48 protein-coding genes, 1 tRNA gene and 2 pseudogenes (1 of these 51 running past the window's edge) are annotated in these 57,671 nt (G+C 65.3%); 21 read left to right on the forward strand and 30 right to left on the reverse strand.

The genetic code is table 11. From position 1 onward, the window contains the following. Window positions 1–471 precede the first annotated feature (471 nt). From tyrS to infC, 16 genes and pseudogenes are all read right to left on the reverse strand, one after another. Window positions 472–1,752: a tyrosine--tRNA ligase gene (gene tyrS, locus BJF89_RS12715; RefSeq protein ID WP_075815411.1), complete on the reverse strand. Its 1,281-nt coding sequence runs from the start codon at window positions 1,750–1,752 to the stop codon at window positions 472–474. 34 nt (window positions 1,753–1,786) lie between these two features. Next, entirely contained in the window at window positions 1,787–1,960 is a 174-nt protein-coding gene (locus tag BJF89_RS12720) for a Trm112 family protein (RefSeq protein ID WP_075815413.1), read from the reverse strand. A 112-nt stretch (window positions 1,961–2,072) separates the two neighbouring features. Further along, complete coding sequence (argH, locus tag BJF89_RS12725) at window positions 2,073–3,503, reverse strand: argininosuccinate lyase (protein WP_075815685.1); 1,431 nt, start codon at window positions 3,501–3,503, stop codon at window positions 2,073–2,075. Window positions 3,504–3,539: 36 nt separating this feature from the next. Beyond that, window positions 3,540–4,739 carry an argininosuccinate synthase gene (locus BJF89_RS12730; RefSeq protein WP_075815415.1) on the reverse strand — a complete coding sequence of 400 codons (1,200 nt, stop codon included), beginning with the start codon at window positions 4,737–4,739 and terminating at the stop codon, window positions 3,540–3,542. Window positions 4,740–4,808: 69 nt separating this feature from the next. Then, window positions 4,809–5,348 carry an arginine repressor gene (gene argR, locus BJF89_RS12735; RefSeq protein WP_075815417.1) on the reverse strand — a complete coding sequence of 180 codons (540 nt, stop codon included), beginning with the start codon at window positions 5,346–5,348 and terminating at the stop codon, window positions 4,809–4,811. Continuing rightward, a pseudogene (gene argF / locus BJF89_RS12740) lies at window positions 5,333–6,231 on the reverse strand (ornithine carbamoyltransferase). The gene argR and the pseudogene argF overlap by 16 nt, the downstream one beginning before the upstream one ends. Continuing rightward, entirely contained in the window at window positions 6,228–7,397 is a 1,170-nt protein-coding gene (locus BJF89_RS12745) for an acetylornithine transaminase (RefSeq protein WP_075815419.1), read from the reverse strand. Before BJF89_RS12745 ends, argF begins: the two are co-directional and overlap by 4 nt. Continuing rightward, the gene (argB, locus tag BJF89_RS12750; protein ID WP_075815421.1) at window positions 7,390–8,325 is read right to left on the reverse strand and encodes an acetylglutamate kinase; all 936 of its coding nucleotides are present in this window, start codon (window positions 8,323–8,325) and stop codon (window positions 7,390–7,392) included. Before argB ends, BJF89_RS12745 begins: the two co-directional genes overlap by 8 nt. A gap of 10 nt (window positions 8,326–8,335) precedes the next feature. Next, entirely contained in the window at window positions 8,336–9,604 is a 1,269-nt protein-coding gene (argJ, locus tag BJF89_RS12755) for a bifunctional glutamate N-acetyltransferase/amino-acid acetyltransferase ArgJ (RefSeq protein WP_083650778.1), read from the reverse strand. Window positions 9,605–9,625: 21 nt separating this feature from the next. Beyond that, the gene (gene argC / locus BJF89_RS12760; protein WP_075815423.1) at window positions 9,626–10,639 is read right to left on the reverse strand and encodes an N-acetyl-gamma-glutamyl-phosphate reductase; all 1,014 of its coding nucleotides are present in this window, start codon (window positions 10,637–10,639) and stop codon (window positions 9,626–9,628) included. Between the two features lie 103 nt (window positions 10,640–10,742). Beyond that, the gene (pheT, locus tag BJF89_RS12765; RefSeq protein WP_075815425.1) at window positions 10,743–13,307 is read right to left on the reverse strand and encodes a phenylalanine--tRNA ligase subunit beta; all 2,565 of its coding nucleotides are present in this window, start codon (window positions 13,305–13,307) and stop codon (window positions 10,743–10,745) included. A gap of 93 nt (window positions 13,308–13,400) precedes the next feature. Further along, the gene (pheS, locus tag BJF89_RS12770; protein ID WP_075815687.1) at window positions 13,401–14,423 is read right to left on the reverse strand and encodes a phenylalanine--tRNA ligase subunit alpha; all 1,023 of its coding nucleotides are present in this window, start codon (window positions 14,421–14,423) and stop codon (window positions 13,401–13,403) included. A gap of 131 nt (window positions 14,424–14,554) precedes the next feature. Then, window positions 14,555–15,442, reverse strand: coding sequence for an RNA methyltransferase (locus BJF89_RS12775; protein ID WP_083650779.1), 888 nt, complete (start codon window positions 15,440–15,442; stop codon window positions 14,555–14,557). A gap of 130 nt (window positions 15,443–15,572) precedes the next feature. Beyond that, window positions 15,573–15,956 (reverse strand): 50S ribosomal protein L20, encoded by a 384-nt coding sequence (gene rplT, locus BJF89_RS12780; protein ID WP_075815427.1) that lies wholly within the window; start codon window positions 15,954–15,956, stop codon window positions 15,573–15,575. A gap of 102 nt (window positions 15,957–16,058) precedes the next feature. Next, the gene (rpmI, locus tag BJF89_RS12785) at window positions 16,059–16,253 is read right to left on the reverse strand and encodes a 50S ribosomal protein L35 (protein ID WP_075815429.1); all 195 of its coding nucleotides are present in this window, start codon (window positions 16,251–16,253) and stop codon (window positions 16,059–16,061) included. Between the two features lie 49 nt (window positions 16,254–16,302). Further along, window positions 16,303–16,824, reverse strand: a complete 522-nt coding sequence (gene infC, locus BJF89_RS12790) for a translation initiation factor IF-3 (RefSeq protein ID WP_075815431.1) — start codon at window positions 16,822–16,824, stop codon at window positions 16,303–16,305. A gap of 284 nt (window positions 16,825–17,108) precedes the next feature. Between infC and BJF89_RS12795 the strand changes: the two genes are divergently transcribed. Next, window positions 17,109–18,980: a hypothetical protein gene (locus BJF89_RS12795; protein WP_139312047.1), complete on the forward strand. Its 1,872-nt coding sequence runs from the start codon at window positions 17,109–17,111 to the stop codon at window positions 18,978–18,980. Here BJF89_RS12795 and uvrA read toward each other — a convergent pair. Continuing rightward, a complete protein-coding gene (gene uvrA, locus BJF89_RS12800; RefSeq protein ID WP_075815689.1) occupies window positions 18,972–21,818 on the reverse strand; it encodes an excinuclease ABC subunit UvrA in 2,847 nt (948 codons plus the stop codon). The two genes, BJF89_RS12795 and uvrA, sit on opposite strands and share 9 nt — an antisense overlap. A 123-nt stretch (window positions 21,819–21,941) precedes the next feature. Between uvrA and BJF89_RS12805 the strand changes: the two genes are divergently transcribed. From BJF89_RS12805 to BJF89_RS12815, 3 genes are all read left to right on the forward strand, one after another. Beyond that, window positions 21,942–22,574 carry an MBL fold metallo-hydrolase gene (locus tag BJF89_RS12805; protein ID WP_255372645.1) on the forward strand — a complete coding sequence of 211 codons (633 nt, stop codon included), beginning with the start codon at window positions 21,942–21,944 and terminating at the stop codon, window positions 22,572–22,574. Window positions 22,575–22,659: 85 nt separating this feature from the next. After that, the gene (locus BJF89_RS12810; protein ID WP_075815437.1) at window positions 22,660–24,954 is read left to right on the forward strand and encodes an ATP-binding domain-containing protein; all 2,295 of its coding nucleotides are present in this window, start codon (window positions 22,660–22,662) and stop codon (window positions 24,952–24,954) included. Window positions 24,955–24,964: 10 nt separating this feature from the next. Next, the gene (locus BJF89_RS12815) at window positions 24,965–25,438 is read left to right on the forward strand and encodes a nucleoside deaminase (RefSeq protein WP_075815439.1); all 474 of its coding nucleotides are present in this window, start codon (window positions 24,965–24,967) and stop codon (window positions 25,436–25,438) included. Window position 25,439: 1 nt separating this feature from the next. Here the strand turns inward: BJF89_RS12815 and BJF89_RS12820 are convergent, their stop codons facing one another. Genes BJF89_RS12820 through BJF89_RS12835 form a run of 4 tightly spaced genes read right to left on the reverse strand, consistent with a single transcriptional unit; the run spans window position 25,440 to window position 29,161 of the window. Then, window positions 25,440–25,886 carry a universal stress protein gene (locus BJF89_RS12820; protein WP_075815690.1) on the reverse strand — a complete coding sequence of 149 codons (447 nt, stop codon included), beginning with the start codon at window positions 25,884–25,886 and terminating at the stop codon, window positions 25,440–25,442. 50 nt (window positions 25,887–25,936) lie between these two features. Further along, window positions 25,937–28,066: an excinuclease ABC subunit UvrB gene (uvrB, locus tag BJF89_RS12825; RefSeq protein WP_075815441.1), complete on the reverse strand. Its 2,130-nt coding sequence runs from the start codon at window positions 28,064–28,066 to the stop codon at window positions 25,937–25,939. A gap of 5 nt (window positions 28,067–28,071) precedes the next feature. After that, window positions 28,072–28,656, reverse strand: coding sequence for a dephospho-CoA kinase (gene coaE, locus BJF89_RS12830; protein ID WP_075815443.1), 585 nt, complete (start codon window positions 28,654–28,656; stop codon window positions 28,072–28,074). Window positions 28,657–28,711: 55 nt separating this feature from the next. Then, window positions 28,712–29,161 (reverse strand): hypothetical protein, encoded by a 450-nt coding sequence (locus BJF89_RS12835; protein WP_139312049.1) that lies wholly within the window; start codon window positions 29,159–29,161, stop codon window positions 28,712–28,714. 66 nt (window positions 29,162–29,227) lie between these two features. Here BJF89_RS12835 and BJF89_RS12840 point away from each other — a divergent pair, with 66 nt between their 5' ends. Continuing rightward, on the forward strand, window positions 29,228–30,490 hold the full coding sequence (locus BJF89_RS12840; protein WP_075815447.1) for a DUF4185 domain-containing protein: 1,263 nt from the start codon (window positions 29,228–29,230) through the stop codon (window positions 30,488–30,490). 86 nt (window positions 30,491–30,576) lie between these two features. Here BJF89_RS12840 and BJF89_RS12845 read toward each other — a convergent pair whose 3' ends face one another. Next, window positions 30,577–31,890 carry an acetyl-CoA C-acetyltransferase gene (locus BJF89_RS12845; protein ID WP_075815449.1) on the reverse strand — a complete coding sequence of 438 codons (1,314 nt, stop codon included), beginning with the start codon at window positions 31,888–31,890 and terminating at the stop codon, window positions 30,577–30,579. Between the two features lie 244 nt (window positions 31,891–32,134). Here BJF89_RS12845 and BJF89_RS12850 point away from each other — a divergent pair, with 244 nt between their 5' ends. The 5 genes from BJF89_RS12850 (at window position 32,135) to BJF89_RS12870 (ending at window position 37,428) form a co-directional block, all read left to right on the forward strand. Further along, window positions 32,135–33,472 carry a 3-oxoacyl-ACP reductase gene (locus BJF89_RS12850; protein WP_075815451.1) on the forward strand — a complete coding sequence of 446 codons (1,338 nt, stop codon included), beginning with the start codon at window positions 32,135–32,137 and terminating at the stop codon, window positions 33,470–33,472. 14 nt (window positions 33,473–33,486) lie between these two features. Beyond that, window positions 33,487–34,413: a MaoC/PaaZ C-terminal domain-containing protein gene (locus tag BJF89_RS12855; RefSeq protein WP_255372646.1), complete on the forward strand. Its 927-nt coding sequence runs from the start codon at window positions 33,487–33,489 to the stop codon at window positions 34,411–34,413. A gap of 158 nt (window positions 34,414–34,571) precedes the next feature. After that, window positions 34,572–35,147 (forward strand): YdhK family protein, encoded by a 576-nt coding sequence (locus BJF89_RS12860; RefSeq protein ID WP_075815453.1) that lies wholly within the window; start codon window positions 34,572–34,574, stop codon window positions 35,145–35,147. A gap of 39 nt (window positions 35,148–35,186) precedes the next feature. Further along, on the forward strand, window positions 35,187–37,217 hold the full coding sequence (locus BJF89_RS12865) for a copper-translocating P-type ATPase (protein WP_075815455.1): 2,031 nt from the start codon (window positions 35,187–35,189) through the stop codon (window positions 37,215–37,217). 34 nt (window positions 37,218–37,251) lie between these two features. Further along, window positions 37,252–37,428, forward strand: coding sequence for a DivIVA domain-containing protein (locus tag BJF89_RS12870; protein ID WP_158026064.1), 177 nt, complete (start codon window positions 37,252–37,254; stop codon window positions 37,426–37,428). Between the two features lie 5 nt (window positions 37,429–37,433). Here the strand turns inward: BJF89_RS12870 and BJF89_RS12875 are convergent, their stop codons facing one another. The 3 genes from BJF89_RS12875 to BJF89_RS12885 all read right to left on the reverse strand — a co-directional run bounded on the left by BJF89_RS12875 (window position 37,434) and on the right by BJF89_RS12885 (window position 42,283). Then, a complete protein-coding gene (locus BJF89_RS12875) occupies window positions 37,434–39,443 on the reverse strand; it encodes a glucose PTS transporter subunit IIA (RefSeq protein WP_075815459.1) in 2,010 nt (669 codons plus the stop codon). A gap of 172 nt (window positions 39,444–39,615) precedes the next feature. Next, complete coding sequence (rpsA, locus tag BJF89_RS12880) at window positions 39,616–41,082, reverse strand: 30S ribosomal protein S1 (RefSeq protein ID WP_038548998.1); 1,467 nt, start codon at window positions 41,080–41,082, stop codon at window positions 39,616–39,618. A gap of 118 nt (window positions 41,083–41,200) precedes the next feature. Then, on the reverse strand, window positions 41,201–42,283 hold the full coding sequence (locus BJF89_RS12885; RefSeq protein WP_075815461.1) for an isocitrate/isopropylmalate family dehydrogenase: 1,083 nt from the start codon (window positions 42,281–42,283) through the stop codon (window positions 41,201–41,203). Between the two features lie 79 nt (window positions 42,284–42,362). On the opposite strand from BJF89_RS12885, the gene BJF89_RS12890 reads away from it, so the two are divergent. Further along, window positions 42,363–43,373, forward strand: a complete 1,011-nt coding sequence (locus tag BJF89_RS12890) for a DUF368 domain-containing protein (RefSeq protein ID WP_075815463.1) — start codon at window positions 42,363–42,365, stop codon at window positions 43,371–43,373. Window positions 43,374–43,404: 31 nt separating this feature from the next. After that, window positions 43,405–44,112 carry an MgtC/SapB family protein gene (locus BJF89_RS12895; RefSeq protein ID WP_075815465.1) on the forward strand — a complete coding sequence of 236 codons (708 nt, stop codon included), beginning with the start codon at window positions 43,405–43,407 and terminating at the stop codon, window positions 44,110–44,112. 6 nt (window positions 44,113–44,118) lie between these two features. Here BJF89_RS12895 and polA read toward each other — a convergent pair whose 3' ends face one another. After that, window positions 44,119–46,827 carry a DNA polymerase I gene (polA, locus tag BJF89_RS12900; protein ID WP_075815692.1) on the reverse strand — a complete coding sequence of 903 codons (2,709 nt, stop codon included), beginning with the start codon at window positions 46,825–46,827 and terminating at the stop codon, window positions 44,119–44,121. Window positions 46,828–46,928: 101 nt separating this feature from the next. On the opposite strand from polA, the gene BJF89_RS12905 reads away from it, so the two are divergent. Both BJF89_RS12905 and BJF89_RS12910 read left to right on the forward strand, forming a co-directional pair. Then, on the forward strand, window positions 46,929–47,588 hold the full coding sequence (locus BJF89_RS12905; RefSeq protein ID WP_083650781.1) for a TetR/AcrR family transcriptional regulator: 660 nt from the start codon (window positions 46,929–46,931) through the stop codon (window positions 47,586–47,588). A gap of 69 nt (window positions 47,589–47,657) precedes the next feature. After that, a tRNA-Leu gene (locus tag BJF89_RS12910) sits at window positions 47,658–47,742 on the forward strand. A 78-nt stretch (window positions 47,743–47,820) separates the two neighbouring features. Here BJF89_RS12910 and BJF89_RS12915 read toward each other — a convergent pair. Next, the gene (locus BJF89_RS12915; protein WP_158026065.1) at window positions 47,821–48,408 is read right to left on the reverse strand and encodes a metallophosphoesterase; all 588 of its coding nucleotides are present in this window, start codon (window positions 48,406–48,408) and stop codon (window positions 47,821–47,823) included. A gap of 93 nt (window positions 48,409–48,501) precedes the next feature. Between BJF89_RS12915 and BJF89_RS18905 the strand changes: the two genes are divergently transcribed. Beyond that, window positions 48,502–48,648: a hypothetical protein gene (locus BJF89_RS18905; protein WP_158026066.1), complete on the forward strand. Its 147-nt coding sequence runs from the start codon at window positions 48,502–48,504 to the stop codon at window positions 48,646–48,648. A gap of 5 nt (window positions 48,649–48,653) precedes the next feature. On the opposite strand, the gene BJF89_RS12920 is transcribed toward BJF89_RS18905, so the two are convergent. After that, window positions 48,654–49,913 carry a glutaminase gene (locus BJF89_RS12920; RefSeq protein ID WP_075815469.1) on the reverse strand — a complete coding sequence of 420 codons (1,260 nt, stop codon included), beginning with the start codon at window positions 49,911–49,913 and terminating at the stop codon, window positions 48,654–48,656. Between the two features lie 44 nt (window positions 49,914–49,957). Here BJF89_RS12920 and BJF89_RS12925 point away from each other — a divergent pair, with 44 nt between their 5' ends. From BJF89_RS12925 to BJF89_RS12950, 6 genes are read left to right on the forward strand one after another with little or no spacing between them, the layout of a single operon-like run. Continuing rightward, window positions 49,958–50,920, forward strand: coding sequence for an ABC transporter substrate-binding protein (locus tag BJF89_RS12925; RefSeq protein ID WP_083650783.1), 963 nt, complete (start codon window positions 49,958–49,960; stop codon window positions 50,918–50,920). Then, window positions 50,917–51,918 carry an amino acid ABC transporter permease gene (locus BJF89_RS12930; RefSeq protein WP_075815473.1) on the forward strand — a complete coding sequence of 334 codons (1,002 nt, stop codon included), beginning with the start codon at window positions 50,917–50,919 and terminating at the stop codon, window positions 51,916–51,918. Before BJF89_RS12925 ends, BJF89_RS12930 begins: the two co-directional genes overlap by 4 nt. Continuing rightward, the gene (ehuA, locus tag BJF89_RS12935; RefSeq protein WP_075815475.1) at window positions 51,915–52,694 is read left to right on the forward strand and encodes an ectoine/hydroxyectoine ABC transporter ATP-binding protein EhuA; all 780 of its coding nucleotides are present in this window, start codon (window positions 51,915–51,917) and stop codon (window positions 52,692–52,694) included. The genes BJF89_RS12930 and ehuA overlap by 4 nt, the downstream gene beginning before the upstream one ends. A gap of 3 nt (window positions 52,695–52,697) precedes the next feature. After that, window positions 52,698–53,117 carry a hypothetical protein gene (locus BJF89_RS18910; RefSeq protein ID WP_158026067.1) on the forward strand — a complete coding sequence of 140 codons (420 nt, stop codon included), beginning with the start codon at window positions 52,698–52,700 and terminating at the stop codon, window positions 53,115–53,117. Window positions 53,118–53,169: 52 nt separating this feature from the next. After that, entirely contained in the window at window positions 53,170–54,534 is a 1,365-nt protein-coding gene (locus BJF89_RS12945) for a DUF4921 family protein (RefSeq protein ID WP_075815477.1), read from the forward strand. 14 nt (window positions 54,535–54,548) lie between these two features. Then, complete coding sequence (locus BJF89_RS12950; protein WP_075815479.1) at window positions 54,549–55,781, forward strand: amidohydrolase; 1,233 nt, start codon at window positions 54,549–54,551, stop codon at window positions 55,779–55,781. A gap of 25 nt (window positions 55,782–55,806) precedes the next feature. On the opposite strand, the gene BJF89_RS12955 is transcribed toward BJF89_RS12950, so the two are convergent. Together BJF89_RS12955 and pyk are read right to left on the reverse strand one after the other, a co-directional pair. Next, window positions 55,807–56,703 carry a patatin family protein gene (locus tag BJF89_RS12955; protein ID WP_075815481.1) on the reverse strand — a complete coding sequence of 299 codons (897 nt, stop codon included), beginning with the start codon at window positions 56,701–56,703 and terminating at the stop codon, window positions 55,807–55,809. Window positions 56,704–56,761: 58 nt separating this feature from the next. Beyond that, window positions 56,762–57,671: pseudogene (gene pyk / locus BJF89_RS12960) on the reverse strand (pyruvate kinase) (it continues 505 nt past the right edge of the window).

The raw sequence follows: 57,671 nt of genomic DNA on the forward strand, positions 1-57,671 counted from the left end.
AAAGAACAATATTTAACAAGCAATCACGCTTGCCGGTACCATCCCAAACCACCGCGCCACACAACCGGTGCGACAAAAAATACTTGGTTTGTTACGCTATTGAGTTCTCAAACAACACACGCACACAACAACACCCACCAAAAAACAAGGGGGAAGCCACTGCGGCTGATTCACAAGGTACACCACCAGATTACCGGAAAGCAACCCGAAGGTTAACAACCGATCACGGCCAACCCTGCCGTCGCAACCACCAGAACATCATCCCGGCGTCTCGCTGACTCGCATCAATCTACACACACCCCCACCACACCCACAAACCTCCAGGTCAGCGGATGTATCCGGGAGATCGACGACATTCCTGGTGGAGCTCTGCGTCCGGCGCACGGTGATGAGGGACAGAAAACGGCTGCGCCGCCACCTGGTGCCAGGTGGCGGCGCAGCCGCACGTGCCGTTGTGGTCAGCAGATCCGACTACTCCTGCTGCGCGCCGACAAGCCGGACTCCGGCGAAATGCTTCTTACCTTTCCGCAGCACCAGCCAGTCGCCGGCAAGGAGCTCAGCCTTCCCCGGTACCCATTCCGCATCAGTGACCCGGACGTTGTTGACGTAGGCACCACCTTCACCGATCGTCCGACGCACAGCGCCCTTCGACTTCTCCAGACCAGTGGCGAGAAACAGGTCAACGACACTCGTACCCGGGGAAACCTCCGCACAGTCGGTCTCCGACAGTGCCCCGGACAACGTCATTTCGTCGAGCTCCGCCAGTTCGGCCTTACCGAAGAGGGCCTCCGCTGCCTTCTCCACCTTCTCAACCGCCTCTGCACCGTGTACGAGTTCAGTCATCTCCCGGGCGAGCGTGCGCTGGGCTTCACGCTTGAACGGTCGCTCGGCGACTTCAAGAGCCAACCGGTCGAGCTCGTCCTGTCCCAGGAAAGTGAACCACCGCAGGTAACGGATGACGTCGGCGTCGGCGGCATTGAGGAAGTACTGGTACCAGCTGTAGGGGCTCGTCATCTCCGGATCGAGCCAGAGCTTGCCGCCACCGGTCGACTTGCCGAACTTCCTGCCCTCTGAGTCCGTCACCAGGGGCACGGTCAGGCCATGGACCGTTTCACCGTCGACCCGACGGTTCAGGTCGACACCCGAGACGATGTTGCCCCACTGGTCCGACCCTCCGATCTGCAGTCTGCAGTCGTGGGTACGGCGCAGCTCGACGAAGTCATTGGCCTGGAGAAGCATGTACGAGAACTCCGTGTAGGACATTCCGTCAGTCTCCAGGCGACGCTTCACGGTGTCACGGGCGAGCATCGTGTTCAACCCGAAGTTCTTGCCGATATCGCGCAGGAAGTCGATGGCCGACAGCTTTGCGGTCCAGTCGATGTTGTTCGCCGGAATCGCCGCGTTCTCTCCCTCGAAGGAGACGAAACGTGCGAGCTGCTTCTTGATGCGCCCGACGTTCGCCTCCACCTCCTCGACGGTGAGCATGGTCCGCTCCCCCACGTCACGGGGGTCACCGATCATGCCCGTGGCGCCGCCTGCCATGACGATGGGAGTGTGCCCCGCACGCTGGAGCCGGGCCAGCATGAGGAGGGGGACTAGGTGGCCCGCGTGAAGCGACGGGCCTGTCGGGTCGAATCCGACGTACGCCGTCGTCGGTGTGGAGAGTTCCTCGCGCAGCGCGTCCAGGTCAGTGGACTGCGCGATGAGCCCACGCCATTGCAGGTCGTCGAGGACATTACTCTGCTCGGTCATTCCTGATGGTCCTTCTGTACTTCTCGGATGGGGTTCAGTTCGTGGTCAGCGGCCAGCTGACAGCTTCGTCGGCAAGCAGGACGGGGATACCGTCCTGCACCGGATAGGCGACGTTCAGCCGCGGATTGACCAGATACTCCCCGTGGACCTCCAGGGGTTGTTTGTCCTGGGGGCAGACGAGGATCTCGAGAAGTCGGGGATCGATCATGCGGGTCAGTCTATCCCCATGTCGGCACCGTCGTCAGCAAGGGGCCCGGAACCCGGACCTCCGGTGCGCTGCACCGAGGCCGGCGACGGTCCCGGCCCAGCCAGGTCCGGACTCAGCGCAGGGATGCGGCAGCCCATTGCCTCGCGTCAGCGACGGCGTCGGCAACACGGCTGAGCTGCTCTGCCACCCTCACGCCGGCGGTACCACCCCGTGTCGAGCGTGAGGCGACAGCACCATCGACCGTGAGAACCTCACGCACATCAGCGGTGAGTACCGGATGCACCCCGGCAAGTTCGTCGTCCGTGAGCGAAACAAGGTCCACTCCCCTGCTTTCGGCGATCCTCACACACTGTCCCGAGGCCTCATGCGCGTCGCGGAACGGGACACCCTGGCGGACCATCCACTCTGCCAGGTCGGTCGCCAGCGTGAACCCGGCCGGAGCCAGTTCGCGCAGCCGTTCCGGGTGGAAGGTCAGAGTGCCCACCAGTCCAGCCATCGCGGGCAGCAGCAGCCGCAACTGAGCGACGGAGTCGACGATGGGTTCCTTGTCCTCCTGGAGATCGCGGTTGTAGGCCAACGGCAGTGCCTTCAGCGTCGCCAGGAGACCGGTGTGGTTACCGATGAGTCGACCGGTCTTGCCACGCATCAGCTCGGCGACGTCCGGATTCTTCTTCTGCGGCATGATCGACGAGCCCGTCGACCACTCGTCTGCGAGAGTGACGTACCCGAACTCCGGCGTTGACCATGCGATGACCTCCTCGGCCAGCCGAGAGAGATCCACGGCGACCTGCGCAAGGACGAAAGACGTCTCTGAGGCGAAATCCCGCGAGCTCGTGGCGTCGATGGAGTTGTCGGCGGCCGAGTCGAAACCGAGTTCCGCGGCGATCGCTTCAGGGTCCAGCGCCAACGACGAGCCGGCCAGCGCCCCGGAACCGTACGGGGACACCGCCAGACGCTTGTCGAGGTCCCGGAACCGGGCCACATCCCTCAACAACGGCTGGGCGTGTGCCAGCAACTGATGACCCAACAGGACGGGCTGCGCCGCCTGGAAGTGGGTCTTCCCCGGCATGACGACGTCCGGGTGCGCCTCCGACTGTGCGACGAGGGCGTCGACGACGTCGAGCACCCCCTCAGCGGTCTCACGGACGGCGTCCCGGACCCACATCCGGAACAGCGTGGCGACCTGGTCGTTGCGTGAACGTCCGGCCCGCAGTCGTCCACCGACCTCCGGCCCGACGCGATCGATCAACCCGCGTTCCATCGCACCGTGGACGTCCTCGTCCCCGGCGTCCGGACCGAAAGCTCCGGACGCGACGTCCTCGCCCAACCGGGTCAGACCGTCGAGCATCGTCGCCAGATCGTCGTCGGAGAGCAGTCCCGCGCGGTGCAGGACCCTGGCGTGGGCCTTCGACGCCAGCACGTCATACGGGGCGAGCACCCAGTCGAAGTGGGTCGACTTGCTGAGCGCCGCCATGGCCTCGGTCGGACCGCCGGCGAAGCGGCCGCCCCACAGCGCGCCTTCATTGGTGCCGTGGTGCTCGATCGGGTTCTGTGCAGGGTTGTCGGTCGTCATACGGGACTACTTTCCGCCGCGATCGCGCTTGTTGGCGATCTTCGAGGACAGACCGTGGAGTTCGACGAACCCCTTGGACATCGTCTGGTCGAAGGTGTCACCGGTGTCGTAGGTCGCAAGGTTGAAGTCGTAGAGGGACTCGTCGGAACGACGCCCGTTGACCACGATCGAACCGTTGTGGAGGACCAGACGGATGTCGCCGGTCACGTGCTCCTGGGTGGACTCGATGAAGGCGTCGAGGGACCGCTTCAACGGGGAGAACCACAGCCCGTCGTACACCTGGTTGGACCACTCGGCGTCGATTCCACGCTTGTACCGGGCGAGCTCGCGCTCGATGGTCACGTCCTCGAGTGCCTCATGGGCGCGGATCAGGGTCAGTGCGCCCGGGGCCTCGTACACCTCGCGTGACTTGATGCCGATGAGACGGTCCTCCACCATGTCGAGACGGCCCACACCCTGGGCACCGGCACGGCGGTTCAGTTCCTCGATCGCCTCGAGCACGGTCACCTCGCGTCCGTCGATGGCGACCGGCTTGCCGGACTTGAAGGAGATGGTCAGTTCATCCGGAGCCTGTCCCAGGGACGGCTCCTCGGTGTAGGCGTACAGGTCCTTCGTCGGCGGGTTCCACAGGTCCTCGAGGAACCCGGTCTCGACTGCGCGGCCCCACACGTTCTGGTCGATCGAGAACGGTGACGACGCCGACTGCTCGATCGGGACGTTGTTCTCCTCGGCGAAGGCGATCGCCTTGTCACGGGTCCACGCGAAGTCACGGGCCGGAGCGATGATCTTGAGGGACGGGTCCGTGTCCATGAATCCGACCTCGAAACGGACCTGGTCGTTGCCCTTGCCGGTGCAACCGTGGGCCACATGCGTGCCACCGTGCTGCTGCGCAGCTTCGACCAGGTGCTTGACGATGAGCGGACGCGAGATCGCCGAGACCATCGGGTACTGCTTCATGTACATCGCATTGGCTTTGATGGTCGGCAGGCAGTACTCCTCGGCGAACTCGTCACGCGCGTCGACGATGATCGACTCGACGGCACCGGCGCCGATGGCGCGCTGGCGGACGGACTCCATGTCCTCGCCGCCCTGTCCGAGGTCGATGGACACCGCGACGACGTCACCGCCGGTCATCTGCTTGAGGTACGGGATGGCGACAGTGGTGTCGAGGCCTCCGGAATAGGCGAGTACGACGCGGTCAGTCATGGTGTTCGTCAGTCCTTTCGGATAGAGGGGGATTGAGCGGGTGTAACAGTGACATTGTGTCCCGGCTTCTCAGCTGAGTGTATCTGGTGGTGCGGGCTCACCGTGCACGGACGGTACCGGCGACACCGAGATCTCGTACAGGTGTTCAGCCAGTGCCCGCCCGTCGACGGGGTCGCGGGCCAGGACGAACACGGTGTCGTCGCCGGCGATGGTCGCGACGACCTCGGGGAGGTCGGACCTGTCGATGACGCTTGCCAGGTACTGCGCCGCACCCGGCGGGGTGCGCAGTACAGCGGTGTTGCCTGAGTGGTCCGTCCCGACCAGCAGCTCGACCAGGATACGGCGCAGCCGCGCCGGTCCGTCCGCCGAGAGATCGGTGTCCGTGGCTCCGAGGCTGTAGAACGACTGCCCGTCAGCCCGCACCTTCCGTGCACCGAGATCGACAAGATCGCGGGACAGGGTCGCCTGGGTGATGTCCACCCCCTCGGCGGCGAGCAGGTCCTGGAGCTGACGTTGGCTGGCGACCCTGTGGGTGTCGACGAGCCTGGAGATCAGTCCCTGCCTGGCCGACCGTGTCAGGGGTGACGGTTGGTTTATCGCAGCAGCCATTCCATCAGGGCCTTCTGTGCGTGGAGACGGTTCTCCGCCTCGTCGAAGACGATCGACTGCGCCCCGTCGATGACACCAGCGGTGACCTCGTAGCCGCGGTAGGCGGGCAGGCAGTGCATGAACACCGCGTCCTCGTCTGCGGTGGCCATGAGGTCCTCGTTGACCTGGAAGGGCACCAGCGCCTCAGTGTCGCGGTCCTCGTCCATGCCCATCGAGACCCAGGTGTCGGTGATGACGACATCGGCCCCGGTCACGTCCGGCACGTCGGTGACCGTCAGCTGCGCGCCTGTCTCGTCCGCGCGGAGCCTGGCACGGTCGATGAACCGCTGTTCGGGCTGGAATCCTGCAGGTGCGGCGATGGTGATGTCCACCCCCGCCGTCGCGAACCCGAGCATGTAGGAGTTGGCCATGTTGTTGGCTCCGTCGCCGAGGTACACGGCCTTGAGCCCCTTCAGGCCACCCTTGTGCTGTCGGATCGTCAGCAGGTCGGCGAGAATCTGGCACGGGTGGAAGTCGTCGCACAGGGCGTTGATGATCGGCACGGTCGCGGTTTCCGCCATGTCATGGAGATTCTGGTGCGCCCCGGTCCGCCAGACGACGGCGTCGACGAACCGGGAGAGCACGGCACCGGTGTCCTGGTAGGACTCCTTCTTACCCATCTGGGACTTTCCGGAGTCCACGACGATCGGGTGTCCACCCAGCTGGTTGATCCCGACGTCGAAAGAGAACCGGGTACGCGTGGAGTCTTGTCGAACAGGACGGCGACGGACTTATTCCTCAGACTGGTCCGGTAGGGGTCCTGGACCATCTCCATGCCGAGGTCGAGAATCTCGGCCTGTTCAGCGACGGAGACGGCATCGTCCGCGAGGAAGTGACGGGTCATGACAGCAGCTCCTTGAGTGTTGCGAGGGATTCACGGACGTCGGTGTCCGTGACGGTCAGCGGAGGGACGAGCCGCAGGACGTCCGGCGACGGTTGATTGACCAGCAGGCCGGCGGTACGCGCATCGTCGGCGAGACCGGGATGTGGTTCATGCAGCACAACGCCGAGCATCAGGCCCCGTCCACGGATGTGTGAGACCGCTGCCACCGGCTCGAGTTCTGCGCGGACCAGTTTTTCCATGTCGACGACGTGACTGAGCAGGTCCTCCGCACGGATGGTGTCGATGACGGCACAGCCTGCGGCGCACGCAACAGGGTTACCGCCGAACGTCGATCCGTGCTGTCCCTTCGACAGCAGTTGTGCGCCCGGGGTGACGGCGACACAGGCACCGATCGGCAGGCCGCCGCCGAGGCCCTTGGCCAGGGTGACCACGTCCGGAGTGACGTCCTCCACCTGGTAGCCGAACCACCTGCCGGTACGTCCCATCCCTGCCTGGACCTCATCGACGACCATGAGGATCCCGTACTCGTCGCACAGCGCGCGGACGTCGGTGAGGAAGCCCTCGGGTGCGGGAACGACTCCTGTCTCGCCCTGGATCGACTCCAGGAAGATCGCAGCGGTGTCGCCGGCGCGACCGTCCTTCTCGACGAGTGCGCGCAATGCGTCGATGTCCCCGTAGGGGTAGAACTCCACCCCGTCGGGAAGGGGTTCGAACGGGGCCCGTTTGTCCGGTTGCCCGGTTAGCGCGAGCGACCCCATGGTACGGCCGTGGAAACCGTGCTCCGCGGCCAGAACGCGGCCGCGGCCGGTCAAGCGGGTGATCTTGAACGCAGCCTCATTGGCTTCGGCGCCCGAATTGGAGAAGAACACCTGAGCTTCAGGACCGATCAGGTCCTGGAGCTTGCCGGCGAGTTCGATGACCCGCGGGTGGGCGTGGATGTTCGAGGTGTGGCCGAGGGTGGCGACCTGCCGTGTGACAGCGTCAACCAGGGCAGGATGGCCGTGGCCGAGCGCGTTGACGGCGATCCCCGCCAGCAGGTCGATGTACTCACGGCCCTCCGAGTCGGTGACGCGTGCACCGGAACCGGAGACCAGTTCCACGGCCGGCGTACCGTAGGTCGGCATGACGGCGGATTCCCACCGTCCCTGCCAGTCAGTGTCATGCATGGGGAGACTCCCAGTCGTCACGGGCGATCATCGTGCCGATACCGCCCTCGGTCATGAGCTCGAGGATCACGGAGTGTCGTTCGCGTCCGTCGATGACGTGGGCCGCGGAGACCCCGGTGCGCACCGCACTGAGGCACGCCTCCATCTTCGGGATCATTCCGGCGTCCAGGTCGGGAAGGATCTTGTCCAGTTCGTCCGGCGCGATCCTGGAGACCAGTGAGCTCTTGTCCGGCCAGTCGGTGTAGAGCCCTTCGACATTGGTCAACACCACCAGGCGCTCGGCACCGACCGCGGCGGCCAGGGCACCGGCCGCGGTGTCGGCGTTGATGTTGTAGACGTTGCCGTCTTCGTCGGGCGCGAAGGGTGCCACGACCGGGATCCGGCCGGCGTCGATGAGGTCCATGAGGACGCTGGCGTTGACGTGTGCGATGTCGCCGACCCGACCGAGGTCGACCTCCACGCCATCCACCGTTGCCGTGCGCTTGACCGCGGTGAACAGTCCGGCGTCCTCACCTGAGGTGCCGACGGCGAAGGGGCCGTGCTGGTTGATGAGGTTCACCAGCTCGCGTCCGACCTTGCCGAACAGCACCATCCGCACGTACTCCATGGTTTCCGGGGTGGTCACGCGGAATCCACCGACGAACTCCCCCGGCAGATCGACCTTGTTGAGCATCTCGGTGATCTGCGGCCCGCCCCCGTGGACGACGATCGGGTGAGCGCCCACCGTCCGCAGGAAGGCCATGTCGGCGGCGAAGGCGGCTTTGAGTTCCTCGTCGATCATGGCGTTGCCGCCGTACTTCACGACGACGATCTTGTCACGGTAGTGCAGCAGCCACGGCAAGGCCTCGGCGAGGACGTTCGCCCTGGTGGCAGGATCGAGGTCGGTGGCACCGCGGTAGACGACCTTCTCGGGGTCGGGCTCGGTCATGACGGCTCCTCTATGAGCTGTAGGCGGAGTTGATGTGGACGTAGTCGTGCGAGAGATCGGTGGTCCAGACCGTGGCCGTGCCCTCTCCCCCGGTGCCGAGGTCCACGAGCACGTCGATGTCGGGGCCGGAGAGGTCGACGTCGCGGGCGCCGGGTGCACCGGTGGCGTCGATGCAGACGGGCCGGCCGTTGAAGCTGACTGAAATCCGGTCAGGCTCCATGGCCACGGGCGCCATGCCCACCGCCGCGAGCGTCCGTCCCCAGTTGGGGTCGGAGCCGAACATCGCGCACTTGAACAGGCTGTCGCGCCCGAGGACGCGTGCCGCGACCTTCGCCTCGGCATCGGAGTCGGTGCCGGTGACGGTGATCGACACCCGTTTGGTCACACCTTCCGCATCCGCCTGGAGTTGCTTGGCGAGATCCATGCAGACGCTGTGCACCGCGGTGCGGAACTCCTCCTCCGACGGGGTCACTCCCGAAGCACCGTTGGCCATGAGGATCACGGTGTCGTTGGTGGAGGTGGATCCGTCGATGTCGACGCAGTCGAAGGTGACCTCGGTGGATGCCTTGAGTGCCGGCGCGGGATCCTCCACATGTGCGTCGGTGGTGAGTACGACCAGCATCGTGGCGAGTGACGGAGCCATCATGCCCACCCCCTTGCCCATACCGCCGAGGGACCAGCCGTCGCCGTGGTAGACGGCCTGTTTACTGACCAGGTCAGTCGTCATGATGGCTTCGGCGGCCGCGGTGCCGGATTCCGGGGACACCGCGTCGGGTCGCCCGATTTCTGTGGTCAGTGTCTCGACTCCGCTGAGGACCTTGTCCATGGGCAGGGTGTCCCCGATCAGACCGGTCGAGCACACCGCCACCTCTGAGGGCTCGACCCCGAGCTTCTCTGCGACGGCATGCACCGTCGTCTCCGCGTCACGGTCGCCCTGTTCACCGTTGCAGGCGTTGGCGTTCCCGGCGTTCAGGATCACCGCATGGAAAGTCCCGTCGTTGTTGGCGCGGGTGAGTTTCACCGGTGAGGCGACGACGCGGTTGCGGGTGAACACGGCGGCAGCCGTGTAGTCGGGGCCGTCGTTGACCACGAGGGCCATGTCCGGTTTGCCCGACGGTTTGATCCCTGCAGTGGTCGCCGCTGCCCGGAATCCGGCGGCCGCGGTCACGCCGAGAGCCCGGGTCGTGTTCTTGACCGCGTCGGCGTCCTCGGTGTCCCGTCCGTCGGTCAACCGGTCCGGAAAAGTGGCGGAATCATTCGGGTCGAAGTCTTCGCTCATGGTGGTGTTGTCCTCGTTCTGTCAGAGTCCGGCCATCGGGAGACCTGCGGTCTCGTCCCAGCCCTGGATCAGGTTCAGGCACTGCACGGCTGCTCCGGCGGTGCCTTTGGTCAGGTTGTCGATCGCACTGGTGGCCACGACGACTCCGTCGGTCACAGTGACCTGGAGATGCGCCATGTTGGTTCCGACCACACTCTTGACCTCGGGCTGCTCGCCCTCGGGGAGGAGATGCAGGAACGGCTCGTCGGCGCAGAAATCCTCGTATGCGGACCGGAGTTCGGCAGCAGTTCCCTGCGCCTGCGCGGTCACGGTGGTGAGTATGCCTCGTCCGAGCGGGGCAAGGACGGGGGTGAAGGTCACGCGTGCATCGCCGCCGGAGGGAAGAACCCTCCTGATGTTCTGTGCGATCTCCGGGGTGTGCCGGTGTGTGCCGACCTTGTAGGCGCGGAGGTTGCCCATCGTCTCGCCGCCGAGAAGCTCGACAGCAGGCTTCTTGCCCGCCCCTGTGACACCGGTGACCGACACCACGGAGACGTCAGGACTCATCAGCCCGGCGCTCATGCCGGGCAGCAGGGCGAGGGTGGCACCTGTCGGGAAACACCCGGGGACCGCCACGCCGCGTGCCGAGGCAATCGTCGGACGGTTTCCCGGCAGCTCGGGTATACCGTACGGCCAGCTCCCCGGATACGTCCCTCCGTAATAGGCGTCCCAGTCCGCCGCGGAGGAGAGGCGTCGGTCGGCGCCGCAGTCCAGGACGACGGTGTCGCCGAGATCCAGTGAAGACGACACGCCGTGCGGCAATGCGAGGACCGCCGCATCATGCTTCGACAGGATATCCTCCGTGGTCGCCTCGACGACACGGTCCGCCAGTTGCGGGAGGCTGGGGACCAGGCTGCCGAATCGCTGGCCGGCATTGGAAGCACCGGTGAGGGCGCCTATCTCGAAGTCCCGGCCGTGACCCGGGTGGTTGAGAAGAAGACGGAGCGCTTCCCCTCCCGCGTATCCGCTGGCGCCTGCCACTGCAATGGAAATCATTGTGCAAGTATGCAACGAGAAACGACTCGACGCAAGTTATGCAGATTCTCGATTTTTATGCATCGGTGGTGGCCGTCCCCGCCCAGCCCCGGCACCCCGTCCGTCAGCCCCGCAGCGTGGCGCCGACCTTCTCCGCAGCAGTCGACACCGCCAACTCGCGGGCCTCCGACGCCTCATCCTCGGTGAGCGTGCGGTCAGGGGCGCGGAACCTGAGCGTAAAGGTCAGCGATCGCTTCCCCTCTCCGAGGGCGTCCGAGTGGTAGACGTCGAAGAGACGGATATGCTCAAGCAGGTCACCGGCACCGTATTCCAGCGCCGCCTGGACCTCGGCGACCGGCATCGTCTCGTCCACGACGACGGCGACGTCCTGGTTGACAGCGGGGAACGGTGAGATCACCGGACGGGGGAAGGACTCGGCCAGTGGCAAGGCGTCAAGGTTCATCTCGAGCGCCACGGTCCGTTTCGGGAGGTCCGCACGCTCACAGACCTGGGGATGCAGCTCACCGGCGTGGCCGACAACGGTGCCGTCGACGAGGATCTCCGCACATCGCCCGGGGTGCCACGGCAGGTACTCGGCGTTTCGCAGGCTGATCTCGACGCCCACGGCACGGGCGATGGTCTGTGCCGCGTCCAGCACGTCACTGGCTTCGAAAGCTACGGCATCGCCCCAGGTGCCGTCGAGGATCCGGTTACCTGCTGCGATCACGGAGACGGTCAGGGGCTGCTCCGGCAGTGAGGACAGGAGGCTGGAGATCTCGTCCACGGAGGGCCTGGCAGCCACCGACGGCATCGGCGACGTTCCCGACTCCGCGGTCGGGCGGGTAACCTGTTCCACTCCGTACAGTGCGACGTCGTGCTGTCCCCGGGCGATATTACGGCGCAGCGAATCGATCATCGACGACAGCAGGCTGGTACCGATGGTCGCGACGTCGCTCTCGAGGGGGTTGAGAACCCGCACGGCCTGTCGGCGGGGGTCATCGGCGTCGAGCCCCCACACGTCGAAGACGTCGTTGGGGACAAACGGACTGGGGAGAACCTCCACATAACCGTTCCAGGCCAGTGCATGACCGACTGAACGACGCATGCGCTGGCGCGGAGAGAGACCACGACCGGCCGGGGCCGTCGGAACGATCGACGGAATCTTGTCGAGGCCCTCGAGACGCAGCACCTCCTCGACCAGGTCGGCCGGCATGGTGAGGTCCGGGCGCCAGGTCGGAGGCGTGACCTCGATCGCCTTGGCCCCGTTGGCGTCGCGCTCACCGGTTTCCCGTACGGAACACCCCACCTCGGTCAACCGGGAGACTGTCGTGCCCGTCGGATAGATCATTCCCGCCGTCTTACCGGGACGGGAGGTGTGCATGTCGATGACCGGCATGTCCGGGACCTGCCCCACCAGGCTGACGCCCTTCTCCACCTCACCGCCGGCGATGCGGGTGAGCAGGGCGACGGCGAAGTCGAGGGCCGCCTCGATCACCGCGGGATCTGTGCCCCGCTCGAAACGACGTGATGATTCGGAGGACAGGCGGTGGCGCCGGGACGTCCGCGCGACAGTGATCTGGTCGAAATGGGCCGCCTCGAAGTAGACGCTCGTCGTCGCGTCGGAGATCTCGGAGGTGGACCCACCCATGACCCCGGCCATCGACTGGATTCCGGTGTCGTCCGAGATAACCACGTCCTCCCCCGACAGGGTGCGCTCTACGCCGTCGAGGGTGGTGATCTTCTGCCCCTCGGGAGCCCGGTGCACGTGGAGGTCGCCGGTGATGCTGTCGGCGTCGAAGGCATGCATCGGCTGCCCGAGCAGGAACATGATGTAGTTAGTGACGTCGGTCGGCGCATTCACCGGACGCTGACCGCACAGCAGAAGTTCGCGCTGCAGCCAGTACGGGGACTCCGCGTCAGCGGTGATCCCGGTGACCTTACGGATACCGAAGCGTGTGCACTTCGTGTCCTCGTCGACGGTGATCTCCGGAAGCTCACCACGGTCCGTCCCGTGGGGAAGACCCGCGAGCAGATCGGTCGGCAGGGCAGCCGCCGCAGGATCGTCGGCCGGGTCGCGGAACGTCAGGGAGAAGGAACTGGCCAACTCGCGGGCCAGCCCGCGGGCCGACAGCGCGTAGCCCCGGTCCGGCGTGATGTTCACGTCGAAGACGGTGTCGTCGAGGCCGAGGAAGTCGCGTGCATCCTCGCCGATGACGATGCGCGGGTCGTCTGCCTCGGCACCACGGATGGCGATGATGCCTGCGGTCTGAACCTTCGCCAGGCCCAGCTCGGCGGCGGAACACATCATGCCTTCGGACGTCCGGCCGTAGGTCTCGCGGGCGCTGATCTCGAAACCACCGGGCAGGACGGCTCCGGGCAGGGAGACGATGACGACGTCGCCCTCACGGAAGTTCCGGGCGCCGCAGATGATGTGCTGGAGGTCGCCGGAACCGTTGGCCGTCGCGACATTCACGTCGCAGTAACGGATGGGCTTCTTGAACCCCTCGAGTTCCTCGATGTGCTCGACACGTCCGAACACCAGCGGACCGGTGGTCGCTTCGATCTGCTCGTAACCCTCGGTTTCGAATCCCACGCGCACGAAACCGGCGTCCAGCTCTTCAGCAGGGACGGCGAAGGGTGCGGTGGAGGTCTTGAGAAGGCGGGTGAGCCAGGACTGTGAGATCAGCATTGACGGGTGCTCGGTTCCTCTAGGTTGTTACGGGGTTGTTCCGGTGGTGCCGCGGTAGGGCGCGGTCCGGGCCTGACGGGGTATCGGCCGGGTTCAGCCGCGGATACCGAAAGGCTCGGTGAAGCGGACGTCGCCCTCCACCATGTCGCGCATGTCGGGGAGTCCGTTGCGGAACTGCAGTGTCCGCTCGATCCCCATGCCGAAGGCGAAGCCGGAGTAGACCTCGGGGTCCACGCCTACAGCTGTCAACACGTTGGGATTGACCATGCCGCAACCACCCCATTCGATCCAGCCGGCGCCGCCCTTCTTGTTGGGGAACCAGACATCCACTTCCGCCGAAGGTTCGGTGAAGGGGAAGAAGTTCGGACGGATCCGTGTGACCGCATCCTCGCCGAAGAGGGTGCGTGCCAGGTGGTCCAACGTGCCCTTGAGGTGGGCCATCGTCAGGCCCTTGTCCACGGCCAGTCCCTCGACCTGGTGGAAGACGGGGGTGTGTGTCGCGTCCAACTCATCGGTACGGAACACACGTCCCGGGCACGCGATGTAGACCGGGACATCACGTTCGAGCAGCGTCCGCACCTGCACGGGGGATGTGTGCGTCCGCAGGACCTGCCGCGAGCCTTCGGGCCCGACATGGAACGTGTCCTGCAGCGTCCTCGCGGGGTGGTCCGGCAGGAAGTTGAGTGCGTCGAAGTTGAAGTACTCCGCCTCAACTTCCGGCCCTTCGGCGATCTCCCACCCCATTCCGACGAAGATGTCCGCGATCTGCTCGGAGAGGATCGTGATCGGATGCTGGGCACCCCGCTGGCCGCGCGCGGTCGGCTGGGTGACATCGATACGCTCCGCGGCCAGGACTTCCGCGTTCCGCTTCTCCTCGAGGTCCGACTTCGCCGAGGCGTACGCCTTCTCGATTCGTCCGCGGGCCTGGTTGACGAGACGGCCTGCATCCTTGCGCTGGTCCTTCGGCAGGGAACCGAGGTTACGACGTGCGGACGGCACGGGAGCGTCGTCACCGAGGTGGGCACGACGCAGCCCGGCCAGGGACTCCAGGTCCCCGGCGGCGGCGAACGCCTGCACTGCGGCGTCCGCCGCAGCCTCCAGTCCGGCTTCACTCATGTCGATGTCGTCAGCCACCTAGCGCACCTCGCACTCATTGTCGTCCCGGTCGATCCCCTTTTGGAGTCGATTCAAGATGATACCAATGTCACCCGCGCACCGGGATGTCGGGCACGACGTGCATCACACCGTCATGCACCCCGCGCCACGCGCGCCGTCTCATACAGGCAGATCGCCGCAGCGGTCACGAGGTTCAGGCTCTCGGCCTTTCCCCCCATGGGAACCGACACCCTGACATCCGCCAGGTCCTGCCAGTCGCCGAGACCATGGGCCTCGTTACCGAACAGCCAGGCGATCTTCTGTCCGAGCAACGGGACGTCCCCGTCCTGCGACGCGGCGGCAGCGTCAAGGGAGATGTCCCCGTCCCCGGCAGTCGCCAGCACGGTGTAGCCGCGGTCGTGGAGCAGGTCGATGACATCGGCGACCCCGGTGTGGCGCGCGACCGGGAGGTGGAACAGGGACCCGGCCGAGGACCGTACGGCCTTACCCCCCTGGGGATCCACCGTCGCTCCGGCGAATACGACGGAGGCGGCGCCGGTGGCGTCGGCGACACGGATCAACGCCCCGGCATTCCCCGGCTCGGCCGTCTCCACCGGTACGGCGACCAGATCACCCTGCACCGCCTCCGACAGGTCAACGAGCTGGCTCTGGCAGAGCGCGAAGATTCCCGTGGGAGACACCGACTCGGACAGGGCTGACGCCGCGCGGTCGGTGATCAGATGGACGCGGACCCCACGGAGATCCTCACCGGTCAACCGGTCAAGCCGCGCACCGATGCTCTCCAGGCCCTCCTCGGTGAGGTAGACCTCGACCACGTCCCCGTAGTGCAACGCCGCAGAAACGGCGTTGGCCCCCTCGGCGAGGAAGCGTCCGGCCTTCTTCCGTGCCGTGGCGCGGTGCAGCTTCGCCGCGTTGACGATGCGCGGTGTCCGTTCGGTAAAAGGTTCGTCACCCATCCAGGTGCGCCAGTCGGATGCCAGAGGCCGTGCGGAGGATGGTGCGGACGGGAGTTCAGTCATGGTCAACGATTCTAGCGCGGCGAGGGAGCTTCCCCACCGGGGAGGCTGTTCCGCTGTCCGGATACGCGAAAACCGCGCCGACCGCCCGTGGATCATACGGGGGCAGTGACGCGGTGGGACGCCGGTGACCTTAGTTGGACAGCGGCGCGTTGACGTCCGCCGGGAGGGCGGCCTTGGCTGCCTCAACCAGGGCGGTGAAGGCCTGCGGATCCGAGACGGCGATCTCGGCCAGGTTCTTCCGGTCGACCTCGATGCCTGCGAGACGCAGACCCTGGATCAGACGGTTGTAGGTGATGTCGTTCGCACGGGCGGCAGCGTTGATGCGCTGGATCCACAGCTTGCGGAACTCGCCCTTGCGGGCACGACGGTCGCGGAACGCGTAGGTCTTGGAGTGGAGGACCTGCTCCTTGGCCTTGCGGTACAGGCGGGAGCGCTGGCCACGGTAGCCGGAGGCCTCGTTGAGAATCTCGCGGCGCTTCTTCTTCGCGTTCACTGAGCGCTTGACACGTGCCATGGTGGGACGTCCTTATCTTCTAGCTTCTTGATCTTCGGGAACTACCGGTCTCCCCGGCAGTTCCTGGAATTACGGGTTACGAGTCGAGACGAGAGAAGGCGCTCAGGCCTTGCCCAGCAGACGCTTGACGCGCTTGACGTCCGCCGGTGCAACGTCCTCGGTGCCCTTGAGGCGACGGGTGCGCTTGGAGGGCTTGCCCTCCAGGAGGTGGCGACGGTTGGCCTGCTCGCGGCGCAGCTTGCCGGAACCGGTGACCTTGATGCGCTTGGCGGTGCCCTTGTGGGTCTTCTGCTTCATCGTGGATCCTTAACTTCTTCGTGGATAGGTGCCGACCGGGGTCGGGGAACTACTTCTTGCCCTTGCGGACAGGTCCCAGCACCATCGTCATATTGCGACCGTCCTGCTTTGCACGGGTCTCAACAACGCCGAACTCACGCACATCCTCAGCCAGCCGCTCGAGCAGCCTGAAGCCCAGCTCAGGACGGGACTGCTCTCGTCCGCGGAACATGATGGTGACCTTGACCTTGGACCCCTTCTCCAGGAACCGGACCACGTTGGACTTCTTCGTCTCGTAGTCGTTGTCGCTGATCTTGGGGCGGAACTTCTGCTCCTTGACCACGGTCTGCTGCTGGTTCTTCCGAGCCTCGCGAGCCTTCTGGTCCTGTTCGTACTTGAACTTGCCGAAATCCATGATCTTGCACACGGGCGGCTTGGCGTTCGGTGCAACCTCGACCAGGTCGAGATCTGCGTCATAGGCCAGCTTGCGTGCATCGTCGATACGGACGATACCGACCTGTTCGCCACCCGGACCGACGAGTCGGACCTCGGGAACTCGAATCCGGTCGTTTATGCGAGCTTGTGCGCTGATGAGAACTCCTCAGTAGCAGTGGTAGAAACGTGTACCGCGTACTGCGAGTGTTATCCCCCGGACGGCACTTCTGTACCGCACCTCGGACGGCCGCCGACCTCCACGGGGTGGCGATGGGCGACCGTTCCAGTGACCCGAGCCCTGCCGGAGCGGCGGTCTCAGGTGGGAGTGACTCCACTTGCAGCCTGACATCGTTGACAGGCGGTAGTACGCACGACACTAGCACCGGACAGCCCGACACACAAACTCCGCGTGCGAGCGCTCCTGCCTGGTAGTTTTAGTTCATGAACAGGATGTACACGTCCGAGGGACCCGGGGGTCGGCCGCCTGACATCGAGGTGCTGCGCCGCGAGCTCGAATCAGCACTCCTACGCTCCGAAACGGCACACCGGGAGACGGTGAGGATCACCACGGAACTGCTGGCCCGACTGGATACGGCACCGACGGAAGCTGAAGCACCGACCGAGGACGTCGATGCCGCCCGGCCCGAAACGTGGCCTACGGCCCGGCCGTCCGGGCCCCGACCGTTCCCCGCGCCACCGGGGCCCGGTCCGCGGACGAAGGTATTCGCAGGAGAGACCGAGCCGACATCTCCAGGACCGGTGTCCCGGTTTCTGGAGGACAAGGACAAGATCACCATCGGTGTGTCGGTGTTGGGCGCCGTCATCACCGTCATCGGACTGGTTTTTCTCGCGGTCCAGGCATTCAGCCGCGGGTGGCTCGGGCCGGCGAGCGCGGTGTCCGGGGCCGCTGTGCTCTGCCTGCTGCTGATCATCGGCAGTTTCGCGGTACACCACCGCAGTCCCGACGGCCCCACGGCACCAGCACTGATCAGTGTCGGTGTCCTCGGCATGTTCACCGACCTCTGGGTGCTGGTGTTCGGCCTCGAATGGATGAGCCCGGCACTCGGGATCGTCCTGGTCGCCGGAATCGCTTCCGCCGGGCTGCTGACAGCCTGGTCCTGGTCGCATCAGGTCCTCGCGGTGGTCCTGCTACTCGCCGGAACAGGGTTCCTGACACCGGCCGTGATACACCTGTTGCAGGTCGCATCGTCGTCCCGATTCGACGCCCTGGCACTCATCGTCCTCGCGCTCATCGGTGCCGCGGCCACCTGGCACCGCGAGTGGAGGGCAGTCGCCCTGTCCTCCGCCGCTGTCTTCGTTATCGGGTCAGCCGTCCTGTACGGCGACGGCCAACGGATCGCGCTCGCCGCCAGTTCGCTCGTCGGAGTCGCCGCGATGTCCTGCCTGGCATGGTCCACACCGGCACAGTCAGCCGGTCTGTCCACCCTGTCACGGTGGCTTCCGGTGTCCACCGTCCCCGTTGTCCTCCTGCTCTCCGACGGCTCCGGCCAGCTGCCCGTCGCCGCCACCACTGCCGCGTGCCTGCTCATCGCCGGTGGCCCGGTCGCATATGCGACGCTGGGTTCCGTCCTGTCGAGGACGCCTCTTCGTCACGACGACGGAGAGCACACCGGACGCTCCCCTGCGCTCCGCGCGGCACTGTGCTGTGGCGTCGCCGGGATCGTCCTGGTACTGATGATCCGTCAGGACGACCCGTATGCCACGGCGTCACTGTGGTGGATGATCGCGCTCATCGGGGTAGCCACGGTACTGTTGCTGTTGTCGGACCGGGTACCTGCCCCTCTGGTGTGGATCGTTTTCGCCGTGACCCTCACCTATGCCGTGCCCCGGGCACTACCGGCCTGGGTGGACACGGACGGTTCCCCTGTCCTGATGTGGCCCGTTCTCATCCTCACGGCTGCCCCCGGTGTACTGGCACTGGCATACTCACGGCGGTCGGGTGCCACGAGAGAGATCTCACTGATCCTCGCTGCGGTCGTGCTGGTCGTCGTCACCTCGGCGATTCCGCTGATCTTCCTGACCGCGAGTGACTCGGACGTCGCATTCATGGCGGGTCACCTGGTGACCTCGGTGACATGGATGGGGCTCGGAGTCACGATGCTCGTCCGGGACAATGGAGCGTCCGGGCTGGCACTGGCCCTGCTGGCGTCCGCGAAACTGGTGTTCTATGACCTGTCGGCCCTGGCGGGCCTGATCCAGGTTGCGGTCTTCATCATCTGCGGGGCGATCCTCCTGGGCGCCGCCATTCTGCGCGAACGCAGACGGGACCTGCCTGCTCCGACGTCAGAGTAGCTCTGTGAGGAATGAGCCGGTGTGGGACGCCTCCACCGCGGCGATGTCCTCCGGCGTTCCCTCCGCCACGACGGTTCCGCCGCCCGAGCCCCCCTCGGGGCCCATGTCGACGACCCAGTCCGCGGCCTTGATCACATCGAGGTTGTGCTCGATCACGAGAACAGTGTTGCCCTTGTCCACGAGACCCTGGATGACCAGCATCAACTTCCGGATGTCCTCGAAATGCAGACCCGTCGTGGGCTCGTCCAGGATGTAGACGGTCCGCCCGTTGGAACGCTTCTGCAGCTCGCTGGCCAGCTTCACTCGTTGGGCCTCACCACCGGACAGTGTCGTCGCTGCCTGCCCGAGCCGCAGGTACCCGAGCCCGACATCGACGAGGGTGTCCAGGTAGCGGGCGATCGACGTGATCGGGGCGAAGAACTCTGCAGCCTCGTTGATCGGCATGTCCAGAACTTCGGAGATCGTCTTACCCTTGTAGTGGACCTCAAGGGTCTCCCGGTTGTACCGCGCGCCGTTGCACACCTCACACGGGACGTAGACGTCCGGCAGGAAGTTCATCTCGATCTTCAACGTCCCGTCGCCGCGGCAGGCCTCGCACCGGCCGCCCTTGACGTTGAAGCTGAAGCGGCCTGCCTTGTACCCACGGACCTTCGCCTCGGTTGTCTCGGCGAAGAGGGTGCGGATCTTGTCGAAGACCCCGGTGTAGGTCGCCGGGTTGGACCGGGGGGTTCGACCGATCGGGCTCTGGTCCACCCGAACGAGTTTGTCGAGCTGATCAAGGCCGGTGACCTTCTTGTGGTGCCCCGGGACCTGCCGTGCACCGTTGAGCTCATTGGCGAGAACCTGCGCCAGGATGCCGTTGACAAGACTGGACTTTCCCGAGCCCGACACGCCGGTGACACAGGTCAGCACTCCCAGCGGAAAGCTGACGGTGACGTTCTTGAGGTTGTTCTCCGTCGCCCCGTGCACCGTGATGGACCGCGACGAGTCCACGCCACGTCGTTTGTCGGGGACGGCGAGCACCCTCCGCCCGGACAGGTACTGCCCGGTGAGCGACTCCTCTGCGTCGACGATGCCGTCTGGCTCGCCTTCATAGACGATCTTCCCGCCGTACTCACCTGCACGTGGGCCAATGTCGACCAGCCAGTCGGCTGTCCGGATGGTCTCTTCGTCATGTTCCACCACGATCAGGGTGTTCCCGATGTCCCGAAGATGCTGAAGTGTGCTGATGAGGCGCTTGTTGTCGCGTTGGTGCAGACCGATCGACGGTTCATCGAGGACGTAGAGCACCCCGGCAAGCCCGGAACCGATCTGCGTCGCCAACCGGATACGCTGTGCCTCACCACCGGACAGGGTGGCCGCTGCACGGGAAAGGTTGAGGTAGTTCAGGCCCACGTCGAGGAGGAATGTCAGTCGTGCCTGAATCTCCTTCAGCACCCGGCCGGCGATCATCTCGTCACGCTTCGACAGGCTCAACCGGTTCAGGAAGTCGCTCGCAGCCTCGATACTCAGGTCCGAGACATCCGCGATTGACTTCTCACCGAGTTCCGAACTGATCGTGACCATACGGATCTCCGGCCGTAGACGGGTCCCGTCACAGGTGGCACACGGGACTTCCCGCATATACCCGAGATAACGTTCCTTCTGGTGTTCACTTTCCGCCTGGTCGATCTTGCGGTGCAGGTAGGGCATGACGCCCTCGAAGGGTGCCGAATACTGACGCGACCGACCGTAACGGTTGCGGTAACGCACGGTGATCTCCTCGGGATGCCCGTGGAGGACGGCCTTCCGTTCCTTCTTGGTGAGTTCAGACCACCGCGTCCGCGGGTCAATGCCGATATTCTCCGCCAACGCGGCGAGAAGCTTGTCGAAGTACTTGTGGTTCGGGCTGGATGCCCAGGGGGCGATGGCGGACAGCAGCGGTGCATCATCGTCCGGGATGATCAGCTTCTCATCGACCTCCAGGCGCGTGCCGAGGCCGTCGCACACCGGGCATGCCCCGTACGGACTGTTGAAGGAGAAGCTCCGGGGTTCCAGTTCGTCGATGGCGAGCGGATGACCGTTCGGGCAGGCCATGTGTTCGGAGAACCGACGGTAACGGTTGTCGTCGGTGTCCTCGAGGCTGACGAAATCGATGACGACGCGACCGTCCGCGAGCCGCAGGGCAGTTTCCACCGAGTCGGTGAGCCGTTGTTTCTGGGAGGCCTTGACCTGGAGACGATCGACGATCACATCGATGTCGTGCTTGACCTGCTTCTCCAGGGTGGGAGGGTCGGAGAGCCGGTAGGTCTCTCCGTCGACGAGCACACGCGAGTAACCGTCCGACGCCAGATCCTCGAAGAGGTCGACGAACTCGCCCTTCCTGGTCCGCACGACCGGTGCGAGCACCTGGAACTTCAGCCCCTCCTCCATGTCCAGGATCTGATCGACGATCTGCTGGGGCGTCTGCGCCTGGATACGTTCTCCGCATTCCGGACAGTGGGCCACTCCTGTGCGTGCGAACAGCAGACGGAGGTAGTCGTGGATTTCGGTGATCGTTCCCACCGTCGACCGGGGGTTCCGGTTCGTCGACTTCTGGTCGATGGACACAGCCGGAGACAGGCCCTCGATGAGATCCACATCCGGCTTGTCCATCTGGCCGAGGAACTGACGCGCGTAGGAGGACAACGACTCCACATACCGTCGCTGCCCCTCTGCGAAGATGGTGTCGAAGGCCAGCGAAGACTTGCCCGACCCGGACAGCCCCGTAAAGACGATCATCTGCTCGCGCGGCAGGTCAATGTCCACGCCCTGCAGATTGTGTTCCCGCGCTCCGCGCACGGTGAGGATCTCAGCCACCCGGTTCTCCTTCATGGAAGTTCGTCACTGCGTCGCCATCGTACGTGAAGGCCCCCGCGCAGTCGAACGGATAGTCGAAAAGAACGGCGCCGCTGCGGTGGTGGCACCGCTATGGTGGGGACCATGGATTCCGCACAGATCACCACGACGACAGTAGGCCCGATGGGCAACAACTGCTACCTGGTCAGCGCCGGAGGCGATGCGCTGCTCATCGATGCAGCGGACGACGCCCGGCGTCTTCTCGCGGTCGCCGCCGACGCCGGCGTACGGATCACCGATGTGCTCACCACGCACCGCCACGACGACCACGTCCAGGCACTCGGCGAGGTCCTCGCCGCCACCGGAGCACGCCACCATGCCTCGGCGCAGGATGCACCGGACATTCCGGCCACCGTGGACAGAACCTGGGGGCATGATCCGGACAGCGACGACCCTGAGACCTTCATCACCTCCTCCCCTGCCCTGGATGCTCTCGGGATGCGACTGGTGCTGCTCCGTGGACACACCGCCGGCGGCCTGGGTGTCATCCTTCCGCAGCCTGACGGCACCGCGGATCTCTTCTCAGGAGACAGCCTGTTCCCCGGCGGCGTCGGCAAGACCGAGACGGCGGAGGACTTCACGGCATTGCTTTCCGACGTCTCACGTCGCTGTTTCAACCTTCCCGACAGTACCCGGGTACACCCGGGGCACGGAGACAGCACGACCATCGGCGCAGAACGTCCGCACCTGGAGGAGTGGCGCGAACGAGGGTGGTGAGCGCGGCCTGCTCCCTCCACCGGCAGCGTAGAATGGCCGTCCTGTTGCGCAAGCGACGGACGTCCTTCAAGAGATTCAGGAGACCATGAGCGCCACCCCTTCCGAGCACCCCGACATCTCCGCAGAACAGGAACATCTCGTCGCACTGCTCGCTGTCGTCGACGAGTCACGCGAGCGCCTCACCGAGCGGATGCGCAAAGCGCAGCGTCGCCGCGCCGATATCGATCAGCCGCAGACCCTCCTCGAGCGTGACCATGAGACCTACGAGGTCGCAGGACGCCTGGACGAGTTCTCGGCGGCAGAGATCGGACTCTTCTTCGGACGCATCGACGTCGATGACGATGACCCGGAGAACCCTGTCACGGATGTCCCCGGGGAGCCTGCTCTTGACCGCCGGTACATCGGCCGCATCGGGCTACATACCTCAGACGACGACATGAGGACCCTCCTGATGGATTGGCGGGCTCCTCTCGCCCGGCCGTTCTACCTGGCCACCACGCTCCATCCTGAAGGGGTCCACGTCCGCAGGCACATCCGGACGCGTGGCCGTACGGTAACCGACGTCGCCGACGAGCGGCTTTCCGGCGGTCACGACGACGGTGCCGGCGACCGCGACGGGTCTGTCGCACAGGAAGGCGCCCTCCTGCACGCGGTGAACCGTGCCCGGGACCGTCACATGCACGACATCGTCGACACCATTGTCGCCGAGCAGGACCGGATCATCCGCGAGAACCACCGCGGTGTGACAGTGGTCCAGGGCGGCCCCGGCACCGGCAAAACCGCGGTGGCGCTGCACCGGACGGCCTACCTGCTGTACACGTGGCGCGAGCAGCTCTCGAACACCGGCGTGCTGATCATCGGCCCCAACCGACGTTTCCTGGACTACATCTCACAGGTGCTGCCCAGTCTGGGTGAGACTGGCGTCGTTCTCGCCACACCAGGTTCGTTGCTGCCCGGTATCAGCGCACGCCCTCTGAGTTCGGAGTCGCTGAGCGCCCAGGAAGTCAAGGGGTCGTTGGAAATGCTCGAGATCCTGTCACGGGCAGTACGCGACCTGCAGACGGTGCCGGAGCAGCCCGTGGACTTCCTCATCGACGGTGTCACCGTGTCTCTGACTCCACAGATCGCCCGGCAGGCACGTGCGCGTGCCCGCCGGACACACCGCCCCCACAACCTGGCTCGCAGCCGTTTCCGGGATGCCGTGCTCGACCTCATGCGCGATGCGATGGCGGATGCCATCGGCGCCGACCCGCTCGGCGGGGAGAACCTCCTCACCGCCGCCGACCGTGAACAGTTGCGCGAGGACCTGGTGGAGGAACCCGCCATCGCCGACACCGTCGATGATCTGTGGCCGGAGCTCACTGCCGAGGACGTGCTCTCGGGGCTCTTCGGTTCACGGGCCGCGATCGACTCGGCCGCCGCCGACTACGACGACCTGACCCGGGCGTCCCTGCTCCGTGAGGATGCTCCGGATGACTGGACCGAGGCGGATGCACCGCTACTGGACGAGCTCGCCGAGATCCTCGGTATCGCCGGAGCCGAAGAGGCCGAAGCAGAGGAACGCCGTCGGTGGAAATCCCAGGTGGATGAAGCACAGGAAGCGCTCGATATCCTCAGCGGGTCGGCCTACCAGGATCTCGACGACGGTACCGACGCCGAGATCCTCATGGCCTATGACGTCATCGACGCCGAACAACTCGCCGAACGCCAACGGGTCCGGTCGTCGATGTCCACGGCGGAACGCGCAGCGGCTGACCGCACGTGGGCGTTCGGGCACGTCATCGTCGACGAGGCCCAGGAGCTGTCTGCCATGGCGTGGCGGATGATCTTCCGGCGTTCACCGAACCGCTGGATGACGCTGGTCGGAGACCCCGCCCAGACCGGGAGCCCGGCGGGCGTCGAGGACTGGGCCACCGCCCTGGAACCGTTCGTCAAGGACCGGTGGAAACTCCACGAACTGACCGTGAACTACCGGACGCCCTCGGACATCGCAGAGATCGCCAGCCGCATCCTCGCGGAGGTCGCACCCGGTCAGGATGTCCCCGTCTGTCTCCGCGACACGGGAAGCGGCGTCCGGGAGTTCCAGACCGCCGAACTGGCCGACGCCGTCTCCAGCGCTAGAGTCAGTGCGGGTGAGGGGCTGGTGGGTATCATCGCCTCCCGGCAGCGTATCGCCGGCCTTGAACAGGAGTTCGCGGCAGATGCCGTGCTGGTCTCGGATGTCAACGGGGCCAAAGGCCTGGAGTTCGACGAGGTCGTGCTCGTGGAACCGGAGGAGATCGTGTCTGCCTCCCCGCAGGGGTTCAACGACCTCTACGTAGCGGTCACGCGAGCCACACAAGGGTTGAGTATCGTCCATGACCTGCCGTTGCCCTGGTAGTAATGGAGGGATGAGTATCTCTGACCGTGACCGTGGATTCCTCCGTCTCGCCGTCGACCAGGCACGTGAGGCCCGCCGCGCGGGTGACGATGCTTTCGGGACGGTGCTCGTCGGGGAGAACGGTGAGGTCCTTTTCTCCGACCGCAACCGGGTGGTCTCCGGCTCGAGTCCCCTGGGGCATCCGGAGTTCACCGTCGCTGAGTGGGCTGTAGCGCATCTCGACCCCCGTGAGCGGTCGCGGAGCACGGTCTACACCTCCGGCGAGCACTGTCCGATGTGCGCGGCCGCGCACGGCTGGGCCGGTCTCGGCCGCATCGTCTACGCCTCCTCGGCGGAGCAGTTCAAGGCCTGGGCCTCCGAAGATGGGCGGCCTGCCGCACCGGTCGCCTCGTTGCAGGTCCGGGACATCGTCCCCGGGATCACCGTCGACGGCCCTGACACTGAGCTGTCCCGGGAAGTCCGGGAACTGCACCGGCCGTCGTGAACTACACCGTGTGGACGATCATCACGTCGCAGTCGGACTGACGTGCGACGTCCGCCGGCACGGATCCGAGCAGCCGTCCGGTCAGTGAGTTGATGCCGCGGTTGCCGACGATCAGCAGGTCCGCTGATTCGTCGGTGACGATGGCCATGAGGGCGTCCACCGGGGCCCCCTCCTTCACGGCGGTGGAGACTTTCGTGGCCCCCACTTCTTCGGCTGCAGCCACAGCCGCAGCCAGGTTCTGTTGTGCCGGGTCCCCTCCGACCACGGTCTTCGAGTCCATCCGGATCGCTTTGACCGCCGACTCGGCGTTCTTGTAGTAGGCGCATCCGATCACCAGCCGGGCGTCAAATGCCGCGGCCAGTGCTGCTGCCCGTTTCACCGCCAGGACGGATGACGATGATCCGTCGGTTCCGACGACGATGGTCTCATAGGTGGTGCTATCGCTCACTGCCAGCCCTTTGTGATCGTGGATGGTTTCCACACGAAAGCCTACCCCAGTCAGATTCCTGCTTCGATCATGCCGCGCAGTTCCTTCTTAAGGTCGGCGATCTCGTCTCTCAGCCGCCCGGCGAGCTCGAACTTCAGTTCCCGCGCGGCATCCTGCATCTGCGTCGTGAGATCCGCGATGAGCTTCTCGAGTTCGGGCCGTGCCATGGACCCCGTGTCCTGAGCCCCGGCCGCCACAGAGTCACCCGAGGCGACGTTGACGTCCGCACCGAATCCCGTCGATGCGCCGTCCCCTTCCTCACTGCGGTTCTCGTACACCTGGTCGAGGATGTCCGCGATCGCCTTACGCAGGGGCTGCGGGTCAATTCCGTGTTCTTCGTTGTAGGCGACCTGCTTCGCACGCCGGCGTTCGGTCTCGTCCATGGCGTACTGCATCGAGTCGGTGACCTTGTCGGCGTACATGATGACCTCACCCGAGACATTTCGGGCGGCACGTCCGATGGTCTGTACCAGGGAGCGTTCCGACCGGAGGAAACCTTCCTTGTCTGCGTCAAGGATGGCGACCAGCGAGACTTCCGGGAGATCGAGCCCCTCACGCAGCAGGTTGATACCGACGAGGACGTCGTACTCCCCCAGCCGGAGTTGCCGGAGCAACTCCACCCGCTTGAGCGTGTCGATGTCCGAGTGCATGTACCGCACCCGCACGCCGTGCTCGAGAAGATAGTCGGTGAGGTCCTCCGCCATACGTTTGGTCAGGGTGGTCACCAGGACGCGTTCCTGCTTCTCGGTGCGCTGACGGATCTGCTCGATGAGATCGTCGATCTGCCCCTCGGTGGGCCGGACCTCGACCTTCGGGTCGACCAGACCCGTCGGGCGGATGACCTGTTCAACGAATTCGCCACCTGTCGCCGCCATCTCGTAGTCACCCGGCGTCGCCGACATGTAGACACACTGCCCCTTGCGGTCGTCGAACTCCTCCCAGGTCAGGGGCCGGTTGTCCAGTGCGCTGGGCAGGCGGAAACCGAAGTCGACGAGGTTGCGCTTGCGCGACATGTCGCCTTCGAACATGCCACCGATCTGCGGCACCGTGACGTGGGACTCGTCGATGATGGTGAGGTAGTCCTCCGGGAAGTAGTCGATCAACGTCGCCGGGGCAGAACCTGCCTCGCGCTGGTCCACGTGGCGCGAATAGTTCTCGATGCCCGAGCAGTATCCGACCTGTTGAATCATCTCCAGGTCGTATTCGGTGCGCATACGGAGGCGTTGCGCCTCGAGCAGTTTGCCCCGGCCCTCCAACTCGGCGACGCGTTGCTCGAGCTCTGCCCGGATGTCCTCCATCGCCTTCTCCATCCGGTCCGGTCCGGCCACGTAGTGTGTGGCCGGGAATATCCGGATGTCCTCGACTTCCCGGATGACGTCCCCGGTGAGGGGGTGAATGTAGAAGAGACTGTCGATCTCGTCACCGAAGAACTCGACGCGCACCGCCAGTTCCTCGTAGGCGGGGATGATGTCCACGACATCTCCCTTCACCCGGAACGCCCCACGGGTGAACGAGACATCATTTCGGTCGTACTGGATGTCGACCAGGAGACGGAGGAAACGGTCACGCTCCACCTCTTCCCCCACCTTGAGAACCACTGACCTGTCGAGATAGGACTGCGGGGTCCCCAGTCCGTAGATGCAGGAGACCGAGGAAACGACGACGACGTCACGACGGGACAGCAGGTTGGACGTCGCGGAGTGGCGGAGACGTTCGACATCGTCGTTGATCGACGAGTCCTTCTCGATGTACGTGTCCGTCTGCGCGATGTACGCCTCCGGCTGGTAGTAGTCGTAGTAACTGACGAAGTATTCGACGGCGTTGTTGGGGAGCAGACTACGAAGTTCATTCGCCAGCTGTGCCGCGAGCGTCTTGTTCGGTGCCATCACCAGCGTGGGGCGCTGCTGCTGCTCGATGAGCCAGGCCGCGGTCGCCGACTTGCCGGTGCCCGTGGCACCCATGAGGACGACGTCACGTTCGCCCCGGTTCAGTCTCTCATCGAGTTCCTTGATCGCGGCCGGCTGGTCACCGGCGGGTTCGTAGTCGCTGATGACCTCGAACCGGGCGTCACTGCGCTCCACCTCCCCGACCGGCCGGAACTCGGATTCGGAGAGGACCGGGTGTTCTGCGGCAAATGCCATGGAAGCTACACCTCATCCCAGAATGCGTCGACCTGGGCGACCAGAGCTTCCAGGTCCCCGCTGTTGTCCAGGACGACATCCGCTGCCGCCAGCCGCGTCTGTCGGTCCACCTGTGCGGCGAGGCGACGGCGGGCGTCGTCCTCGTCCAGACCCCGGGACTCCACGAGACGTGCGATACGCACGTCATCGGGGGCGTCGACGACGAGAACCGTGTCGACAGTCTCGATTTCCCCGTTCTCGATGAGTAGCGGCATGTCGTAGACCACCACCTCCCGACCCTCCTCGGCTGCGGTGTCGAAGAGCTCCGCGGTACGGGCGCGTATGCGTGGGTGGGTGATGGCGTTGAGTCTGTCTGTGGCAGCGGTCGAGGCGAACGCCTGTCGGGCGAGTTCCGCCCGGTCGAGACCCCCTTCCGGGGTGAGGACGCCATCGAACGCGTCGGCGAGTTCGGCGAGGGCCGGCTGCCCCGGCTCCACGATCTCACGGGCCACCTTGTCGGCGTCCACGACGAACGCGCCTTTCTGCCGGAGCCGTTCGGCCACCGTCGTCTTTCCGGAACCGATACCACCTGTCAGGCCGATAATGCGCATGTCCTCAAGGATAGCGCTGTCAGCCGGTATCGGCACCGGTCGAGACTCGGCCGAATCAGGAGCCGGGCAACGGCAACGTGAGGGAGCCGGTCACTGAACCGTCGCCGGACGACGTCAGAGCCGCCCCCGCGGCCGTGAGGCACTGGACGTTCGCTGCATTGGCGTTGGCGAAGAGATAGCGGAGTTGGTTGGCGGTCTCCCGTGCCGCTGCCTCATTCGCCTCGGCCCACTGTCCGGCGAGTTCTGAGAGCCGCTCACCGATGTCAGCACAGAACGCCTGGTCTCCCGTGCCGAGATTGCGGTTGAGCAGGCTTCCCGCCGAACCGTCGACCTCCTGAAGGTCAGGGAGGTCCGGAATCGTCTCGGTCGTGTCAGCGTCGGCAGCGTCGGCAGCGTCGGCAGCGTCGGCAGCGTCGGCAGCGTTCGCGACGGGAGCGAACACGATGCCTACGGCGAGGAGAACCGTGGCGCCAGCTGTCATCCGCCGGAAAGAAGTGCGTGTCATGCCACTGGACTATAGTCGCATTTATTCCCTTGCATAACTTTAATGATGTTTCTTCACAGGAGCCCCATGTACTCTTCCTCTCTCCGACGGGTCTCGACGGTGACCCTCACCGCAGTAGTGACGGCAGCGACGGCGACCGTCCTCGGCACAGGCTCTGCCGCTGCCGCTCCATGCGACACCTACGCCCCCAACCTCATCGACCGCGCGTCGGCACTACTCAGCTCGGGGTCCGGCAGCTCCGGTAGCTCGAGCACCTCAGGATCTCTGACGTCCTGGGCCGGCGACACACCGTGGGACCTGCCGAACGTGTCCGGCCCGACCGAGGCGATGTACATGGTGACCGGACCGAACAGTCCGGACGAAACACAGCGGCTGGGGTTGGCCTCCACCGACCTCGGCTTCATGTGGGATGCGGGCGCCGGCCAGACTCTCATGGCCTTCGGCGACAGTTTCGGCTGCGACTCCGGCCTCAGTGGGTGGCACTCCAATGCGCTGTTCTCCTCGCACGACACCGACCCCTCCGACGGGCTGTACCTCGACGGCACCGCCGACGGTGGACGGTCCGGTGAATTCCTCCCGGTATCCTTGAAGGAGCCTGGTGTCGAGCACACGAAGATCCCGACCTCGGGTATCGAGGTCAACGGTAACCAGTACGTCGACTTCATGTCGGTGAAATCCTGGGGGAACGCCGGCCAGTGGACCACCAACTACGCACAGACGGTGGAGTCCACCGACGGAGGGAAGGAATTTCTGCCCGTGGATACCTCGACCAGGGCGTCCTCCAAGGCATCCGGAGACTCCAGGATCACCAGCGTCACCGGGGACAGTGCTGCGGTCGACAACTTCCAGATGACCGCCCTGACCAAGCATACGGAGAACGGGACCGACTACGTCTACGCCTACGGCACCCCCAGCGGGCGGGACGGCTCAGCGCGACTCGCCCGCATCAGGCAGTCAACCTTCCCCGACTGGTCAAGCGCCGAGTACTGGGACGGATCCCGGTGGACGGGGGATGCCACGTCCGCGGCGACGGTCCTGGACGGACGGGTCTCGGAGCTCTCGGTGCAGTACAACGACTACCGCGACTCGTGGTTGGCGATGTACGAGTCCACCGAGGGGATCGTCCTGCGTGAGGCGGATTCCCCCACCGGGCCATGGTCGGAGAAGAAGACGGTGGTTTCCCGGCTCCAAGCGCCCGATGCCTACGGTGCGTTCATGCTGCCGACGCAGGCCGCCGACGACCCCTCACGCCTGTATTTCGTGATGACGACCTGGTCGGGGTACAACACAGCGATGCTACGCACCGATCTGGACGCCGTACTGCGCTGACCTCCCCCAAAGCAGACAGCAACCCCGGGGGTCGGTGTGACCAACCTCCGGGGTTGCTGTTTGCGAGGTTACCGTCTGTGGTGCACCTAGCGCTCGATGATCGCGGTGACGCCCTGTCCACCGGCGGCGCAGATGGAGACCAAGGTCCGGCCTCCACCGTTCTGTTCGAGGGTCTTCGCAGCGGTGGCGATGATGCGGCCACCGGTCGCGGCGAAGGGGTGGCCCGCGGCCAACGACGAACCCTTGACGTTCAGCTTCGAACGGTCGATGGCACCCAGCGGAGCGTCCAGGCCGAGACGGTCGCGGCAGTAGTCCTCGGACTCCCACGCCTGCAGGGTGGCCAGGGTCTGGGACGCGAAAGCCTCGTGGATCTCATAGAAGTCGAAGTCCTGGAGAGTCAGACCGTTGCGCTCGAGGAGACGCGGCACTGCGTAGGTCGGGGACATCAGCAGCCCGTCCGGGGTCAGCCCGTCACGGCCGTGCAGGAAATCGACCGACGCGGTCTCGGAGTCGACCAGGTAGGCCTGGACCGGCAGGTTGTGGGCATCTGCCCACTCCTCGGAGGCGAGCAGCACCGCGGAGGCACCGTCGGTCAACGGGGTGGAGTTGGCGGCGGTCATGGTCGCCTGCGTGCCGTGGGCTGCGGCGTCCTTCTTACCGAAGACCGGCTTGAGCTTCGCCAGCTTCTCGACCGACGAGTCGGGGCGCAGGTTGGTGTCACGCTGAACACCGAGGAACGGGGTCACGAGGTCGTCGAAGAAGCCCTCGTCGTAGGCGGCAGCGAGCTTCTGGTGCGACTCCACGGCCAGCTTGTCCTGGTCCTCGCGGGACACGTTGAGCTCACGCGCGGTGATGGCGGCGTGGTCACCCATGGACAGGCCGGTGCGCGGCTCACCGTTCTGCGGCTGCTCCGGAGCGATCTGGGACGGGCGCACCGTGCCCAGCAGCTTGACCATCTCGCCGGTGGTCTTGGCGTTGTTCACCTTGATCAGGGTCTTGCGCAGCTCATCGTTGACGGCCAGCGGCGCATCGGAGGTCGTGTCGGTACCACCCGCGATACCGGCGTCGATACGTCCCAACGCGATCGCGTCAGCGACCTGGATGGCGGCCGCCAGGCCCGTTCCACAGGCCTGCTGAAGGTCGAATGCGGGGGTCTGGGAGTCCAGTGCGGAGCCCAGCACGACTTCGCGGGTCATGTTGAAGTCACGGGCGTGCTTGAGGACTGCTCCGGCGACGACCATGCCCAACTGCTCGTCCTGCAGGCCGTAACGGGCGACCAGACCGTTGATGGCCGCTGTCAGCATGTCCTGGTTGGAAGCATTCGCGAACTCCTTGTTGGAGCGGGCGAAGGGGGTGCGGTTGCCGCCGAGAATGGCGACCTTACGAGGCGAAGTAGTCATCTGGATGTCTCTCCATCGTGTGTTGTCGTGTCGTCGTGGGTCGTGGTGTCGGCCAGACGTTGCCGGGAAGTCTACCGGTGCGGTTCCGTCTGGACCGGCCCCTGAACTTTTATGTAACCCCCGTCACGGAATCTTGAGACGTGGTTCGGGGTCACACACTAGGGTACAAATGTGAACATACATTGTTCGGGCGTCCGTAGGTACGCTTTCGAATAACGGATCCACTACCAAGGAGTTACGAACGTTGTCTTCCTCCAACAAGGGCCTGCTTGATCAGGTCGTCAATTCCAGCCTCGCAGGAAAGCTCGGTGTCCCCCAGGGTGAGCCGCTGCGTCGCTACAAGAAGGGCGAGCCCGCCCTGGACGGTCCGGTGGTCATCGGCGGCGAAGGCCGCGTCGCAGCAGGCGTCAAGCCGCTCCTGAGCAACGACTACCAGTTCGTCGACGGCGGCACTGACGCCAAGCGTGCCGCACTCGTCTTCGACGCCACCGGCATCACCAGGCCGGAGGAGCTCCACCAGCTCTTCGACTTCTTCAACCCGCAGATGCGCAAGCTGCTCCCCTGCGCCCGACTGGTGGTCATCGGCACCACCCCTGAACTGGTGAAGGACCGTGACGAGCACATCGTCCAGCGCTCCCTCGAGGGGTTCACCCGGTCGGTGGCCAAGGAACTGCGCCGCGGCGCGACCGCGCAGCTGGTCTACGTCGCACCGGAGACCTCCTCTGACCTGACCGGTCTCGAATCCACACTGCGCTTCCTGCTCTCCGGCAAGTCCGCCTTCGTCGACGGCCAGGTCATCCGGGTCTCCGCTGACGCCTCCACCGCCCCCGAATCGTGGGATGAGCCGCTCGCCGGCAAGATCGCCGTGGTCACCGGTGCCGCCCGTGGTATCGGCGCCGATATCGCCAAGGTTCTCGGCCGCGACGGCGCCAAGGTCATCTGTGTGGACATCCCCGCCGCCGGTGAAGGCCTCGCGGAGACCGCCAACGAGGTCAAGGGCTCGTCCCTGCCCCTCGACGTGACCGCACCTGACGCGGCGGAGAAGATCAAGTCGCACGCCGAGGAACGCCACGGCGGCAAGGTCGACATCATCGTCCACAACGCCGGGGTCACCCGCGACAAGTTGCTCGCCAACATGGACGAGGGCCGGTGGAACATGGTGCAGAACATCAACCTCGTCGCACCGGTACGCATCACCGAGGGGCTGCTGCAGAACGGCGGTCTCGCTGACGGCGGACGCGTCGTGGGTGTGTCCTCGATGGCCGGTATCTCCGGCAACCGCGGTCAGACCAACTACGCCACCACCAAGGCCGGCGTCGTCGGCCTCGTCGACTCCTTCTCCGAGGAACTCGCCGACAAGGGGATCACGGTCAATGCCGTGGCACCGGGCTTCATCGAGACGGCCATGACCGACGCAATGCCCTTCGGTACCCGCGAAGTCGGTCGCCGTCTCAATTCCCTGGCGCAGGGCGGCCACACCGTCGACGTCGCCGAAACCATCGCCTACTTCGCCGGCAACGCGTCCAACGCCGTCACCGGCAACACCGTGCGCGTCTGCGGCCAGAACCTGCTCGGCGCCTAGGAAGGAACCCCACCGTGACTGTCACTTACAAGGAACTCCCCGCCATCCCCGACCTCATGGCGGAGTACAAGGGTGCCGCCAAGAACATGGTTCCTGTGGTCGGCGCGAAGCGGTCAGCCACGAAGGACCCGTCGACGGGTTTCGAGGTCAGGGGCGTCACCATCGATATCCCCCACCTCGCCGCATACGCGGACGCCACCGGACTCCGTCTCGGCAACGAGCTGCCGTACACCTACCCCTACGTCATTTCCTTCGCACTGGTGATGAAGGTGATGTCGACCGATGACTTCCCCTTCAACGCCGTCGGTGGGGTGCACCTCACCAACGTGATCGAGCAGTCCCGCCCGCTGACCGTCGACGATGTACTGCACATCCGTACCCACGCCCAGAATCTGCGTAGGCACCGCAAGGGACTGCTGATCGACATGGTCACCGAGGTGTTCGTCGAAGGGGAGGACAGCGACACCCCGGTGTGGAAGCAGACCTCCGGCTTCCTCGCCAAGGGCGCCAAGCTGTCGTCCTCCGCCGACGCCGTTGTGGCGGGCCGCGACGAGGACACCGGTTCACTCTTCGAACGTCCCGACGTCCCGGAGGACCCCACACCGACGGCGACCTGGCCTGTCGACCAGGCCGGCATCAAGATCTACGCGGACGCCTCGGGAGACAAGAATCCGATCCATGTGTCCTCGCTGGGTGCGAAGGCCTTCGGTTTCCCTGCGACGATCGCCCACGGTATGTGGTCAGCGGCCCGGATCCTCAGTGGACTGGAGGGCCTGCTGCCGGCCGCAGGGAAGTACTCGGTGGAGTTCGCCAAGCCCATCGTCCTCCCCACCAAGGTCGCGTTCTTCACGGAGAAGGATGGCGAGAACTGGAACATCCAGTTGCGTAAGGCATCCAAACTGGAGACGCTCCACGCGGTCGCAGAGGTGACACCCGCGTAGTCGTCACGCTGCTTCGCCAGCACCGTTACCGAGCCCCGCGCACCCCCCGGTGTGCGGGGCTTCTGCCGTGCGACCACGCTCAGACGGGGGTGCCTCCAGGTTGGGTACGTATACTCCCTAGGGGTATACGGAAAACCACACGGAAGGCGGAAACCCGCATGACCAGACGACTGGTAACCCTGACCGCAGTTGCTCTCCTCGGCGGCGCACTGACGCTGACGGCATGCAGCTCCAACCAGAATGACAGTACGGCGACCGACACTCCCGGCGAGGACCCACACATGGGCCACATGGACCACATGGACCATCCTGCTGACGGCGGCCCCGCTCCCGAGGGCATCACCGAGGCGGAGGACCCCGGTTATCCCGTGGGAACGGACGTCGTGCTCACCGCCGACCACATGGCAGGCATGGACGGTGCCACCGCGACCGTCTCGGGGGCCTTCGACACCTACACCTACTCCGTCTCCTACACCCCCACCGACGGAGGCGAGCCGGTCTCCGACCACAAGTGGGTCGTCCAGGAGGAACTCGCCGATGTCGGCGACGAGCGCGTCGCGGACGGTGAGACCGTCACTCTCGAGGCCGACCACATGCCGGGAATGGACGGTGCAGAGGCGACGATCGACAGCTCCACCGATGAGACGGTCTACATGGTCGACTACGAAGCGGACGGCATGACCATGACGAATCACAAGTGGGTCACCGAAAGCGAGATCCGCCCGGCAGAGTAGAGGAGCTTCACCGAGCCCCTCAAGGAGGAGAACCGCCAGATGCACGACCACCACACCCACCACGACGCACACACTGACCATGGGCACGCCGGACACGGTGATCATGCGGGCCACGGCGATCACGTGGCCCAGTTCCGTCGACTGTTCTGGATCATGCTTGTCCTCGCCGTCCCGGTGGTGGCGTTCAACGACATGTTCGCCAGCCTGATCGGCTACACCCTGCCCGACAGCGGGATCACCGGCTGGATATCACCTGTCCTCGGAACCGTCATGTACGTCTGGGGAGGACGCCCGTTCCTGACGGGTGGCTGGGACGAGATCAGGTCCCGGCAGCCGGGAATGATGCTGCTGATCGCACTCGCCATCACCGTCGCCTTCGTCGCGTCCTGGGGCGCGAGCCTCCAGCTTCTGAGCCATGAGCTTGACTTCTGGTGGGAGCTGGCGTTGCTCGTGGTGATCATGCTGCTGGGCCACTGGATCGAGATGAGGTCGCTGGCCCAGACCTCCTCGGCGCTCGATTCACTTGCCGCACTGCTCCCCGACGAGGCCGAGAAGGTCGCGGAGGACGGCACCGTCACCACGCTGCATCCGGCTGAACTTCGGGTCCACGATTTCGTGATCGTGCGTCCCGGGGCCTCTGTCCCTGCCGACGGGACGATCATCGACGGATCAGCGTCCATGGACGAGTCCATGGTGACCGGCGAATCAGCGACCGTGCGCCGCGAGGTCGGCGACAGTGTCGTCGCCGGAACCGTCGCGACCGATTCCGGCCTCCGCGTGGAGATCAGTGTCGTCGGGGACGACACGGCTCTGGCAGGTATCCGGGCGCTCGTCTCCGAGGCGCAGAACTCATCGTCACGGGCGCAACGACTCGCCGACACTGCCGCGGGCTGGCTCTTCTGGTTCGCCCTCGGGGCGGCGGTGGTCACCGCAGTCATCTGGTCTGCCGTCGGACGTCCGGAGGACGCGGTGGTCCGTACAATCACCGTCCTCGTCATCGCGTGTCCCCATGCACTCGGTCTGGCCATCCCTCTCGTGGTCTCCATCGCCACCGAACGCGCAGCCCGGGCCGGCATCCTGATCAAGGCCCGGCTCGCCCTGGAGTCCATGAGATCGGTGGACACCGTCCTCTTCGACAAGACCGGCACGCTCACCCGTGGTGAACCTGCCGTCACCGACATCGCCGAGGGCGGCGTCGGGCTGGACGCGGACCGGATTCTCTCCGTCGCTGCGGCAGCGGAATCCGACAGCGAACATCCACTGGCCACGGCGATCACGGACGCTGCACAGCGCCGGGGCCTCACAGTCCCCCGGGCAACGGACTTCTCCTCGTCCCCGGCCGTCGGCGTGAAGGCGACGGTGGACGGAGCCGTCGTCGAGGTCGGTGGCCCCTACCTCCTTGAACAGCACGGGGCCTCCGAGTTGGCCGATGCAGACCGCTGGCGAGAGGACGGGGCGATCATCCTCCACGTCCTCGTGGACGGTTCGGTAGCCGGCGCGCTCCGGCTGGCCGATGAGATCCGGCCCGAGTCCTGGGCGGCCGTCGAGGCCCTGCACTCCCGGGGCGTACAGGTCATGATGATCACCGGTGATGCGCGGGCGGTAGCCGACTCCGTCGCCGCGGAGCTCGGAATAGACCGGGTTTTCGCCGGTGTCCGGCCCGAGGACAAGGCCGCCAAGATCTCCGAGCTCCACGCTCAGGGACATGAGGTCGCGATGGTGGGTGACGGCGTCAACGATGCGCCGGCTCTCGCCGCCGCCGACGTCGGAATCGCCATCGGCGCGGGGACCGATGTCGCCATCAGTTCGGCCGGGGTGATCCTCGCCAGTTCCGATCCCCGGTCGGTCCTGTCCGTCATCGACCTCTCACGCGCCACCTACCGCAAGATGACCCAGAATCTCTGGTGGGCGGCAGGGTACAACCTGGTTTCTGTACCGTTGGCCGCCGGAGTGCTCGCGCCGGTCGGCTTTGTCCTGCCGATGAGCGTCGGGGCAATCCTGATGTCGGCGTCGACGGTGGTGGTCGCGTTGAACGCCCAACTGCTGCGCCGGCTCGACCTGGGCCGGTGAACAGGCCGTGACCCGGTAGACTGCAGCCATGGTCATGACTCCCGAAGACGTCAACAACGTGAAGTTCAGCAAGCCTCGCTTCGGCCGTCGGGGCTACGACGAGGCCTCGGTCGACGCATTCCTCGACGGCGTCATGGAATCACTCTCCAGCATGCAGGACCGGATCGACGAGCTCGAGAGACGGCTCGCCTCACGACCGCCCCGGTTGTGACGGGACTACGGGGTGGTCACGGCCTCAGCTGACTTCGCCGTGACGGTGATGATGTCGTCGCCGAAAGCGGCGACCGGGGCCGGCAGTCCCTCCACCGTCGAAAAGCTCTTTGTGTTGACCACGATGACGGGGGTCACCGCCGAATACCCGGCATCACGGATCCGCTGGGCGTCGAACCGGATCAGGGGTGTACCGGCTGTCACTGCCTGCTTCTTCTCGACAAGGACCTCGAAGCCCACACCGCCCATCTTCACCGTGTCGATGCCGATATGGATCAGCAGGTCGATTCCGTTGTCCAACCGTAACCCGACGGCGTGACCGGATTTCTGGACCGTCAGGATTTTCCCGTCGGCGGGCGCCACGACCGTGTCACCCGACGGTTCGATGGCGATGCCCTGCCCGAGGGCCGCCGATGAGAAGGCGGGGTCGTCGACCTCGGACAACGGTATGGCTCTCCCCTCGACAGGGGCGGTGACCACGGTGACCGCCCCGGGCTCCAGCGCAGGTTTCGACGTTGCCGCGACGAGATCTGACTCCGGTGCCCCGCGCCCCTCACCGTCGGCACCGTCCTCCTTCTCACGCTCGGCGGCGAGTCCGGCGAGGACCTCCGCTTTCTCGTCCTTACCCCTGTAGTCGAAGAAGACGACCAGCAGCATCGAGGTGAGGAACGCGGCGGCGATACCGATGAGGTATCCGCCCCACGGGTCCATGGCGGGAAAGGTCAGCAGAGAGGTGAACACGAAGGCACTTGCCTTGACGTCGAAGAACCCGATGATGATGCCGCCGACCAGACACCCCGGCAGCAGCCGGACGTAGGTCTTCTTGAACCGCAGCAGGACACCGTAGAGGGACGGTTCCGAGATGCCGCCGAACAGGCCGGCCATCAGACCGCCCAGCGACACCTGTCGCATCCCCTTGTTCTTCTCGCGGAAGGAGATGAACAGGACACCTGCCACGACACCGAAGCAGGCGAAGTTCCAGGCGCCCATCGGCCCCTGGATGAAGTCGTAGCCGAGGGTGGCGATGTTCTGGATCATGATGGCGTTGAGCGGCCAGTGCAGTCCCAACGGCACCAGGAAAGGGTACAGCAGCGGGATGATCACGGCGAGGATGAACGGCGAGACCCCGTTCAGCCACAGCAGGAAATCTGAGATACCGTTGCCGATGCCGATACCGAACGGCCCCAGGAGGAATGCCGTGGCAGGGATCATGATCAACAGGGAGAAGAACGGAACGAAGACCATCTGGACCGCCGCGGGAATGATCTTCTTCAGCCCCTTCTCCACCCAGAACAGTCCGATGGCAGCGATCAACGGTGGGAAGACCTGTGACGAGTAGTCGTTGAGCACCAGCGGAATGCCGAAGATGTGGACGGTCTCCCCTGCCTCCCCGAGTGAGAGGAATTCCGGTGTCAGCAGCGCCGCCGGGATGGCGGCCCCGACCCACTCGTTGGCTCCCAGCTTCCGTGCCGCGGTTGCGCCGATCATGATCGGCAGGAAGTAGAAGACCGACCGCCACATCGCATGCAGCAGGACGTAACCGTCGGGCTGGTCCGCCATGTCGGCCCGGAAGTCCTGCATGTTGAAGGTGTCGGCCAACACGAGCATCGTGATGATCAGGGAGGCACCCAACAACGCCCACAGCACCGGACGGAAGGTGTCGGAAAGGAACTCGAAGCAGTAGTTGACCCAGTCGTACCGGCCGCGGACTCCGCCGTACTCCTTCTTCGACGAGGACCGTGCGTCCGCCTCCGTGTCCCCCATCCCAGGTTCTTTGACGATGGCGTTGTAGTAGTCGGCGACTCCTCCCCCCATCACGACCTGGAGCCCGGTACTTCCCTGCTCGACGACACCGAGGACGGCCGGATCACTGTCGAGTGTGTCCTTGTCCACTTTCGAACGGTCAACCAGGTCGAAGCGGAGTCGTGTTGCGCAGTATGTCAGTGAGGAGACGTTGTCGGCCCCTCCGATTTCCCGGAGGATGTGCCGGGACGTTTCTGTGGTCGCAGAGGCCATGTGTGGTTCCGCCTTGGTGAGGTGACATGGGATATGCGCCGCCCTGATCGGGCGGCATCCTCCACATCATAGAACTTATCCATGAAAAAGATAAGGTCCCCGGAGGCAACAGAAACCCGGCCCACCCCGGGAACGGGGTGGGCCGGGTCAGTACCGCAGTTCAGCGACGGTACTACTCACCGGAACCGGCGAGCTTCTCGCGCAGAGCGGCGAGCTGCTCGTCAGAAGCCAGGGAGCCGGCGTCCGAGGTGGTCTCCTCGACGGCGGCGGCCGGCTTGTCCGAGTTGCTGGAGTAGGAGCCGTTGTCGGCGGCCTCGTCAGCTTCGGCAGCCTGGGCGCGGTGGCGCTCGATCTGCGCGGCGTGCATCTTGTGGCGACGCTCAGACTCGGCGTAACGGGCCTCCCAGGCCTCACGCTGCTCGTCGAAGCCTTCCATCCACTCGTTGGTCTCCGAGTCGAAGCCCTCCGGGAAGATGTAGTTGCCCTGCTCGTCGTAGGAGTCGGCCATACCGTACTTGGAGGGGTCGAACTCCTCGGCGAAGTCCTCGTCGGCCTGCTTCAGCGACAGGGAGATACGGCGACGCTCGAGGTCGATGTCGATGACCTTGACCATGAGCTCCTGGCCGACGGTGACGATCTGGTCCGGGACATCCACGTGGCGCTCGGCCAGCTCGGAGATGTGGACCAGGCCCTCGATGCCCTCCTCGACGCGGACGAAAGCGCCGAACGGAACCAGCTTGGTGACCTTGCCCGGGACGATCTGGCCGATCGCGTGGGTCCGGGCGAAGACGCGCCACGGATCCTCCTGGGTGGCCTTCAGCGACAGGGACACGCGCTCGCGGTCCAGGTCGACGTCGAGGACCTCGACGGTGACCTCGTCACCGACGGTGACAACCTCGGACGGGTGGTCGATGTGCTTCCAGGAGAGCTCGGAGACGTGCACCAGGCCGTCGACACCGCCGAGATCGACGAAGGCGCCGAAGTTGACGATGGAGGACACGACGCCCTTGCGGACCTGGCCCTTCTGCAGCTGGTGCAGGAACTCGGAGCGGACCTCGGACTGGGTCTGCTCGAGCCATGCGCGGCGAGAGAGGACGACGTTGTTGCGCTGCTTGTCGAGTTCGATGATCTTGGCCTCGATCTCCTGGCCGATGTACGGCTGGAGGTCGCGGACGCGACGCATCTCGACGAGGGAGGCGGGGAGGAAACCGCGCAGACCGATGTCCAGGATGAGGCCGCCCTTGACGACCTCGATGACGGTACCGGTGACCGGCTCGTCCTTCTCCTTGAGCTCCTCGATGGTGCCCCAGGCGCGCTCGTACTGTGCGCGCTTCTTGGACAGGATCAGGCGGCCTTCCTTGTCCTCCTTGGTGAGGACCAGGGCGTCGACCTCGTCGCCGACCTCGACGACCTCGCCGGGATCGACATCGTGCTTGATGGACAGCTCGCGGGAGGGGATGACACCCTCGGTCTTGTATCCGATGTCAAGCAGGACCTCGTCGTGGTCGACCTTGACGACGGTACCTTCAACGATGTCACCGTCGTTGAAGTACTTGATGGTGGCGTCGACTGCGGCGAGGAAATCCTCAGCGGAGCCGATGTCGTTGACGGCTACCTGAGGAACGTTGTTGGTGGGCATATGTGAAGTTGCTCCGAGACGGATTGTTCTTAGTGATGGACAGGGGGCACCGCTCCACCAGCGTTCAGTGTGACGGCACCGTCGCGCGCCTGCGGACAGACGGTTAACGGACTGTAGGCTACACGACCCCTCCGAGCTGTGCAAATACCGTCTGGGAGAACTCCTCCGTGCCCACTCCCGCGGGCCCCGCGAGATCCGGTGTCGGAGAGTGGGTGAGAGCATGCCGGACCGCGGCAGCGAGGGCGTCTCCCGCCTCAGGGTAGCCGAGGTGACTGAGCATCATGGCGGCGGAGTTCATGATGCCGGCGGGGTTGGCGATTCCACGACCAGCGATGTCGGGGGCCGATCCGTGCGCCGCCTGAGCCATCACCGTCCGGTCCCCGGCGTTGATACTGCCTGCAGCCCCCAGGGAGCCTCCCAGTGCCGCAGTCAGGTCCGAGAGGATATCCCCGAACATGTTCTCCGCCACGATGGTCCGGTGACGTTCCGGACGGACGACCAGATCCGCGCACAGGGCGTCGATGTGCACAGGCAACAGCTCCACCCCGGTCTCGGCCGCCATGGCCTCGGCTTCCTCCAGGTACATCCCGGATGTCCGCGCCAGGACGTTGGCTTTGTGTGCGACGGTGAGAGGACCCCCTCGTTCAGCGGCGACACGACCGGCACGCCGGATGATCCTGCGCACGCCGTGCCGGGTGAATGTGCCGATCGCCAGTGCGACGTCAGGCGTGACCATCACGTCACCTGTCCCTGCATACATGTTGCGGTCGGCATACAGCCCCTCGGTGTTCTCCCGCACGACGACCAGATCCATCCGCGGCGCCACAGCACCGGGCAGACCACGGACGGGACGGATATTCGCCCACAGGTCACCACGGACACGCAGTGCCGCCGACGGGTTCTGCTGCTCCCTCGCCTCGGTCGGATAGGAGGCGTTGTCATGGGGCCCGAGGATCCAGCCGTCCAGCCCGGCGACAGCGGACCAGGTCTCGTCAGGGAGGATCTGTCCGGTCTCGGTGAAAGCTTCCCGACCGAGCAGCAGCGGCACCCACTGCACCGTGTACCCGCCGTAGCGGTGGAGTGCGGTGGTCGTGGCAGTGACCGTGGGCTCGACGATCTCCGGACCGACCCCCTCACCAGGCCAGTACCCCAACGTCAGCGCAGCCTTCCGGGAACTTATCCGGGAACTCTCAGTCGTCATACTCACAAGGCACCATCCTAGGCGACCGGACACGCGACCCGTGCGCGGGTTTCACTCTCCACCGGGCACTCCGGATACGATGACGCCCGTGAAAGACAACTCCCCCAGCCCAGACCAGACAGACATCCACCCGCCGAGGTTCGGACGCACACCCCTGAATCCGGGGACGGTGGTCTTCAACCTCCTCCGCGGTGGCCTGATCGGTTCCGCTGAACTCGTCCCCGGTATTTCAGGCGGGACGGTCGCCCTGGTCACCGGTGCCTATGAGAGGGTGCTCTACAACGCCAACCGACTGCTTGACGCGGTGAAGGCCTTTGCCACGGACCGGGCCGAAGGGGTCCGGCGGTTCAAGGCCGTGGACTGGACCATGCTGCTTCCCATGGCGGTCGGAATGGTCGCCATGGTTTTCGCCCTCGCGGGAATCCTCGGCTCATTCGTGGAGGACCATCCTGTTCCCGCCAAGAGTCTGTTCCTCGGTATGGTCGCGGTCTCGGTCGTGGTCCCGCTGTTGATGATCGACACCACTGACCTGAAACGTCGTCTCCCGGTGGCAGTGCCACTCTTCATCGTCGGTGCACTGTTCACCTTCATCGCGACAGGTTTCTCCTCGTCGACGAACCCTGACCCCAACCTTCTGCTGGTGTTCATCGCTGCGGCCATCGCGGTGTGCGCGCTGATCCTCCCCGGTGTCTCAGGATCATTCTTCCTCTACGCGATCGGCATCTATTCGGCGACGCTGACTGCCGTCAGCGACCTGGACGTGACCTACATCCTGGTCTTCGGTCTCGGTGCGCTGACCGGTCTCGTGCTGTTCGTCCGGGTGATGGAGCACCTCCTGACCAAACACCGCACCCTCACCCTGTTCACGATGACGGGCATGCTGCTGGGCTCGCTGCGGGCGCTCTGGCCCTGGCAGGACGAGGACGCCGGCATCCAGGCGCCCGGTGATCAGGCTGGACTCGCGCTGGGCCTGTTCCTGCTCGGAGCCGCCGTGGTCGCCCTCATGGTCATCTTCGAACAGGTCACGAAACGTCGCCGGGCACAGGGCGGCTCCTCGCATCCAGGCAGCACCTCCGGTCAGCTCCCCTGACCCTCGGAGGGCGGAGGCATAGCATGGGGGGATGATCGCTTTCACCGACCAGTTCTGGCCCCAGGTGGGTCTGCTGCTGCTCGCGTTCGCGCTGAGCACGGTCGTGGGGGTGGAACGACGGCTGCGGGGGCACAACGGCGGTCCCGGTACCCTGGCGATCGTCGGCACGTCGTCGGCGTTGTTCGTGATGTTGAGCAAGTACGGTTTCGCCGATGTCATCTCCGACCAGACCAGTTACGATCCGTCACGCGTGGCGGCCTCAGTGGTGTCGGGAATCGGTTTCCTCGGTGCCGGGCTGATCCTCACCCGCCGCGGCGCCGTCGTAGGCCTGACCACAGCGGCATCGGTGTGGGAGGTCGCCGCAATCGGCGCATCGGCCGGAGCTGGCCTGTGGTCTCTCGCGCTGACCGTCACACTGCTGCACATGGTGATCACGTTCGGGCTGCGACGACTGTCCCGACTGCTTCCGGGTCCCCACAGCCACGTCCTGATCGAGGTCACCTACGACGACGGTCGGGGGCTGCTGCGGGTGGTGCTGACCGCCATCACCGGAAGCGGTTGGACGATCCGTCAGGTGCACCAGGAGCACACGGCCACGTCCGACGGGCATGACGACCGCCCTGCCGCCGTCACCCTCGAGCTCGTCGGGCGGCACCGCGCCGATGCACTGGCAACCTCCCTGTCCAGGATGGACGGGGTCCGACGGGTGGAGATTCTGTCCAGTGGCGACCTGGAATAGCCCCTGTCAGTGGCCGGCCGCCTCCCAATTTTCCCCTGTGCCGGTCGACACGTCCAGGGGGACCCTGAGTTCGGCGGCACCGTCCATCTGCTCCTGAAGCAACGCCGTCATCTCGTCGAGCTCCCCGTCGACGACCTCGACGACGAGTTCGTCGTGGACCTGCAGCAGCACCCGTGAAGCCATGCCGCGCCTGGTCATCTCACGGTCCACGCGGACCATGGCCCGTTTGATGATGTCGGCCGCGGTTCCCTGAATCGGAGCATTCAGCGCGGCCCGTTCGGCATTGTCGCGGGCCACCCGGTTGGTGGAGTTGAGCTCGGGGAGATACCGCCGACGCCCGTAGAGCGTCTCGGTGTAACCGTCCTCCCTCGCCTGTTCCACCACCTCGTCGAGATACTTCTTGACCCCTCCGAAGCGTTCGAAGTAGGTGTCCATGATCTTCTTCGCCTCGCCGGCCGCGATATTCAGCTGTTGGGACAGTCCGAAAGCGCTCAGACCGTAGACCAGCCCGTAGCTCATCGCCTTGACCCGACGGCGCAACTCCGGAGTGACCTCATCGACAGGGACGTCGAAAACCTTCGAACCGACGTAGTTGTGCAGGTCCTCACCCTGTCGGTAGGCCTCGATCAGACCGGGGTCCTGGGAGAGATGCGCCATCACGCGCATCTCGATCTGGGAGTAGTCCGCCGTCAACAACGTGGTGTACCCCGACCCCACCTGGAAGGCACCACGGATGTGGCGACCGGCCTCGGTACGGACCGGGATGTTCTGCAGATTGGGTTCAGCCGATGACAGACGTCCCGTCGCAGCACCGCGCTGGTTGAAGGTGGTGTGGATCCTCCCGTCATCCGCTGTCGCGTCAATGAGCCCGTCGATGGTGGTCTTCATCTTCTGGTACTCGCGGTGGGCCATGAGGTGGCTGAGGAACGGGTGGCCGGTCTGTGCCGTCAGCTTCTCGAGTTCGCCGGCTGCGGTGGAGTAGCCGGTCTTGGTCTTCTTCGTGGTGGGCAGACCGAAGTCCTCGAAAAGCACCTTCTGCAACTGTTTCGGACTCGACAGGTTCAGCGATTCGTCGCCGGCCAGTTCACGGGCAGCGGAGACTTCCTCGGAGATCCGGTCAGCGTAGTTGTCGGACAGCTCCTGCAATGCAGGGCGGTCGACTGAGATCCCGTAGCTCTCCATCCTTGCCAGAATCGTCGCCAGAGGTACCTCGAGATCGAGGTAGAGCTCCATCGCACCGATGCCGGCGAGTTCAGGGGTGAGCGAGGTGACGAGTTCGCAGACTGCCTGCGCACGCGCGACCGTCGAGGCGCCCTCGGCGAGTTCATGTCCGGCATGGCGTTGCAGGACATCGGCCAGCCCCGTGGAACGGACATCGGGACGCAGGAGGTAGGCGGCCAGGGCGGTGTCGTGTTCGACGCCGTCCAGCTCCACCCCCGCACCGTTGAGCATGTGCCAGGACCGTTTGGAATCATGCAGCCACTTCGCGGCCGAGGTGTCGGCGAGATATCCCAGTAACGCCTTCTCGTCCTTCGGATCCTGATCCGCCAGGTCGATCTCCACGGCGTGGAGAACACCGTCCTCCCCCGTCACCGGGTCAAGCAGGACAATCTGGTCAGCATGTCCGCCGAAGGGGGTCCCCTCTCCGCTGACCTCGACGACCAGTGGTCGGTTGACCGACGCATCACCGTGACTGCGCCCGTCCTTCCACCCGGCGCGGTCGGCGAGCCATTTGGCCAGTTTTCCGTCGGCGAGGTCGTCGACAGCGAGCTCAACTGCTGCGCCGTCCTCGAACTCGATACCCATCACCCGGAATGTCCGGTTACGCAGGTTCGCACCGAACTGCAGCGAGTCGAAGAGATTGCCGGCCTCGGAGGCGTCCACCGCCGCAGGCCGCAACGCCGACAACGGGTCACCGTCGCCGTCGAGGTCACCGAGATCGAGGTCCCGGACCATCTCCGTGACCTTACGGGCGAGGATCACGTTGTCGATGTTGTCCCGGAGTGATTCCCCGACCTTGCCGCCGAAGTCGTCGATGTGCTCGATGACTGCATCCAGACTGCCGTACTTGCTGATCCACTTCTGAGCCGTCTTCGGACCGACACCGGGAACCCCGGGCATGTTGTCGGAGGTATCTCCACGCAGTGATGCGAGGTCCGGGTACTGCGTCGGGGTGACGCCGTACTTCTCCTCCACCCGGCCCGGGGTGAACCGGTCGAGCTCCGAGACCCCACGGAGGGTGTAGAGCACCGTGACGTCGTCGTTGACGAGCTGGAGGCTGTCCCGGTCGCCGGTGCAGATCACCGTGCGCATACCCGCGTCCGTGCCACGGCAGGACAGTGTGGCGATGATGTCGTCCGCTTCATAGGACTCCTTGGTCAGCGTCCGGATCCCCAGTGCCTGTAATGCCTCCTGGATCAGCTCGACCTGGCCACGGAACTCCTCCGGTGCCGGTGGCCGCTGCGCCTTGTAGGCGGGCAGGTCCTTCTCGCGGAACGTCGGCCCCGACAGGTCGAATGCCGCCGCGATATGTGTCGGCTTCTCTGTCTCGACCAGTCCGAGGAACATGCCGAGGAAGCCGTACACGGCGTTGGTGTACTGCCCCCCGGTCGTGGAGAAGTTCTGGGCCGGCAGTGCGTAGAACGCCCGGAACGCCAGTGAATGCCCGTCGAGTAACAGGAGGGTGGGACGCGCGTCCCCGGAATTGTCTGTCATGTGACCTTCCTGCATGTCCGTACACCTGTCTGTCACGTGTCGGACACACTTCTCGTGGTGGCTGCCGCGGTTGGAGTCATGCCCCGGCTATTCTAGTCGCCATGAGTGACCAGACAGAGAGCATCCCGGGCGAACCGGCCTTCCCGCACGACCCCGAGCCGCAGACCTCGGCGCGACGGCGGGCGGAGGAGACACGGGTGAGCATCCTCGAACGTGCGAGGACAGCATTCAACCAGCGCCCCTACAGTGAGGTGTCACTCAAGGACATCGCCAACGAGGTCGGCGTCAGCGCCCCGCTGATCATCAAGTACTACGGCACCAAGGAGAACCTCTACGAGGCCCAGCTTGATTTCAGCGAGGCGGCGGAGCGCCTCAATAACGTGGCATTCGCCGAAATGGGGACCCACCTGGCGCGGCTGGCAGTGACGTCCGCCGACGACAGCCCCAACTCGCTGGTGCGCAAGCTGGCCGATGCCGGCGGAAACCGGCATATCGTCGACGCACTCGGGAAAGTCTTCCGCCGACAGGTCGTTGCCCCGGTGCTCGAGAGGGTCGCCGCAGAGTCTCTCGACCATCTCGATCAGTCTTCCACCGACGCGGAGATGCGCGCGGAGGCGGCGATGTCTATGGTGATCGGACTTGCACTGATGCGCAGGCTGGTCACCCAGGAGTATTTCCATGACGCCGACGTGGACGCATTCGTGGAGTACTACGGGGGCCTCATCCAGTGCGTCCTCGACGGTGCGGACGCCGCACCGTGACGCCTTTCCCGGTACCGCCTACCCCGTGTTGTCCGCAGTAACACCTCTGCCGTATGATTCCCGGGGTCGGCCCTGGTGGCGGAATTGGCAGACGCGCTGCACTCAAAATGCAGTGTCTTCGGGCGTGTGGGTTCGAGTCCCACCCAGGGCACCACACAACCCCGCCGGTCTCTACGGAGACCGGCGGGGCTTTCTGCGTCACACGGGGTCCGCGGCATTGACGACTCCGACGTCACCGACGTACGAGTGCCGCCAGGTCATCTTTCCTCACCGGCCGCATCCCCCACGCGTCGAGACTGACGCAGAGTTGCAGTGTGCCGGACACCGAGTAGCTGACCTTGTCGGTGGAATGGGTGTGCCCGTGGATGACAGGCGCACCGCAGTCCCTCGGCCGCCACTGGACGTGGCGGTCAGGGCTCGTATGGTCGCCGTCATAAGGGAAATGGTTGACGACCGCCCTTCGTCCCTCGATCTTGAGGGTCATCGCCGATGAGACCGTGTCGAACGTGCGGAGGAACCGGGAATGGCCGGTGAGGGACCGGGCATGCATCGGATGCACGGCGTCATGATTGCCCGCCAGCAGGTGGAGACGTGCCCCGGTGGCGTCGCGCACATCCGCCAGCAGGTGCAACGCGCGGTCCTCCTGATCAGGTATCCCCGAGGAGATGTCACCGAGAACGAAGAGACGGTCGCCCGGTAACAGTGCACCTCTCAGGTTCCGGGACAGCACCGCATCGTGGTCCGCGGTGGTGGCGAATCCCCTCGCCGCGGCCGGGGTGAGGTGTCCGAAGTGCGGGTCAGCCGCAAACCAGTCCGTCATCCATTCCATGGTACTTGCCCCAGCGATGCGCTACATTGGGTGGGCAAACTGTCGGGAGTCACCCGGCGCGCTATCTCCCCAGGAGGAAAACCCGTGGACCTTCCCATCGCTGAAGCTGTCGAGACCTCTGGCGCCTACGCGTCCAACGCACTGTTCATCGCGGGATCGGTCCTGTCGTCGCCGGTCGGCCTCATCGGCGACCTGGGGTCTTTCCTCAGTTCATTCCTGCCGCGGTTCTGACGGGCCTACTGGTCGTCGATCTCCGCTGCTGTGGTGGCCACTGTGGTCCCGTCCTCGAACCTCCGCTTTCCGAGGACGTTGTTCGGGTCGACGACGGCGACCTTCTTGCCGTTCTCCCGGATCCGGCGCAGCCCTTCCTTCACCATTCGACGTCCGACCGGGTTGCTCTCGGTGACCCGTCGGGCGTCGATGATCACCCGTGGTGTGGTGATGTCCTGGTTCTCCGCGGCCGTCAGGAATTCCTCGGCACCGGAGAAGTCGAGACCGCCCTGCAGACGGAACACCGTGGTCCTGCCGCGGGTCCGGATGCCACGCACCGAACTACCCTTACGGGTCACCGCGGACATCAGGTGCAGCCCCATGTCCTCGGACAACGCCCGAAAGATTTTCGCGCCCCGGACACTGTTGCCCGATTCATCCAGACGCGGTGAGAAGGTCGCGATCCCCAACTGTCCAGGCAGGGTCCCCATCAAACCACCCGCAACCCCGGACTTTGCGGGGATACCCACACCTGCCATCCACTTCCCCGCGCCGTCGTACATTCCCGCCGACGCCATCACGGCCTGCACCTGGCGGCACACCAGGGGTTCCAGGATGCGCTCGCCGGTGAGCGGCTGGACCCCACCGAGTGCGAGAGTAGCCCCCATCACCGCCAGGTCCTTCACCGTGACCCGGATCGCACACTGCCGGGTGTAGCTGGCCACGGCGTCCTCCGCGGAATCCACGATGACGTCATAGCTGCGCAGCATGTGGGCCAACGCCAGGTTGCGGTCAGCGGTACCGGTCTCGGACTCCGTGACATTCTCGTCCACGGTGAGTTGGCGCCCCGCCAGCCGGGAGAAGTAGTCCACGATCACTTCGACCCGGTCGTCGACCGACGAGTCCTCCCCGTTGATGAGCTGGTTGACCGCGATGGCCCCCGCATTGATCATCGGATTGACCGGGCGGTGGGTCTTACCGTCCAAGGAGAGTTCGTTGAACGCCTCGCCGGAGGGCTCCATGCCCACCGTCTCAATCACCTTCCCCACCCCGCAGTCCTGCAGTGCCGCAGCATAGGCGAACGGCTTGGAGATCGACTGCATGGTGAACTCGCGCTCATCGTCACCGACACTGTAGATCCACCCCTGGTTGGTGCACATGGCCAATGCCAGCGGTGTGGGGTCGGCCTTCGCGAGCTCAGGGATATAGTCCGCTACCGCACCGTCATCCTCGTCTCGGACTTGGTCAAGGATGTCATTGAGATAGTCTTCGACGAGAGAATCCATGGGGCCCGAGACTAACAGAATCCGGCGCCGATATACTTCCCCCCATGACACCCCACTCCGTTCCGCGACCGGGCAGATCCGCCCGTAAGGTCGGCTCGGTCCTGGGGGCCCTGATGATCTCGGCGTCCCTGGCGGCCTGCGTCACCAACGAGGAGTCCGGTAATCCCGACGGTTGGGTCGACACCCTACCCGACCCCGTTCCTGCCCTCCAGGAACTACTCCCCCAGGAGTACCGCGAATCCGGACACATCTCGGCCTCGACCAACCCGACATTCCCACCCAACCAGTTCAAGGATCCCTCCGGGAACATCATCGGCTTCGAGGTGGATCTGGTCCGCGCCGCCGGTGCCGTCCTGGGGGTGGACGTCGGTTTCCAACAGCAGGACTTCAACCTGATCCTGCCGTCGATCAACGCAGGCACCGTGGACATCGGCACATCCGGGTTCTCCGACACCGAGGAGCGCCGGCAGTCCTATGATTTCGTGGACTTCTACACGTCGGGCATCTCCTGGGCGACGACGCCGGGCAAGACGGTTGATCCGTCCGACGCCTGCGGCCTCACCGTGGCAGTCCAGAAGGGGACCTACTCCGACACCGACGATGTGCAGGTCAAGTCCGACCAGTGTGTAGCCGCCGGTCGCCCGGCAATCAACAAGCTGGTCTACGACTCCGCCAATGCCGCGGCAAACGCGACCGCATTGAAGCGTGCCGACGCGATGAGTTCCGACTCCGCGGTCACCGACTACGCCATCCAGTTGTCCGACGGGAAACTCGTCCCTGCAGGCGACGCTTTCGACACCACGCCTTTCGGTTGGGCGTTCGCGAAGAACTCCGACCTCATCCCCGCATTCGCGGCCGCCCTGGAGTTTCTGATCACCTCCGGCCAGTATGAGGAGATCCTCGAGCCGTGGGGCCTGACCGACGGTGCCGTGGACGCCGTCACCGTCAACACGCAGGACTATCCCCTCCCTGCCGCAGCATCCGCCGACGAAGGAGCGACTTCATGAGCGACCACCCCCGGGCACAGCAACGTACCCGCCCGACCGACAACGATGTCGTTCCCCTGCGCCACCCCGGCCGGGTCATCGCATCGGTGATCCTGCTGATCCTGGTCGCCCTCTTCGTGTGGGACGCGGCGCACAACGACGCCTACGGCTGGGGAACCTACGCCTCCTACCTCTTCGACACGCGTATCGCGGAAGCGGCACTCCACACACTCGCGCTCACCGTCCTGGCGATGATCGTCGGTGTGGTGCTGGGAGCGGTCCTGGCAGTCCTGCGGATGTCACCCAACCCGGTGACCAGCGGCATCGCCTGGCTCTACCTCTGGATCTTCCGCGGCACCCCGGTCTATGTGCAGCTGGTGTTCTGGGGTCTTCTCGGCGCGATCTACCAGACGGTGAACCTCGGATTCACCGAGGTCTCGCTGGAGTCGGTGCTCTCCAACTTCTTCTGGCTCGCCGTGATCGGTCTCGGCCTGAATGAATCGGCCTACATGGCGGAAATCGTCCGCGCCGGCATCCAGGCCGTCCCCGAAGGACAGTCCGAGGCATCGAAGGCCCTGGGCATGACATGGTGGCAGAACATGCGCCGCACGGTGCTCCCCCAGGCCATGCGGATCATCATCCCCCCGACCGGCAACGAGCTGATCAGTCTCCTGAAGACCACGTCACTGGTGATCGCCCTGCCCTACGCCGGTGAGCTCTACGGACGGTCCATGGACATCGCCTACGCCATGTTCGAGCCGGTCCCGATGCTGCTCGTCGCCGCGACCTGGTACCTGGTGATCACCTCGATCCTGATGGTCGGCCAGCACTACCTGGAGCGCTTCTACTCCCGCGGGTCCTCCCGGGCGCTGACCAGCCGGCAGCTTGCCGCACTCACCGACGCGGAGGGGCTGCCCCCGCTGAACATCACCGTGGAGGATCCCGGCAACCCGCGCACCGGTACCGCGCAGACCGACAGTGGATACGACAGCGGAAACACGAAGGAGAACGGCAGATGAGTCCCCAGAACGCCACCCCGATGATCGCCGTCAAGGACGTGTGGAAGCGCTACGGACGCCTCGATGTCCTCAAGGGCATCGACCTCGAGGTTCCCGCCGGCGGCGTCACCTGCCTCATCGGCCCCTCCGGTTCCGGAAAGTCCACCCTGCTGCGGTGTGTCAACCACCTCGAGAGCATCGACGCAGGACGCATCGAGGTCAACGGGGACCTCATCGGATACCAGGAGCGCAACGGTCGTCTCCACCAGATCTCCGAGCGTGAGGCCTCACGCCAACGCGCCGACATCGGCATGGTCTTCCAGCAGTTCAACCTGTTCACCCACCGGACCGTTCTCGCCAACATCATCGAGGCCCCGGTGAAGGTCAAGGGGATCCCGAAGGCCGAGGCGGAGGCCACCGCCCGGGAGCTGCTGTCCATGGTCGGACTGGCGGACAAGGCCGATGCGTGGCCCGTCCAACTGTCCGGCGGTCAGCAGCAGCGGGTGGCGATCGCACGTGCCCTGGCCATGAAACCCAAGCTGATGCTCTTCGACGAGCCGACCTCCGCCCTGGACCCGGAGCTCGTCGGCGAGGTCCTCAACGTGATGCGGCGTCTCGCGGACGACGGCATGACCATGCTCGTGGTCACCCACGAGATGGGCTTCGCCCGGGAGGTCGCGGACGAGGTGGCCTTCATGGACGGCGGACGCATCGTCGAGCACGGACCGGCCCGTCAGGTGATCACCGATCCCCGACAGGACCGTACCCGGTCCTTCCTGTCGAGCATCCTCGACTGACGGGTGCCGGGGGGGGGCGTCGGACTCAGGGGCGGATGTCGACGTGCCACGCACCCGGGGGGTGCCGGGGTCGTCGAGGACCTGCTGGAACAGCTGTTCCGCAGGCTGCTTGTCGCGGGTGACCAGAACATCGGACAACCGGGCGGTCAACGCGCTGATACTGCCGTCATGCCTGGTCACGTCGACCGTGATGGTCGCAGGCTCCGGCGCCTGTCCGGTGTTCTCCGCGTCATCGGCGAATCCGTAGTCCCGCCACACCTCCTCGAGACTGCTGTCGGCCGCGGTTCCGGTCGACACGTCCAGGTCGGCGGTGAGGACCTCGGCATTGAGGTCCAGCAGGTGGCGGACATCGTCGACGATGCTCTCGCGCTGGTCGGCGGTGGAAAGAATCTTGAACACGATCTGAGGCATGGGCACCAGTAAAGCACTGACTCGCTCCCACGGCCAGGGTCCGAGCGACTACTGTAGGGTAACTGTGATCGGCCACTCCTCCATCTCCCCAGCACCGGTGCCTCCGCTGACGACACTGCCGGACGGCACCATCAAACAAGTCAACCCGTTCTCCGGGACGGAAGTCTGGACCGTGCCCAGTCGCGGTCACCGTCCCGTCCGGGAACGTCCCGAGGACGTCTTCGACATCACCGACGACAACCGGGACAACCAGACCGATTTCGGAATCGCCGACCTGCTCAGAACCACCCCGGAGAAGGCCCGGATGGTCATCGACGACAACGGTGACCCCCGCATCCTGCGCGGCCTCACCGTCTCCGACCTCTCCGAGACTGATCCGCTGTTCCGACGCGTGGCGAACCTCTACGAGATCCTCACCTACGACTACTGGCTGGTGAACTACGGGCACCGGATGGACGCCACCGCGGCCCGTCACATGGCCGAGTACCTCTCCGAGACCGAGGGGCGGAAGCACGTCGAGCGTCTCCTGCGTATCCGGATGGAGGCCGCCGGGCGTCCCGCCGACGAGATCGACGCACTGTTCACCGAGGACAGGGCTGTCCAGAGCGTCAATGAACTCGGCGGGCCGTTGTTCGGCGGTGGTCATGACATCATCCTCGCCCGTGACCACTACGTCCCCGGTGCCACCCGGAGTGACCAACTGCTGAGCTCCGGTGAGATGAGCTGGTCGGACCACCGGCTCTACATCGCCTTCACCGTCGACGCGATGGACCGGCTCTACCGGGCGAACCCGTACGTCCGCTACGTCGCGGCCTTCCAGAACTGGCTGGAGCCCGCCGGTGCGTCGATCGAGCACCTGCACAAGCAACTCGTGGCCATCGACGAGCACGGTCTGCAGAACGAGACGGAGATAGCCCAGGTCCGGGCGAACCCGAACATGTACAACCAGTGGGCGGTGGACTACGCCGGACACCACAACCTCATCGTCGCCGAGAACGACCACGCCGTAGCATTCGCGGGATTCGGTCACCGGTGGCCCACACTCGAGGTCTTCTCCCGATCCGGCACCACCGAGCCCTGGCTGATCAGCAACGACGAACGGGACGCAATGGCCGACCTCGTCCACGCCTGCCATGTGGCGGCAGGACCGCACATGCCGTCCAACGAGGAGTGGTTGCACCGGCCCCTGGACGTCGACGTCCCCATGCCGTGGCGCATCATGATCAAGTGGCGGGACTCCACCATGGCCGGGTTCGAGGGAGGGACGAAGATCTTCATCAACACCCTCAGCCCGTCGGACCTGAAGACCAAGGTCCTCGCACGCCTCGAGGACGCCCGTGACCAGGGTCGACTGGCACCCGGCATCCGCCTCGGAGACGAGATCGACTTCCAACGTAACTCCCTGCGGTACAACCCGGCGGTGCGGTAGCTAGAATTGCCCCCATGAGTACCAGCGGGATCGCGGAGTTCATCGACAACCACGGTGTCGACCTGTCCTGGACAGGCGACTTCTACACCTGGATGCATCAGCATCCTGAACTCAGTGAACACGAGGAGCAGACGGCTGCGTACATCCTGCAGCGACTGGAGTCACTCGGAGCCGAGGTGACCTCGGGTATCGGGGGGCACGGGATCACTGCGGTGTGGCGAAACGGCGACGGCCCGACCGTGCTCTACCGGGCCGACTTCGATGCGTTGCCGGTGACCGAGGACACCGGTGCCCCCTGTGCCTCACAGAACCCGGGCGTGATGCACGCCTGCGGGCACGACGTACACACCACCGCCCTGATGGGATTGTGCGAGATCATGGACGCCCGGCAGGACGCGTGGTCCGGCACGTTCATCGCACTGTTCCAGCCGGCGGAGGAGGTGACCCGCGGGGCAACCTCGATGATCGAGGACGGGCTGGCTGATCGGATCCCCGCCCCCGACGTCTGTCTCGGGCAGCATGTGATGCCGGGCCCGGTCGGGACAGTCTTCTCCGCCGCCGGCCCGGTCATGGCCGCCTGCGACACGATCACGGTGACCCTGCACGGGGTATCGTCACATGCCTCAGCACCCCACAACTCCATCGACCCGACGTTCCTCGCCGCCATGATCGTGGTCCGACTCCAGGGCATCGTGGGCCGTGAGGTCGCCGCGGACGATTTCGCGGTGGTCTCGGTGGGGACGCTCACCGCCGGTCACACGAACAACACCATCCCTGACACGGCGACTCTCGTGCTCAACTGCCGTTTCTACGACACAACGGTGCGGGACCGCACCTATGCGGCCATCGAACGGGTGATCCAGGCAGAGTGCACGGCGTCCGGGACACCACGGCCCGCCGATATCGTCTACTCGGCCCGCGGGGAGCTCACCGACAACGACAGCACCGTGCACGAGACCGTCCGTCCGGTCTTTGACGCCGTCTTCGGCGACCGCTCACAGGACGCGGCACGGTGGACCGCATCAGAGGACTTCTCCGAGATTCCACGGCACTTCGGGGTCCCCTACGAATTCTGGCTGACCGGGTGCACCGACCGGGAGGAGTGGGCTGCCGCGGTGGCCGCGGACCGCGTGGCCCAGGACATCCCCGGGAACCACTCGCCGCACTTCCTGCCCGCGACCGGCACCGTGGATGCCGCGACGCGGTCCGCCGTCGCCGGAGTGCTGGCCTACCTCTGGCGCTCCTGACGCCGCCCGAGAGGGCGCGGGGCAGTCAGGACGACGGGACCGCCGGACGTCCCAGGAAGTCGTCCATGGCCGTCCAGTCCCGTCGCGCCTGCGCCGTCCCCCGGTGCAGAGAGTCACGCAGGACGTCGACCTTACGCTCCGTGGAACTCACCGGGGCCTCGTCCTCCGGGAAGTAGAGGAACGCCCGGCCTGCCCGCTCCAGCGCGTACAGGCGGTCCATCGTGGCGTTGTAGCGGATGTGCCGGGTGACGAGGGCCTCCGCCACCGCCGGGTACCGGCGCAGCAGGGTGCGCCACACCTTCGTCTTGCCCATCGGCGGTTTCACGTAGCCCCGCGGGTGGGTCAGGACGGCGAAGAACTGGTCGTAGCCGTCCGCGAGGGCGGCCTCCAGAGGAATGCCGCCGGACGGCCCGAGCGCGCCGTCGACATAGGGCACCCCGTCGATGCGGGGCACGGGCATCGCGAAGGGGATCGTCGAGGATGCCCTGACCCGTTCCATCAGTTCCGCACCGGAGGTGATGTCGTCGCGCCCCCAGTAGACCGGGTCACCGTTGTCGGCCCGGGTGGCGCAGATACGGAATTCCGTGTCTCCGTCGAGGACCTGCCGGGCATCGTACGGACGAGGAAGATCAAGGGTGGGCGCCTGACCGTAGATGTATTCCGCGTTGAAGTAGCCCTTCCCGCGCAGCAGCCACGTCCAACCGCCGAAGTGCGGGTCCGTTGCGAAGTCGACGAAACTGTGGCGCAGTCGGTCCCGCTCGCCACTGAGGTAACTGACCAGATGTGACGCGCCGGCCGACACTCCCCCGACCCAGCCGAACCGGACGTCGTGCTCCATGAGGACATCCATGGCTCCGGCGCTGTAGGAGGCCCGCATGCCCCCACCCTCCAACAGCAGTGCAGTGTCGCGTGCGTCGATCATCTGTGGTCAGGCCTCCTTCGCCTCTGTCAGCTACCTCAACTGTGGGGTGTACAGCCCCCTAAGCGGTGTCTTCCCCGAGAAGGTGCACGTGGATCATGTTGGTGTTGCCCTCGGTGCCGGGGGGCGAACCTGCCACGATGACGACCGCGTCCTCGCGGGTGAAACCGGCCTGCCCCAGCAGGATCGAGTCCACCTCCTGCATGATCTCGTCGGTGGTGGACACCTCATTGGTCAGGTAGGACTCCGCGCCCCAGGTCAGGGCAAGCTGGTTGCGCACCTCCTGGGACGGGGTGAACACCAGCAGCGGCAGGTCGGAGCGTAGGCGGGCGACGCGGCGGGCGGTGTCGCCGGAGGCGGTGAAGGCGATCAGGCACGGGCGTTGAGCCGCTCGCCGATGTCCTTGGCGGCGAAACTGATCACACCACGCTTGGTGCGCGGGACGTGGGACAGCGGAGGAACCTCGCCGTCGATCTCGGCCGCGGTGACGATCCGGGACATGGTCTTGACCGTGTCCACCGGGTACTTACCGACGGAGGTCTCGCCGGAGAGCATGACGGCGTCGGCACCGTCGAGCACCGCATTGGCCACGTCAGATGCTTCAGCACGGGTGGGGCGGGAGTTCTCGATCATCGAGTCCAGCATCTGGGTCGCGACAATCACCGGCTTGGCGTTCTCGCGGGCGATCTGGACCGCCCGCTTCTGTACCAGGGGCACCTCTTCCAACGGGACCTCGACACCGAGGTCACCGCGGGCGACCATGATGGCGTCGAAGGCGAGGATGATCGGCTCAAGCGCGTCCACAGCTTCCGGCTTCTCGAGTTTCGCGATGACCGGGACGCGGCGTCCCACCTCGTCCATGATCTCATGGACGAGCTCGACGTCCGCCGGTGAGCGGACGAAAGACAGTGCGATGACGTCGGCACCCATGGTCAGGGCGAAACGCAGGTCGGCGATGTCCTTCTCGGAGA

It is taken from the genome of Corynebacterium sp. CNJ-954 (genome assembly GCF_001942345.1).
Classification (GTDB): domain Bacteria; phylum Actinomycetota; class Actinomycetes; order Mycobacteriales; family Mycobacteriaceae; genus Corynebacterium.

Coding starts and splice junctions, on each gene's coding strand:
- tyrS (WP_075815411.1), bottom strand. CDS start 1,752: ATGACCGAGCAGAGTAATGTCCTCGACGACCTGCAATGGCGTGGGCTC.
- BJF89_RS12720 (WP_075815413.1), bottom strand. CDS start 1,960: ATGATCGATCCCCGACTTCTCGAGATCCTCGTCTGCCCCCAGGACAAA.
- BJF89_RS12730 (WP_075815415.1), bottom strand. CDS start 4,739: ATGACTGACCGCGTCGTACTCGCCTATTCCGGAGGCCTCGACACCACT.
- argR (WP_075815417.1), bottom strand. CDS start 5,348: ATGGCTGCTGCGATAAACCAACCGTCACCCCTGACACGGTCGGCCAGG.
- BJF89_RS12745 (WP_075815419.1), bottom strand. CDS start 7,397: ATGCATGACACTGACTGGCAGGGACGGTGGGAATCCGCCGTCATGCCG.
- argB (WP_075815421.1), bottom strand. CDS start 8,325: ATGACCGAGCCCGACCCCGAGAAGGTCGTCTACCGCGGTGCCACCGAC.
- argJ (WP_083650778.1), bottom strand. CDS start 9,604: ATGAGCGAAGACTTCGACCCGAATGATTCCGCCACTTTTCCGGACCGG.
- argC (WP_075815423.1), bottom strand. CDS start 10,639: ATGATTTCCATTGCAGTGGCAGGCGCCAGCGGATACGCGGGAGGGGAA.
- pheT (WP_075815425.1), bottom strand. CDS start 13,307: ATGCTGATCTCACAGTCCTGGCTCACCCGCCTTCTCAAGACCTCCACC.
- pheS (WP_075815687.1), bottom strand. CDS start 14,423: ATGAGTGAAGCCGGACTGGAGGCTGCGGCGGACGCCGCAGTGCAGGCG.
- BJF89_RS12775 (WP_083650779.1), bottom strand. CDS start 15,442: ATGACTGAACTCCCGTCCGCACCATCCTCCGCACGGCCTCTGGCATCC.
- rplT (WP_075815427.1), bottom strand. CDS start 15,956: ATGGCACGTGTCAAGCGCTCAGTGAACGCGAAGAAGAAGCGCCGCGAG.
- rpmI (WP_075815429.1), bottom strand. CDS start 16,253: ATGAAGCAGAAGACCCACAAGGGCACCGCCAAGCGCATCAAGGTCACC.
- BJF89_RS12795 (WP_139312047.1), top strand. CDS start 17,109: ATGAACAGGATGTACACGTCCGAGGGACCCGGGGGTCGGCCGCCTGAC.
- BJF89_RS12805 (WP_255372645.1), top strand. CDS start 21,942: ATGGATTCCGCACAGATCACCACGACGACAGTAGGCCCGATGGGCAAC.
- BJF89_RS12810 (WP_075815437.1), top strand. CDS start 22,660: ATGAGCGCCACCCCTTCCGAGCACCCCGACATCTCCGCAGAACAGGAA.
- BJF89_RS12815 (WP_075815439.1), top strand. CDS start 24,965: ATGAGTATCTCTGACCGTGACCGTGGATTCCTCCGTCTCGCCGTCGAC.
- uvrB (WP_075815441.1), bottom strand. CDS start 28,066: ATGGCATTTGCCGCAGAACACCCGGTCCTCTCCGAATCCGAGTTCCGG.
- coaE (WP_075815443.1), bottom strand. CDS start 28,656: ATGCGCATTATCGGCCTGACAGGTGGTATCGGTTCCGGAAAGACGACG.
- BJF89_RS12835 (WP_139312049.1), bottom strand. CDS start 29,161: ATGACACGCACTTCTTTCCGGCGGATGACAGCTGGCGCCACGGTTCTC.
- BJF89_RS12840 (WP_075815447.1), top strand. CDS start 29,228: ATGTACTCTTCCTCTCTCCGACGGGTCTCGACGGTGACCCTCACCGCA.
- BJF89_RS12845 (WP_075815449.1), bottom strand. CDS start 31,890: ATGACTACTTCGCCTCGTAAGGTCGCCATTCTCGGCGGCAACCGCACC.
- BJF89_RS12860 (WP_075815453.1), top strand. CDS start 34,572: ATGACCAGACGACTGGTAACCCTGACCGCAGTTGCTCTCCTCGGCGGC.
- BJF89_RS12865 (WP_075815455.1), top strand. CDS start 35,187: ATGCACGACCACCACACCCACCACGACGCACACACTGACCATGGGCAC.
- BJF89_RS12870 (WP_158026064.1), top strand. CDS start 37,252: ATGACTCCCGAAGACGTCAACAACGTGAAGTTCAGCAAGCCTCGCTTC.
- BJF89_RS12875 (WP_075815459.1), bottom strand. CDS start 39,443: ATGGCCTCTGCGACCACAGAAACGTCCCGGCACATCCTCCGGGAAATC.
- rpsA (WP_038548998.1), bottom strand. CDS start 41,082: ATGCCCACCAACAACGTTCCTCAGGTAGCCGTCAACGACATCGGCTCC.
- BJF89_RS12885 (WP_075815461.1), bottom strand. CDS start 42,283: ATGACGACTGAGAGTTCCCGGATAAGTTCCCGGAAGGCTGCGCTGACG.
- BJF89_RS12890 (WP_075815463.1), top strand. CDS start 42,363: ATGACGCCCGTGAAAGACAACTCCCCCAGCCCAGACCAGACAGACATC.
- BJF89_RS12895 (WP_075815465.1), top strand. CDS start 43,405: ATGATCGCTTTCACCGACCAGTTCTGGCCCCAGGTGGGTCTGCTGCTG.
- polA (WP_075815692.1), bottom strand. CDS start 46,827: ATGACAGACAATTCCGGGGACGCGCGTCCCACCCTCCTGTTACTCGAC.
- BJF89_RS12905 (WP_083650781.1), top strand. CDS start 46,929: ATGAGTGACCAGACAGAGAGCATCCCGGGCGAACCGGCCTTCCCGCAC.
- BJF89_RS12915 (WP_158026065.1), bottom strand. CDS start 48,408: ATGACGGACTGGTTTGCGGCTGACCCGCACTTCGGACACCTCACCCCG.
- BJF89_RS12920 (WP_075815469.1), bottom strand. CDS start 49,913: ATGGATTCTCTCGTCGAAGACTATCTCAATGACATCCTTGACCAAGTC.
- BJF89_RS12925 (WP_083650783.1), top strand. CDS start 49,958: ATGACACCCCACTCCGTTCCGCGACCGGGCAGATCCGCCCGTAAGGTC.
- BJF89_RS12930 (WP_075815473.1), top strand. CDS start 50,917: ATGAGCGACCACCCCCGGGCACAGCAACGTACCCGCCCGACCGACAAC.
- ehuA (WP_075815475.1), top strand. CDS start 51,915: ATGAGTCCCCAGAACGCCACCCCGATGATCGCCGTCAAGGACGTGTGG.
- BJF89_RS12950 (WP_075815479.1), top strand. CDS start 54,549: ATGAGTACCAGCGGGATCGCGGAGTTCATCGACAACCACGGTGTCGAC.
- BJF89_RS12955 (WP_075815481.1), bottom strand. CDS start 56,703: ATGATCGACGCACGCGACACTGCACTGCTGTTGGAGGGTGGGGGCATG.